The sequence below is a fragment of the Mojavia sp. genome (assembly GCF_059505145.1).
This window is the reverse complement of the sequence record NZ_JCACKA010000057.1, coordinates 57672-115342: the sequence shown is the minus strand read 5'-3', so window position 1 is coordinate 115342 and position 57671 is coordinate 57672. Positions and strand designations below refer to the sequence as shown.

Sequence of the window (57671 nt, the reverse complement as noted above, 5' to 3'; positions counted from 1 at the left end):
GCGCAGATGTTTCATATTGGCGGTTCCAGCTATGAACTATTTGTAGGTTGGGGATTGGCTGTTTTGCTAATGGCCTATAGTCTGCGCTTAACTTCCTTGGGTATCCTGTCCCTGATTTTGCTGCTAATAGCTTATTGGACGGGATTGTGGGAATGGTACTCTGTACGAGATGATCTGACACTGGGACGGCTGGTAATCACACATTTTCCCTTAGTTTCAGGGTTGCTGTTTGTGCCTTTAGCTTACTGGTGTCGTTCTCAGTGGATTTTTAGAATTGCAGCGATCGCAATTGTCATCTCCTGGCAATTCCATTTCAAGTCACTGCAAGTAGTATCTTATATAGACGCTCCACCTTGGATTGCTATAGCCGCTTTTAGTCTGTTACCAGCATTATTGTGGAGTTATGATGACTTGTTATTTAGGCGCACTTCTAGGCTGTTTCAACCGTTTGCACAGACATTAGCGCTAGCAGTTTTAAGCATCAGCTTTTATATCCTGTCCTTTCGCTGGTTGTGGGAAGCTCGATCTGTCGGTTATCAAAATGAATTAAGGAATAGTTCTCTAGCAACTTGGCTACCGTTAATAGATGTGGCAATTTTTACAGTTTTAGCTATCTGGCAATGGTGGCATTTGCTCCGACCAAAACACAACCAAAGGTATCAGAAAGTTGTTATTAAGAATATGCTGATTGCTGGCTTAATTGCGATCGCTGCTTTAATAATCTTCATTCATCAAGTTGTTACTCCAATTCCAGCCATTCCCATCTTTGTTTTTAATCTCCTGTTGGCAGTTTTAGGTTTTGGATTAATCTGCGAAGCACTGGAGTTAGGACAAAGACGTGCTTTCTGGGGCGGGATAGTCTTATTAACACTACAAATTATCAGCCGGATGCTGGAATATGACACTGGCTTATTGTTCAAATCTTTGGTTTTTGTTTTGTGTGGTGCTGTTGTCATAGGCTCTGGGTTGTGGTTTGAGCGCTATTTGTCCTCTTTACCAGCTGCATCGCCTTCTGAAACTCACCATTCATGAGGTGTCAAATTATTTTTATGAAAACTAATCAAGCGTTAACTTTAGAAACTGAATCTTCTCAAAAGCCTATAGCCGTTTGGCGATTTTTGATTCCTTTACTAATTCAAGCAGGATTAATTTTAGCTATACCAGCACAATCGGTTTACACAGTTGTTACAGGTAAAACAGCAATCTTGCAAACTTTACCTGTAGATCCTTACGATTTGCTGCGTGGTTACTCGGTAACGCTAAATTATGAAGTCTCCCGGTTAAGCACTTTAAAAAAACTGCCTGGTTGGACAGATTTAGTCAAGCAACATCCTGGTACAAACAAAGAATACGATCCTTTAGCGCCAGGAACCATTGTGTACGTTATTTTAGAAGCGCAAAAATCTTCTAATGGAATTCCTCAAGCTTGGAAACCTGTGCGAGTGAGTGGACAACTCCCGAATTCTTTACCTGCAAATCAGCTCGCCTTAAAAGGTTTATATACTCGTGATAATTCAATTACTTACGGTTTAGAAACCTACTACATTCCAGAAGATCAGCGGCAAGATATTAACAACGATATTGCCAAAGCTCGCCCCAGTAAACCCGGAGAATCACAACCGATAGTAGTGGAAGTTAAGATAAATGCCCAAGGCCAAGCTGTACCGATCAGTATGTGGGTACGCGATCGCAAATATCATTTTTAACTAAGTTAGCATTGCTATTTTTTATAAAAACTTGAGATCAACATTTCCCAAATGCTACCGTCTACAGGTGATATAGGATTTTAAGGGATTTTCAAAAATGAAGTGTAGACGAAAAGTGGCTTGTAACAATAAATCACTGATCAGTGTCAGCTTGATATCTGCCTTTCTTGCGCCTTATTCTACTATTGTTGCCGCACCACCGAGAACCCCAGATAAAACCGTAAATTGCGAAATTTTAGCTGTGGGAGGTGGACTCTCCGGCGTTGCTACTGCTTACGAGGGGTTACTAGCAGGACGAACTGTTTGTCTAACAGAAATTACTGACTGGCTGGGAGGACAAATTTCTTCTCAAGGGACATCAGCATTAGACGAACGCCCAACTCAGCGTTCTCTCCAATTTTATTCTCGCGGTTACTTAGAATTACGCAATCGCATTCAGCGTAAGTACGGTGAACTCAATCCTGGTGACTGCTGGGTAAGCGACTCCTGCTTTTTGCCTCGTGATGCTCACACCATTTTGACTCAGATGCTCAAAGATGCAGAAAAAAAGGGCAAAGGCAAGTTGGAATGGTTCCCAAACACGGTAGTAAAAGACTTAGAAATTAGTACTGATGGGAAGATAATTAATAGTGCGATCGCTATTCAACATCAACCAGCCAAAGGCGCGCCGCCACTCAACACTTTTTCTTTATCTCAAACCATTGAAGATGCTTATCGCTACAGCAACTCATCCCGCTTTACCAAAACGATTATCCGCTTCGTACCCAAGCAAAATAAAGGAACCTCGAATTGGTATGTTGTAGATGCAAGCGAAACTGGAGAAATTATTGCCCTTGCTGATGTTCCCTACCGATTAGGTATTGATGCGCGTTCCTACTTAGAGCCTTCAGCATCTAGTAACCAAAACGACCCCTATTGTACTCAAGGCTTTACATATACTTTTGCAATGGAGGCAACTAAGGAACCGCAACCCCAGAAGATGCCTCCATTTTATTTACAGTACTCGCCATATTTCAGCTATGAATTACAGCGATTAGCAAACTTTGACTTAGTTTTTACCTACCGTCGCATTTGGAGTCCCAGAAAAGGACAACCAGCAAAATTCGGCGGTGTTAGTTTTTCTGCCTCCACCCCTGGCGACATCTCCATGCAAAACTGGACATGGGGTAACGATTACCGCCCTGGAACTCCTGCTGATAACTTAATTTACACTCGCCAACAGTTGCAAAGTACCGGGCAGTTGCAGTCTGGCGGTTGGATGGGAGGACTACGCACACAAAGCCTTCGTAAAGGTGAGGAAAATGCCCTCTCGTATTACTTCTGGCTAGTAGCTGGGACTACAGATTCCCAACTGGGGGACGGTGTGAAGCAGCCGCAAACAAACAACCGCTTGTTATCAGGTTTAAATTCCCCCATGGGGACAGTGCATGGCTTATCGAAATATCCTTATATGCGAGAGGGACGGCGGATTATTGGCCGCCCCAGTTGGGGACAATCATCTGGCTTTACTATTTGGGAAATTGATATTTCCCGCCGCAACTACAATGATGAGTATTACCGCAAGACTCTGCCAGCAGATATGTATCGCCAGTTAAGAGCAGCACTGGCAGGTTTAGAAGCAACATCGGTAATTACTGGGCAAATTTCACCAGACAAAGCAATGCGGCGGACTCGTTCTACCATCTTCCCCGATGCTGTAGGTATTGGTCACTACGCCATTGACTTCCATCCTTGCATGACAAAAAGCCCCCCAGAAGCTCCTGGTAACACAGAACGTGCGGGTGAAAGACGCGGTGCTGGGCAAGCTTACCCCTTCCAAATTGCTTTGAGAGCAATGATTCCCCAGAAAATTGATAATTTGTTAGTGGGTGGTAAGAGCATTGCTACCAGCCACATTGCGGCTGCTGCTTATAGAGTCCATTCCTTTGAATGGTCTGCTGGCGCTGCGGCGGGGACTGTTGCAGCTTTTGCCCTCAACAATGCTATTGCACCTTACCAACTTGTAGATGATTTACCTAAATCAGAACCGCAACTCGAAGCTCTTAAACGTCTGTTAGAAAAAAATGGTAACCCCACTGCCTTTCCAGATACCTCAATTTTTAACCAAAAATGGGAGGATTGGCGGTAGGAAGACAATAAGGCAGAAGGAATCAGGGACAAGGAGAAGGGGAGACAAAAAGACAAAGAGAAAATATTTACAACTCTTTCACCTTGTCCCATAGTCGCCAAGCCTCCTTGTCCTCTTCCCTCCTGCCATCTGACTTGAGAGTGCTGAGTGCTGAGTTAAGAATAAGAATTTCTCTGCTTGTCCCCAGTCCCCAGCTAATAACGAATTCGAGGATCGACGTAAGCGTTTAAAATATCAATCAAAATACTGGCGCTTACGACGATCGCCCCGAAAAATACTAGTACTCCTTGCACTGTGGGATAATCGCGATCAGAAATTGCTTGATACAGCCGATTGGCTAACCCAGGCCAAGAAAATGTAACCTCAGTCAAAATTGCTCCACCCAGTAGAGAAGCAAAGGTTAATCCCAAGACTGTAATTACTGGAATTAAAGCATTTTTTAAAGCATGGGAAACTAAAATTTTGTTTTCTGGAATTCCTCTGGCTCTAGCGGCTTCTATATAATCTGCTTGTAGGGTTTGCTTTAAATTGACGCGCACAATTCGCTCAAAAATCCCACTGAGCAAAATTCCCAAAGTTAGGCTAGGAAGGGCGATATGGTGCAAGGATGTAAAAAACTGGCTGAAGTTACCGCCAAGTAAACTATCAAGTGTATACAAACCAGTGATATGAGCAGGAGGGGGAAGATTAGGTGGAAAACGGTTAGAGTTAGGAAACCAACCAAGTTGTACCGAGAAAATCAACTGTAGCAACATTCCTGCCCAAAACATGGGAAGTGCGTAGGTAACGATACCAAACAAGCGCCCCCCAACATCGATAGCTGTCCCCGGACGAGAAGCCGAAAGAGTACCAATTATAATTCCAACAACGAGCGCAACCGCCATACTACATACTGCTAACTCTACTGTCGCCGGGAAATATTGCCCAATTATGTCCCCAACATTCTGTCCCCGACTTGTTAAAGATGTCCCTAAATCAAAGCGCAGCAAGTTTCCCAAATAATTCAAATACTGTAGCCACAGCGGAAGGTCTAAACCCAATTGTTTGCGTAATTCCGCTTTGGCACTTTCTGGCGCACGTCCACCCAGAATCGCATCTGCTGGATCTCCCGGTGTAGCTCTAAGTAACAGAAATACAATAGTGATAATAGTTAATAGCTGAAGTGGTGCTAAAAGCACACGTGAAGCAATGTAATATTGTAAAGCTTTGGATCTAGACATATTTATTTAGTTATTGGTTATTAGTCATTAGCCATTTACACAACTTAAGATAAATGACTAATGACAATAGACAAAAAACAAAAACTACTTTTTAATCGACTTGTAAACTAGATTTTGAGTAGGATCAAGTTGTACATTGCTGACCCCTTTTCTAGCAAATACATAGTCTTTGTTTTGCCATAAAGGAACATAAGGCACATCAGTTGCAACTTGTGTTTGAATCTGGGTAAATATTTGCTTCCGCCTTTCAGGATTTTGTTCTTGACGTTGCTGATCAATGAGCTTATTGACGGCTTCATTATAATAGAAAGAACCTTGAGTTTGACTACCGCCATCTTCGCACCCCTTGGCAACGGAACCTTTCTGACAAGCCAAAAATGGTTGTACGTAATTATCAGGATCTAAAAAGTCTGGATACCAATCAAGCAAAGCAGCTGGATATAAACCCTTAGCGATGTCTTTATAAAAAGTAGCACCTTCTACTGTGCTGACTTCAAATTGCAGTATGCTATCCATTCTTTGATCAACAAGTGATTTCAGTGTCTGTGCTACCAAACTGCGACTAGCTGAACTTGCAGGATACCAAACTTGAACTTTTGCAGGCTTTTCTTTAGAGAAACCAGCGCTAGTTAATAATTGTTTAGCCTGATCAAATTGAGCATCGCCATATTTATCTTTAAATAAAGGCTGGGAAACATTAAACGTAGTGGGAATCATGCTGTAAAGTGCATCAGCTTGATTAAACAAAACTCGCGCATTTAAAAGTGGACGGTCAATTAGTGCAGCGATCGCTTGTCTTACTTCTGGTTGATCCAAAGGCTTCTGATTGCGGTTCAACACCATATAGCTTACTACGCTACCCTCAGCGCTAATGGCCTGCCAATCTCCTTTTTTAGCACCTTCTTCTAAGCTGCGAATTTGATCTGGTTGTAAAGAAAGATAAGCTACATCTACTGCACCTGTGCGGAAAGCATTAAACAAATTCACTGGGCTAGTTTGGATTTGGATGTTAACGCCCTTATTGGCTGGTTTTTCTCCCCAATATTTATCAAAAACATCCATTCGTAGTGAATCAGTACCATATCTAGCTAATTTATAGGGGCCCGTACCTACAAATGTCTCTGGTTTAAATTTTCCTGCACCTAGTTCGTAAGCTTTGGGCGAAACTGGACAAACTCCAGAAAATGCTAGTAGTGAGGGAAAAGCTGCAAAGGGCTTTTTCAATTTGATACTTAACTCATACTCGCCTGTAGTTTTGAGTGAGTCTACTGTATCAGCTAGCAAAAATGAAGGCTTACCTTTATTTTCAATAAACCGCCTAATACTAAACACCATTGCGTCAGCATTAAAGGGAGTGCCATCATGAAAAACTACCCCCTGACGTAAGGGTATAGTGTAAGTTAAACCATCTGGACTGACTTTAGGTAATGCTGTCGCCAGTTGGGGCTTAATTTCCGTACTTCCTGGTTCATAAGTATAGAGGCGATCGCTCATATTAAACACTAAACCTAAAGATGCCAACTCATAGGCATCAGCCGGATCTAGAGTTCTCGGCTTTGCTGTCGTGCCGATAGTAATGCGACCATCACCTGTAGCAGTATTCCCAGAACCAGGTGTAGTTGTCTGTGGACGAGCGCAACTTACAACCAAAAATAAACATATACAAAATAGAGAGAGGAATTGTGTAATTCGCCTCCACTGTCTAACCGATAAGGAAAACAAAGTCATAAAATTAACATTCTTGTTGTCATGCGGTGAGTTATTGTACTATAAGTTGGTTAATTATCTATATAAATTAGCAACTTTTATGACAAAAATCGTAGAGAAAATACATACTTAGAGATAAATTACTTATCAAGTAAAAAAAATTATTAAACTCTCAAACAATAACTCTATTAGTTGTAAATTTTTAATTATCAGGAATAAGTTTGTTCAGCTTAGGCTATAGCCAAAGGGGTGTGAATTAAGAGTTTTTCATTTGCTGCATAGCTTGGCTGATAAATATCTATGTTTATACATCAGCGATTGGGGCGATCGCGATATTGTAACAGCAGATAGAGACTCTAATAGCGAGACTAAAAACGTGAAATATTTCTTTCTATCTGAAGGATGGGCTGTTTCCAGAGTGTGGGCATCTGATGGACTCTGGCAGGTAGCCGCATGGCGACGGCAACCAGATATTCAGCGATTGAATATTTGTTTAACGGAAAATAACGAATTGTTGTGGCTTTATCGGGTTGAAGATGCAATTTTAACCGTAGAAGTGAAGCCCACAACCCCAGCACTGGCCAATGACACAATCGGTCAAGTAGTGCTGAAGCGTCTGATCACTGCCGAACAGGTAATCGAACGCCTGGGTACTGCCGAGGCCAAGTGTCAACTGCAAAACATCCGTTTGGTGGCGCAGTAGAAAAGCAGGGGTGCAGAGGAGCAGAGGTGCAGGGGTGCAGAGGCAGAATCCGCCTTATTCTCCGCACCTCCCTCATTTCCCTAAGAATACGCAAATTGGATGTATGACAGGGATTGGTAGCAAAAAATATCATAGATGCTACGCGATCGCATCTATTTACACGCTTGCAAACAGTTCCATCAATAGTTACACTTTTTAAAATATTCTCATTTTTGCTTGGCAATTGCCTAGCACGCTTAACTACCCAAATGCCTTTTAGGTGTTTACCTTGCTTCTACGGAGCAAGGCGGAGTTTTTCTCAAGAAAGCTCACTGGTAGTTTAATTTAAAAGCGATCGCTACCCTACAAGGTAAAGAACGCAAAGTGTGTAAGCACTGCCAGGCAATCCACACTTTCTGACTTATCAGACAAGCTGTGGTAAAACTCACAACCTGGCAATAACAAAAAACTGAGAGAAGTCCCAGCGGTGACTTCCGCCGCGTATAACTTTCGTAAGAAAATTGCTTTGTAAACTAACTCATCGAGGAGGAGCGTAGTCGATGGGACTACCCTGGTACCGAGTACATACAGTCGTTCTGAATGATCCAGGACGGCTGATTTCTGTACACTTGATGCACACAGCTCTAGTGGCAGGCTGGGCTGGTTCGATGGCATTGTACGAACTAGCTGTTTATGACCCTAGCGATCCAGTTCTCAACCCAATGTGGCGGCAAGGGATGTACGTTTTACCCTTCATGTCACGTTTGGGCGTCACTCAATCTTGGGGTGGTTGGAGCGTTACTGGTGGCCCAGCAACAGATCCTGGTTTTTGGTCATTTGAAGGTGTTGCCGCTGCTCACATCGTTCTCTCTGGTCTGTTGTTTTTAGCTGCTGTTTGGCACTGGGTTTACTGGGATTTGGAACTCTTTAGAGATCCCCGCACTGGTGAACCTGCTCTAGACTTGCCAAAAATGTTTGGCATTCACTTGTTCTTATCTGGTCTACTCTGTTTTGGCTTCGGTGCTTTTCACCTCACTGGACTATTTGGGCCAGGGATGTGGGTTTCTGATGCCTTTGGGGTAACTGGTAGCGTGCAGCCAGTAGCACCAGAATGGGGGCCAGATGGCTTTAACCCCTTCAACCCTGGTGGTGTTGTGGCTCACCACATAGCTGCTGGTATCGTCGGTATTATCGCAGGTTTATTCCACCTCACAGTCAGACCACCCGAACGGCTCTACAAAGCCCTGCGGATGGGTAACATTGAAACCGTGCTTTCTAGCAGTATTGCTGCGGTATTCTTTGCTGCCTTTGTGGTCGCTGGTACTATGTGGTACGGTAACGCTACCACTCCGATTGAACTTTTTGGCCCTACCCGTTACCAATGGGATCAAGGCTACTTCCGTCAAGAAATTAACCGCCGCGTGCAAACTAGTGTTGCTAATGGCACAAGCCTTTCGGAAGCTTGGTCACAAATTCCGGAAAAACTTGCCTTCTACGATTACGTCGGCAATAGCCCTGCTAAAGGCGGTTTATTCCGTACAGGGCCAATGAACAAGGGTGATGGCATTGCCCAGTCCTGGCAAGGTCATGCAGTATTCAAAGATGCTGAAGGCAGAGAATTGACTGTACGTCGTCTCCCCAACTTCTTTGAAACCTTCCCCGTAATCTTGACCGACGAAGATGGTATCGTCCGTGCTGACATTCCTTTCCGTCGGGCAGAATCAAAATATAGCTTTGAGCAAACTGGTGTTACAGTTAGCTTCTATGGTGGCGATCTGGATGGCAAGACCTTTACAGATCCAGCCGAAGTGAAAAAATATGCCCGTAAAGCTCAAGGCGGTGAAATATTTGAATTTGACCGGGAAACCTTGAACTCTGATGGTGTATTCCGCACCAGCCCCAGAGGTTGGTTCACATTTGGACACGCTGTATTTGCTCTGCTGTTCTTCTTTGGTCACCTATGGCATGGTTCTCGGACAATCTACCGAGATGTGTTTGCTGGTGTAGAAGCGGATCTCGAAGAGCAAGTTGAGTGGGGTCTGTTCCAGAAAGTGGGTGATAAGTCAACCCGCCGTAAGGAAGCCCTCTAATTTGTGGGGATTGGGGATTAGGGGCTGGGGACTAGGGAAAAAATTCTTCCCAATACCCAGTACCTAGTACCCAATACCCAATAATCTAATTACTGGCTGGATAGGCAGGAGCTTTTAAAATGGAAAGCGTTGCGTACATCTTAATTTTCACCCTGTGTATAGGTGTTCTATTCTTTGCGATCGCATTTCGGGAACCTCCTCGCATTGAGAAAAAAGAGAAATAGAATACTATTACCAAGCTCTTAAGGTCATATAAACCTGTTTATCCGCTGCTACCTGCTGGTAACAGCGGATATCTACGTTTAATACTGCTTTAGTTGATTTGCTAGGCAAAAATTAAATCATCTATCATTAGTTTGATGGGTAATCAATCATTAATTAGATGCCAGGAAAGCAACGAGACTATGGTGTAAGCTAGAGGCTGGGTAATTGGGTAATATGCTTCTTTGATTATGAGTAATTTGATAACAAATTATGAATTTTAGAGTTGCAAGCCCTAGCAATCAATAATTAACTTCTGGCGAATGACTTGTCACATCACAGTATGATATAATCTTCTATCTGGAAGTTGATATGTGTTGCTACTAGCTTTTCTGCGCTAGGATGAAAAAAGATGTAGGTGTAGGCTGCCATTAAAACGCTTGCCTATGAGCTTTACTCGTGACAAAAACTTTACGGAGACTAGAACCAGGAACAAATCAGCATGGTCAATCAGAATTTAACCGCTACAGAAATTGGATTTACTCACGAAGATTTCGCTGCTCTACTTGATAAGTACGATTATCACTTTAGCCCTGGCGATGTTGTACCAGGAACAGTTTTCAGTATAGAGCCGCGCGGCGCTCTGATTGACATAGGTGCTAAAACAGCAGCATACATACCTATACAAGAAATGTCTATTAACCGGGTCGATGCCCCGGAAGAAGTTTTACAATCCAACGAAACACGGGAATTTTTTATTCTCACTGACGAAAACGAAGATGGTCAGTTGACCCTTTCGATTCGCCGGATTGAATATATGCGGGCATGGGAGCGTGTACGGCAGCTGCAAGCCGAAGATGCTACTGTGCGTTCTGGTGTGTTTGCTACTAACCGTGGTGGTGCATTGGTACGGATTGAGGGATTGCGTGGCTTTATCCCCGGTTCTCACATCAGTACTCGCAAACCTAAAGAAGAATTGGTAGGTGAAGATCTGCCGTTGAAATTCTTAGAGGTAGACGAAGAACGCAATCGCCTCGTTTTATCTCACCGTCGGGCGCTGGTTGAGCGGAAGATGAACCGCCTCGAAGTTGGTGAAGTTGTAATAGGTACAGTTCGCGGTATTAAGCCCTACGGTGCCTTCATTGACATTGGTGGTGTTAGTGGTCTACTGCACATCTCCGAGATTTCGCACGAGCATATTGACACGCCCCATAGTGTGTTTAACGTTAATGATGAAGTCAAGGTGATGATCATTGACCTGGATGCTGAAAGAGGTCGGATTTCCCTATCGACCAAACAGCTGGAACCTGAACCAGGCGACATGATCAAAAACCGCGATTTGGTTTATGACAAGGCTGAAGAGATGGCAGCTAAGTATCGGGAACAGCTGCTGGCAAAACAACAAGGCGCTACTGCCGTATCTGCTGAAGCTGTTGTTGAAGAAGATATACCATCAGCTGTTGAAGAAGACATACCATCAGCTGTTGAAGAAGATATCCCAGCAGCGGTTCAAGAAGAAATTCCAGCAGCTATCGAAGAATAATACACTTGTAGTTGTATTAGGCTGTAATTAAAAGCATGAAAGTTTTGCAAAGGGGGGTTTTCCCTCTTTTTTTATGGTAATAAAATCTGAACAATTTAATAAGCTTGTTAGATATTGCAACGAAATTAGCAAATAGATTGGCGCTGTTTGCTGAAACTAAAAAATGCAATTCAAGCTATGTTTGATGCAAAATTTCAAGTTGGTTTAAAGGAGTAAAATTTTTGACCACTATTAAATGTAGAGGCGTAGAATTTCCCCACATCCAGGCGATTTTGTTTGACAAAAACGGTACTTTAGAGGATTCTGAAGCTTATTTGCGATCGCTTGCACAAAAGGCAGCAAGATTAATAGATGCTCAAATCCCTGGAACTGGGGAACCTCTATTAATGGCATTTGGCGTTAATGGTAATCTTTTAGATCCAGCAGGTTTAATATCAGTAGCCAGTCGCCGTGAAACAGAAGTAGCCGCCGCCGCATATATAGCCGAAACTGGCAGAAGCTGGTTTGAGTCGTTAAAAATCGCCCGTCAAGCTTTGGAAGAAGCAGAAAAATACATTGGTAAAACTCCTTCACCACTATTTGTAGGTAGTTTGGAAGTTTTGCAGTTGCTATCACAAGCCGGATTAAAACTTGGCATACTCTCCGCGGCGACAACTCAAGAAGTGCAGGAATTTGTAGCCAATCACCAGTTGGGTGGTTATCTTCAGTTGCAAATGGGAGTTGATGAAGGGCCAAGCAAACCAGATCCATTGCTATTTTTACAAGCTTGCCAAGCTTTGGGAGTAGAACCAAGCGCGACACTGATGGTAGGTGATGCTGTCGGTGATATGCAAATGGCACGTAATGCTAAAGCCGCAGGTTGTATTGGTATCACTTGGATTGGTAAATCAGATCATGTCCAAGGTGCGGATGTAGTGATTCATCAACTTGATGAAATTCAAATTGTAGAAGCTTAATTTAACATTGGCGATCGCATTTCCCTAGAGCAAGTATTAACTATCAATTAATAAGATTGTGGTGTTTCATGTTTCAACCCAACTTCCAATAGCGATCGCTCCTCCATTTCTGCTATAAGCTGTGGATCTAGAAAATAGATATCTCGCCGATAGTTGCTGGAATAGTATTGATTAGACTGCTTACAAAATTCAGCTAAACTTGCATTAAGACTCATCATGACTCATCATGGAGAATGCTTGATGCTACCAGTTAAACATCAGTTTCAAAGTTTTGAAGAATACCTGTCTTATGATGATGGCACAGACAAACTCTATGAGTTGTTTAATGGAGAGTTAATCGAGATGCCTCCAGAATCAGGAACCAATGTTCAGATTGCGACATTTTTACTGATTCAATTTGCCTTACTCTTAGGTTATAAAAGAGTGCGGGGACATGGCTTAGAACTGGAAGTAAGAGGAGAACCTAGAAACCGTTATCCTGACCTGACTATTATTCGAGAAGAGCATATTCAGCAGTTAGCAAAGCGTAATACTATCCGCCTATCAATGCTACCGCCGCTACTGGTGATTGAAGTGGTGAGTCCAGGAGAATTACAACGGGATAGAGATTTTATTGCCAAGCGTGGGCAATATCAAGATTGTGGGATTCCTGAATATTGGATTATTGACCCCGAAACCCGAACAGTATTGGTATTACAACTCACTGGTAATACTTACATTGAGGTGGGTAACTTTTTTGGTGATAATTTAATTCTATCTCCACAATTTAGTCAGATGAACCTCAAAGTATCACAAGTTTTTGATGCAGTAAATCAAGATTAAAATAGGATATTAATTACTTCTCAGTTCTGCTAAACAAGCCATGCAAAACACAGAAACAACGTTACCACTTCGACTGTGGACTGTGGAAGAATACCACCGGATGGCTGAGGCTGGAATTTTTGCTGACGATGAACGAGTGGAACTTTTAGAAGGAAAGATTATTTGGATGATTGCAAAAGGGACAGCTCATCGTTCAGCAGTGGGGAGGACGGATTATTTACTAAAAACTCGTTTAAGAAATCGGGCGTGGGTATCCATTCAAGACCCAGTAAAGTTAAATGAACGGTCTGAACCTGAACCAGATATTGCTGTCCTTAAAATAGATCCATTGGACTATGCAGACCATCATCCTACGCCCTCGGAAGTTTATTTAATCATTGAAGTAGCAGATAGCAGCCTGAAACTAGACTGTGAAACTAAAGGAAAAGCTTACTCAAAGGCAGGAATTACAGATTATTGGGTATTAGATGTGATTGGTCGTCAATTGCACGTCTTTCGGGAACCGACTGAGGATGGCTATCAAAGTAAAGTGATTTTGGCAGAAGATGAGACTATTTCACCTCTACAGTTTCCTGATTTGCAGATTGCGATACGTGAAATGTTACCACTGTTGAGACGGTCTTAGAGGTTGTTTGAAAAGTAGTTGGCTGTGATTTTAAACACTTATTGCTCCCCCCTAACCCCCCTTAAAAAGGGGGGAAAACTTCTTAAAATCCCCCTTAAAAAGGGGGATTTAGGGGGATCTAAAACGTTTTGCTACCAACAAGAGGACTTTTAAAACATCATCTTAGGTAAGAGCGATCGCACTCTCACTCTATACGAAAAATCGCTCTTTATTGCTCATGTCTCTATCACTCACACCGCCAAATCTTAATTGTTGTGTTCTCATTACTACTAAAAATCGTTTTCCCATCAGGACTGAAGGCTACAGAGTAGATATTCGAGCCATGTCCTGCAAGAGTATATAACAACTCTTTTGTGGCTAAATGCCATAGTTTAATTGTAGTGTCAGAACTGGTACTAGCTAAAGTTTTCCCATCAGGACTAAAGGCAACTGAACTAATAGCATTTACATGACCATAAAATGTGTGGATGATTTTCCCAGATGGAAGATACCAAATCTTGATAGTTTTGTCATCACTACCACTGGCAAGGGTCTTCCCATCTGGACTAATAGCGATAGTTCTAACCGCAGCTGAATGTTCTTTAAGAGTATGAATGGCTAATCCTGTTTTCATATTCCATATTTTAATCGTATGGTCAATACTACCGCTAATTAATGCTTGTCCATTCAGAGCAAATACAACAGACATCGCACACTTTTCATGTCCAGATAGTGTGTAAATTAGCTCATTAGTCTTTAAATTCCATATTTTAATGTTGTTATCTCCACTACTACTAGCTAATGTTCTACCATCAGAGCTAAAAGCGACTGAAGTCACATTATTTTCACCGAGAAAAGTCGTTCCTGTTAGGGAATACCAAAGCTTAACAGTATTATCATTGCTACCACTTGCAAGAATCAGCCCATCAGAGCTAAAAGCAACTGACCTAACTGCACTTGAATGCCCATTCAAAGTGGCAAGAAGCTCACCATTATAGAGATTCCAAACCTTAATGGTATTATCTCCGCTGCCACTAGCTAATGTTTTACCATCAGGGCTTATGGCAATAGAATAAATACGATTACTATGCCCAGAAAGGGTGTTTACACATCGCCATCTCTGATTTTTTTGGCTTTGCGAATCTGCTAGTAATTTCAATTCGTTGTCATAAATTTCTCTATACTCTTGTCGAATTGCAGCAAGCTTGTCAACAATCGTTGCTTTCCACTCTAAAGGAATTTCTGACTCTATGTTAAATAACTGAGGTTCATAATTTGGATTGATATTCAAGTAATACCAATCTGCTAAAAAGGCTGCTAACAGCTTGTGTAAAATGACAATGGTTTGTCTAATTACCCGAAGACTTTGTTTTTCATCATTACCAGCTTGTTCAAGTTCTTTTTTGACTTCTTCCCAATTCCAAGGTTCAAATGATAAAGATACTGGCTCTTGCAGTCCCCAAAACCGAACATTAAAATAAACTTCGTGATCTGTAACATCTGTGTAAATTATTGCCGTTGGTACAGCAGATAAAATTGTCTCTAACTGCTTGACTTCTGCATCAAACACAGAACGCTCAAAATATTTCCCATAAAATTCCACTGGGCATAAATCACCCTGAAGCGGATAATGCTTTTCTAAAAATATTTTTAATTGATTACGAATTTCCTTATTAAGGCTGTCTCGGAATGATATAGGGAAATCTTCGCTTATATCTGGTGGCGGGACTAACATCAATAAGCGTGGTTTCTTCTGTTCATCAACAAAAATTCTTTGTGCTTCATCACGACTTAAGACACCAGGCCACCTCTGTTGGTCAAAAATCGCTTGAATTTCTTTTTGTTTAAGTTCAATTTCTTGAGCAGTTTTCTCTCGAATTAAATCTAAATACAATGCACTTAACTTTCGCTTGTCTTCTAGTTCTTCTTGTTTTAATTGCAACGCCCTTTCTTCTCGTTCCGCTTTTGCTGCTGCAATTTGTATATCTGCCTTAAAGCGTAATTCTTGAATTTGGAGTAATTCTTTTTCTCTAGCTTCTCGACGGTTGTAATAGTCTATTTCTGCCTGACGTACACGCTGATCTTGCCTAACTTCTTGAACTTTTACAGGTAGATTCCCTTTATCTTCCTTAGTAAAGGTGTGATCAATAAATGCTGAAACCAATCGTTCAGCAGCGGGAAGAACAAAGCTGACCACTGCACCAATTATATTAAATCCCATAGAATTTTAAAGACTGAGAAAATTAATACTTGTATCTGTTTTAACTGTTAATTTTCTCAATGTCTCTTCAAATTTACAGGTATCGAGTATTTATCGTTACTTTAAAGCAGTTCTCATTTATTTGAACGATATCCGTTATGAGTGTTTAGCAATGCTAAACCCCTACAGCGTGGTCTATTTACTGGCGAATATTTAATTAGGGATGAGTTTGTTCAAATCGAATAATACAAGGGGAAAGATTTAGCATCTTTTGGTTTCACGTATACCCGTTGTTGTGGTTCTAACTGCAACTCTTTAAAGCGATCGCGTGTTAAATGCGCTGTCACTACTTGCCCTTCATCTAAAGTTAATTCTACTTGAATTTCCCAACCTAAATGTATGACTCGGCTAACTGTAGCAGGTGTTGTAGCGCCGTTAGCATTCATCTCCACAATCACATCTTGGGGACGCAAAAATACTTCTGGATGTGGTGCATCAAATCCACTACTTTGGAAAATTCTCGAAGAACTAGGCAAGACATTTACCGGGCCAATAAAACTCATCACAAAGGCGCTAGCAGGATGATCGTAAATTTGTTCTGGCGTCCCTACCTGTTCTACACGCCCTTTATTCATCACAACTATTTCGTCAGCCACTTCCATCGCTTCTTCTTGGTCATGGGTGACGAAAACTGTGGTAACATGAACTTCATCATGGAGGCGGCGTAACCATGCCCGTAAGTCTTTGCGAACTTTCGCATCAAGTGCGCCAAAAGGTTCATCGAGTAATAATACTTCCGGTTCCACCGCTAGTGCCCTAGCTAATGCTACCCTTTGTCTTTGACCACCAGAAAGTTGTGATGGGTAGCGCTCGCCTAATCCATTCAATTGCACCAAGTCCAGCAACTGTTCTACCCGCGCCTGAATCTTCTTTTGTGGTGCTTTGCGAATCTCTAAACCAAAGGCAATATTTTGCCGCACGGTTCTATGTTTAAATAGGGCATAGTGTTGAAATACAAACCCTATATTCCGTTCTTGTACGCTTTGATAGGTGGCATCTTTACCTGTAAGGAAAATTTTGCCCCTATCAGGTAACTCCAAGCCTGAAATTAACCGTAGGAGTGTGGATTTGCCAGATCCCGATGGCCCCAGCAAAGCAACCAGCGAACCGCTCTTAATCTCCAAACTCACCTGATCAACAGCCTTGAAACTCCCGAATTGTTTGGATACGTTCTCAACTAATATGCCCACTGCTGCTCTACCTCTGCAACTAATCTACGGCTAATTGCTAGGATTACCGTGTTTCATATATAGCATGAATGATTGCCTTTGGACTAGTACCCTTGCCCACAATTTTAAATTTGTGTGGAATTGCATCTTCACCCGCAACTACCACAATCAGCACCACTGCAATCAAGAGAACCAAAATCAGCGCCACTGCAATCAAGGGAACCACAATCAGGAGTCATACTAACGAGTTCAGCACAGTTGCAGCTGGCATCAGCACAGTCAACGCAGTAGGTACTGTCAGAATTACCACCTTTGAGTAATGAAGATTTTTTAGCATGATTATTTAGTAATTTTTTTGGTAGTTCGTTATCTAGTTCCTCTTCTTCACTTGGCTCTAAGTTTTCAGCTTGTGATTTCAAAATTTGATTTGCTTGCTTACAAGCTTGAAATCGCTCACGAGATTTAACAACTAATGCCTTAAATCCATCCTCGGTAATTACGCGCTTAATATATTGAGAGCAAGATTCACCACCATACAATATCCGATGAGCGCAAACAAAGCCTTTGTGAGGAGAAAGATGTTTTTGATATCCAGTAATTGCAACAACACCAACTTGTCTGCTGAAAGAGTCTAATAAGGAAATCTGCATTGTGTAATATTCAATATAATTTACTGCTTAAATAATTTCGTCTAGCTAGGTGAAGTTTTCGCACCTTTGCGACATCGCCTTTTTTTGCCGCCAGCATTAGCGGTGTCGGGGGTGGAATTGTTACTACTCTTGTAGATTCTGAAATAAATCCTTTATAAGGTTTGGATGAGGTATTAGTGTTGCTTTGGCGCTGCTTTTCGCGTCCAGCTAAACTCATCTGAGTATTAATCTGGCAATTAGACATCAGGGGAGTTAGGCAAATTCCTAGAATTGCGATCGCATTCCGTGCAGTGCCGTAGGCGATCGCCAATCGACTAAAATACTTATTCATCATCTAGGACAGAAGTTCTAGTTATCTTGCCTGAGTATTCCCAGAAATTCATTCTTGAATACGAATTACAAATTTGTATTTGGGCTGGTTATTTGTATCGGAATATTAAGGAATATTGCATTTCACTCAAAACCCGAAGCGATAGGGAGAAATGGGCCAAACGTCCGTGATACGATGCTTTCGGTAAATGTCAAGATCGGGAGAAAACCTTTGACACTACGGGTTGCTGTTGTTGGTTCAGGCCCAGCTGGTTCATCTGCCGCTGAAACACTGGCAAAAGCTGGAATTGAAACCTACCTAATTGAGCGCAAGCTAGACAATGCCAAGCCCTGTGGGGGAGCGATTCCTTTATGTATGGTGGCTGAGTTTGACCTACCACCAGAGATTATTGATCGCCGGGTGCGGAAAATGAAAATGATTTCGCCCTCGAATCGTGAGGTCGATATCAATCTGGTAAATGAAGAAGAATATATAGGAATGTGCCGCCGTGAGGTACTGGATGGTTTCTTGCGGAATCGTGCGGCAAAACTAGGTGCAACTTTAATTAATGCCACCGTTCATAAACTTGATATACCCACCAATAATACTGACCCCTATACCATCCATTATGTTGACCATACAGAAGGGGGCGCACAAGGTATTGCCAAAACTTTGAAGGTAGATTTAGTGATTGGGGCGGATGGGGCTAATTCCCGCATTGCTAAAGAAATTGATGCTGGGGATTATAACTATGCGATCGCTTTTCAAGAGCGAATTCGTCTACCTCAAGATAAAATGGCATATTACAACGACCTTGCCGAAATGTATGTCGGCAATGACGTTTCTACTGACTTCTATGCTTGGGTTTTCCCCAAATATGACCACGTAGCGGTGGGTACTGGCACAATGCAGGTCAATAAAGCCAGCATTAAACAGTTGCAAGCTGGTATTCGCGCCCGTGCTGCTAATAAATTGGCAGGTGGTCAAATCATCAAAGTAGAAGCACATCCCATTCCCGAACATCCCCGTCCCCGTCGTGTTGTCGGTAGAGTAGCTTTGATAGGAGATGCTGCTGGCTACGTTACTAAGTCCTCTGGTGAAGGTATTTACTTTGCTGCGAAGTCAGGGCGGATGTGTGCTGAAACTATTGTAGAAATGTCCAATAGTGGCAAATCGATTCCCACAGAAGGCGACCTCAAGGTTTATCTCAAGCGCTGGGATAAAAAATACGGACTCACCTACAAAGTGTTGGACATCCTACAAACTGTGTTTTACCGTTCCGACGCTACCCGCGAAGCTTTCGTAGAGATGTGTGCTGACATGGATGTTCAAAAGCTCACATTCGACAGCTATCTGTATAAGACTGTTGTCCCAGCCAACCCTATCACCCAACTAAAAATTACTGCCAAGACTCTTGGTAGCCTCATCCGTGGTAACGCCTTAGCTCCCTAACAGTTTTTGACCATAGCACCTTTGAGTAGAAGCAGAGGAGATGAGGGGTAAATAATTTAAATTTTAAAGTTTAAATTTTAAAGTTTGAACTTTGAAGTTTGAATTAATTTGCCCCTTTGCTCCTCTGATATTTTTATTTCTGAGTTATACCAACTCGCTATTAAAGACAGCTAAACGTGGCTGTTAACTAAAAATATACAACTATAGTTAAAATCAATACTTAGTGGAAATTCATTAAGAAAATATATTTAACATTTTAAATATTAATTTTTCGTCAATAAATCTAACTTTAATGTAAAGTTTTTATTAAAATAACAATAAAATCTTGGCAAGTGTCCGTATATTTACTAAGGTGTACGGGCTAGCTATTTTAAAAACTCTTTGGATAAGAGTTAGAGCCTAATTATGAAACTCAGTTTTGTTTTTGCTACTACTCTATCTAGTTGTTCAATAATTGCTTTGACAGCTTTTGGATTTTGCAATCAAGCTACAGCTTTCACTATTTCAGGTAAAGCTCGTGGTGAATGGGTAAACCCGATTTTAGACAAGCAGCATATCTGCTTTACTAAAACTCTGCCTAATTGCTTTATTACAGGTGTAGGGACTAATTCATTTAGCTGGGGCGAGCTTCCAAAGAATATACCTCCTAATGAAACCAACCAACTAGTTTTTGCTGGAAATTTTTTTTCAGGAGACGTTGGCTCTTGGTTAAAAATAGGTAATTTAAAATACTTTAATGGCATTAACTACTTTGATACAAATGTAGAGTATGTAACGTTAAATCTCGATTTAACCTTTGGTGATACCGTTCAAGCCAACAAAGTTTTACCAGTCTCCTTTAAGTTAGTAAATACACTCAATTCAGGCACAAATATTAAAGATCCAGCCAACGCAGATAGTGTTGTATTTGATACAGGATTTGCAAAAACTAATTTCACGTTGGGTAATAATACATATCAATTTGAGCTACTTGGCTTTAGCCCATTAAGTCAAACAAGTATTAGTGCCCTAGAAGGAGAACAAAGTAATGATCCTGGCGATATTTATGCCAAAGTCACTGTTTCATCATCAATAGACGTTCCTGAAGCTCCAACTATTGCTGGTTCATTACTGGCTGGTATGTACCTAATTTATCGTCAAAAATTCTTGCGAGCGAAAATTAAATAGTTTAGTGGTTCTGGTGTCAAGTCATTTTTTATACTTTCTAAATTCAACCAAATTATGTTTGTAGGAAGTATATGGTTATATATAAAACTACACAACCAGAAGTTTTAGTGCTTCTGTTATTTCTAAATCAAGTAAGTGTGCCAAAGGATTTAAGATTCTTTGGCACTGCTATTTTTATCGTAATTGTAATTTCAATTTGACAATATCTTGTAAAAATGTTAATCAAAGTACTTTATATTATTCTCACAAAAATCATAGGATTTAATGAATTTTATCCTCGTGTGTAAATGGCACGAGGTATTAATTGATGGCAAGCGCCAGAAATCCTGAACGCTTTTTGCTTCTGGAATCTCAGTAACCTAATTTTTGGAACAATCTCCACTCTTATGCCTTGTTCTGCCAGCCTAACTCAATTACTTGAAGTTCTTTTAGCCCAGCCTGCAAATTTATCTGAAGCTGCTTTAGCGGCATTAGGCAAGGGTATACAAACAGATAGCCGTATTCTAAAGCCGGGTGAAGTTTTTGTGGCTTTACGAGGTGAAAAGTTTGATGGACACGAGTTTGTGCCCACAGCGATCGCCAAGGGTGCAATAGCTGCAATTGTTGATTTTGAATATGAAAATCCGGGATTTCCGGTATTACAGGTAAAAAATACCCTTGAGGCTTACCAAAAAATTGCTAGATGGTGGCGCGATCGCTTCAATATCCCAGTGATTGGGGTAACTGGTTCTGTTGGCAAAACCACAACCAAGGAACTAATTGCCGCAGTTTTAGCCACACAAGGACGAGTTCACAAGACTTATGGAAACTATAATAACGAAATCGGTGTACCAAAAACCCTTTTAGAACTAGATGCAGAACATGACTACGCTGTGATTGAAATGGCAATGCGGGGTAAGGGACAAATTGCCGAACTGACGCACATAGCTAATCCGACAATGGGAGTAATTACCAACGTGGGGACGGCACATATTGAGTTATTAGGTTCCGAAGCAGCGATCGCCCAAGCAAAATGTGAATTGTTAGCCGAAATGCCCAAAGATAGCGTAGCCATCCTCAACCACGACAATCCGCTATTAATCTCCACAGCAGCGCAAGTTTGGCAAGGACAAGTTATAACTTACGGCTTTTCTGGTGGCGATATCCAAGGGCAGCTGATTGATAATGAAACTGTGGAAGTGGCAGGAATGCAGCTACCTCTACCCTTAGCTGGACGGCATAATGCAACTAATTTCTTCGCGGCTTTAGCAGTGGCTAAAGTGCTGGGAATTGATTGGTTATCTCTGAAAGCCGGTGTGAGCGTAGATATGCCCACAGGACGATCGCAGCGTTTTGCTTTGCCCAATGATGTATTAATCTTAGATGAGACTTATAATGCTGCGCCAGAAGCTATGTTAGCCGCATTGCAGTTGTTGGCAGATACACCCGGTAAACGCAAGATTGCCGTTTTAGGCGCGATGAAAGAACTGGGAGAGCGATCGCAGCAGTTGCACCAGCGAGTCGGAGAAACAGTGCGAAAGTTGAAATTAGATGGCTTGATGGTTCTGATTGATGGCCAAGACGCCGAAGCGATAGCTCAAAGTGCTGAGGGTATTCCATCCGAGTGCTTTGCAACTCATGCTGAATTAGTTGCCAGATTAAAAACTTTTGTTCAAGAAGGCGATCGTTTATTGTTTAAAGCTGCCCATTCAGTGGGGCTGGATCGCGTTGTCAATCAGTTCCGTGCAGAATTTTCTAGTTGAAGTTGGCAGCCATTGGATAATAGAACTCTTGTATAAGCCTGTGTTTTGGATAACGAACCACAGATGAACGCAGATAAACACAGATAAAATATCGCTGTACATCTGTGTTTATCTGTAGTTCTTTTTAGTCCGATTTGGATTTTTGCAAGAGATAAAAAAGTTTAATCCTGGTTTTACAGTCCTTTTTCCTGGCTGCTAGTCAGTGTTCAAGCATTATTGGAAAGACTGGGGGCGTTAGCGAAACGTCTTTGCCACAAAATCGCTGCCGAATTAGCCAACAAGCAGGTAATTGCTAGCCATAACAAGATATATGTAGGAGCCATCACTACGCCAGCCATGAACCAAGTATATACGTGCAATACCATCACTAAAGCAAAAATACTGGCAAATGCAGCAGCTTTCCAGACTTGATGTGATGGGCGGTGTACTACCGTCAGGATAATGGTCAACAATGTGGCAAGCAAGTTCGCTGGCACGAGAAATGCACAAATACTCACACAGTTGGCGCGGGAGAACTCAGCTAAGGTGTTGAAATCGAGCATCAATGTGTTGGGATAATGTTCGTATTCTAACAAATTAATATATTTTCAAATAATATAATTAACCTTAGCATACTATAGCAGTGTAAAAATTAATTATGTAACATAATTTAAAGTAATCTCTGGTATTTAAAATTGCTAATAGTAGGGTGGTGGGTAACACCCACCATAAGCCAAATTAGCCCATTAAAATTACTGTATCGATAACGTGAATTACACCATTATCTGCTTCAATATCTGCTGCTAGAACTGTGGCGTTTTTGACTTCAAAACCATCAGAACAATCAATTTTAATCGGCGAACCTTCTACAGAATTCACTGTACCGAGTTTTGCTAAATCAGCCTGTAGCAGCTTTCCTGGAACAACATGATATTTTAAAATTCGCGTTAGTTGAGGAATGTTCTGCACCAGAGTTTGTATAGTTCCCGGTGGTAATTTAGCAAAGGCATCATCATTTGGTGCAAACACAGTAAACGGCCCAGGACTTTTTAATGTCTCTACTAAACCAGCAGCTTGTACAGCCGTTACCAAAGTTTTAAAAGAGTCAGCAGCAAGGGCAATATCAACAATATCAGCCATGTATTTTACCTAAATTTCTGTCAAACATAATAAAGTATAGTGAAACAATTTTAATTTTTATTAACCTATTAAATTAAAATTTAGGGCATCGAACATTTTATGATAAACATAGAAAAATCTCTTTGTAGACAAAATGTCCGAGCGTAGGTATGCCATTCTAGGAACTGGTGCATTAGGCGGATTTTATGGTGCTAAACTGCAAAAAGCTGGATTGGATGTCCACTTCTTGCTGAAAAGTGATTATGAATATGTCAGCAGATATGGTTTAGTCGTTGAGTCTATAGAGGGTGACTTCACGCTTCCCCAAGTTAACGCCTACCACAGTGTAGAAAAGATGCCTAAATGCGATGTGGTAGTAGTAGCGCTGAAGACGACACAAAATCATTTACTACCGCAGCTATTACCACCTATGCTCAAAGATAATGGAGTGGTACTGGTATTACAGAATGGGCTGGGCATAGAAGAAGAAGTTGCCCAAATTGTTGGCAATGTTAGCGTTATTGGTGGGTTGTGTTTTCTGTGTTCCAATAAAGTAGGGGCAGGGCATATCCGCCACCTCGATTATGGACAAATTACTTTAGGAGAATATACCTCTGGCTATTATGCTGGTGGGATTACTGAAAGGATGCAGCTAATTGCCGCTGATTTTATAAGTGCTGGTATTGCAATGGAATTAGCCGAAGACTTACTCCTAGCGCGATGGAAAAAACTAGTGTGGAATATCCCCTATAATGGGCTTTCTGTAATTCTCAACGCGAGAACAGATGAATTAATGGCTCATGTTCACACTCGTAAGTTAGTTGAACAGTTGATGCATGAAGTCGCAACGGGTGCTAAAAGTTCGGGGCGTATCATTCCTGATAGTTTCATTCAAACAATGCTCGATTATACGGTGAAGATGAAGCCTTACCGCACCAGCATGAAAATTGACTACGACGAACGCCGTCCCTTAGAGGTAGAAGCAATTTTTGGCAACCCCTTACGAAAAGCGCAAGCAGCAGGTGTAAATTTATTGCAGATTAACTGTATATACCAACAACTTAAGTTTATAGATGCAAAAAGCAGAGTGGGAAAATAGGATATTTCTTGATTTTTTTTACTAATTAGAATCTAACACTTTTAATTATTAATTTTGCTAAATCACAAATAGCAAAGCCATAGCTAATATGGCTTTGCCCGTTTCCAGATGCCTTGATACGAATTTTGAGCCTATTCCACTAATATAAAAATGTGATAACCCACTTCTTGAATTAGATATTTTGGTTTATAAAATCACAAAAAAGTTTTCAGTAACTTAATAACATAATTTCCAGGATTATATTCAAAGCTTCAAAGTAAAAAATTAAACTTTATAACCAAAGAATATAAAGTTTTAAATAATTCAGCTTTAACCAATTCAGTATAATTGCGCTTTAAAAATTAATTGTCTATATGTTAAATTTTTATTAACTATCTGTTTTGATAGTTATGAATTTTTAATTTAAGTGAAAAAAGTAAAAGTTTAGTTTTTTAAATATGAATAAATTGAAGAAAGCATCTAAGAAATATTAGGTTTTATCGAGATAATTTATTACCTTTATTAACAAGATAAATTCATAAAGATATACAAGTATTGAATACGACACCAGAGATTATTGAGGCATCCTCTAATCAGAATATCTCTATGTTATTAATAAGTAATAAGTAATAATTTCAGTTCATCAAGGAAAAATCAATGAAAGAAAGCCGAATTAACGCGTGGGCTATTGATTGGAAAAAAATACTGAAAATAAAACATTTTTTGCATCGATTACAAAACAAGGTTTTGTGGATATTTAACCATAAACTACCAGAATTTTTAACAGAATACTTAAGCCTATTACAGTTTCTTTGGTTAGTGCATATTGGCAGTAAGCCTTTGACCGTTAGCCAGAAATCTGCAATGATCATCGCACCGCACCAGGATGATGAAGTGTTAGGTTGTGGTGGTTTGATAGGACTCAAGCGAGAACAGAATATACCAGTCCAGATTGTTTTTATAACAGATGGAGCCGCTTCTCATAGCTGGCATTCCGATTTTAAATCTGGCGAAATTGTTCCAATTCGTAGGCAAGAAGCACTTACATCTTTGAGTATTTTAGGTGTTGACTCCTCGCACATTCACTTCCTCGACAAACCTGATAGTAAACTACAGTATCTTGACCTAAATACACGTCAACAAATAATTGAGGAACTGGCTCAACTTTTGTTGTCTTTTCAGCCTGGGGAGGTTTATGTCCCCCATCGTCAAGATCGTACCAAAGACCATGAAGCAACTTATGAATTAGTTAAAACGGCTATAAGGCTTGCTGGAATTAAGGTTGAGCAGATACAGTATCCTATCTGGATTCTCTATAAGTCTTTACTGTTTCGTGACTTGAAACTGCATGAGTTAGCAGGCGCTTACTGTTTATCGATTCATTCTATTCAAAGTAAGAAGACAAAAGCAATTAAAGTCTACCGCTCTCAATACGAAGCCATAGATGTCGGCTTATCTCCTGTTCTCAAGCCCGCTTTTCTACGACGTTTTTCATTGCCTTATGAGGTTTTCTTTAAAACTGATTCTGTAATGCCCAATGATTAATCTAGCATAACGATACTGATTAAATTACACATTTACTAAATAGAAATTTATGGCAAAAGTTCAAAATACATTGCAGACTATAAATCAAAACTTACAACTACCTGTCGACCTAGACGGCATATCGCTCCCTCAAGAATTACCACCAATTGTTTTAATAGCTTTTACTCGTCCTGACCTTCTCAAGCAAGTTCTTCCGGCAATAGCTCAACAGACCTTACGCCCACGACAAATTTTAGCTTTTGTTGATGGCCCTCGCAACGCAAACGATAAACTTTTAATTGAAGAATGCATTAACTTATTAACAGAATTCTCCGATACTGTCCCAGTTAAAATTATAAATCAACCTCACAATTTAGGTTGTGATGTAAATGCTATTTCTGCACTTACAGAAGCTTTGTCACATTATCCGGCTGTTGTTTATTTAGAAGATGACGTTGTTCCAAATCCTTATTTCTACGATAGGATGTGTCGGATGTTGGAAGCTTACCGTGAAATTCCTCAAGTGTTTTCAGTTACAGCTTATGCAAACTTTCCTAGTGAGGTGCGTCAACTCATATCAGATGATTTTATGGTATCTAAGCGGGTATTTGCCTTGGGCTGGGGAACTTGGGCAGATCGTTGGCAGGATTTAGATCTCTCTAACTACAAGCAGGGCTATAATCCTTTTGGCAAATTTTATGATATTCCTGCAACAATACAGACAAAATATACGATTGTAAATCAATTTTTTATAGAAAAAGAAAAAAAACAAGATTGGGTTATTACACTCACTCTAGCCGCCTTATATAAAGGCTACGTCCATATCACGCCGATGGCATCCTTTATACACAATATCGGGTTCGGTCATCCTCAAGCAAAAACATACAGCGCAGGAGGAGAACCCGCCTGGGCAAACGCACATAGTGATTCATCTGCCTGTCTGAAAAGGTTACCACCTAGCCTTGATTTAATCAACATATTAGCAGCTCCCCTTGACGGAGTAGAGTTGGCTAGACACTTGGAAAGTTGTGGAGGTATATGGTTAAGTCCATCAGATACATGGCAACTATTGCGTAAGTATAACGGGTGGCAAAGTAGAATAGCGTTTTTGAAGCTCTTCTTTAGTCGAGTGCGGATTTTGGTAAGACGCTGGCTAGCTGGAAGACCAGTATAAGGCAATACGGTTCAGTTAGTGATATTCGATTCCAGAAGATCCCCCCAACCCCCCTTTTTCTAAGGGGGGCTTAATTCCCTCCTTTTTAAGGAGGGTTAGGGAGGATCAACTCTTATCTGAACCGTATTGCAGTATAAGGTTTTGCGATTGCTACCCTACGGTCGCAATGATGAAATTATGTTAATGACGCGCGCAATCGCCACCTTTAACGAAATGCACGTACCCAGACAAATTAAAAAAGTACAAACAGCAATGGATTTTCTTTAAAAATAAGCAGATATGCCGCCCTTTACTACACTATAAGCTAGGCTATCGAATACCCAAAATCTCAGAAATTGCCCCTACAACATCAAGATAGAAGTTGCCACCCACTGCTCGAAATAACTCAAATTTCGAGCCAGGGGCACCAAAAAATGGTCTGAGAAACCATCCCAACTGCATACCTACAAAAGCATAAAGAAATAACCAGGATCTTAAAATAGTAGTGCGAGTTTTTTTGCCAACTTCATCTTGTTGAGAAAGCAACTGCATTCCTTCATAGAGGAACTTGATGCCAAATATACCTGTGATGCCAAAAATTAATACATTTAATAGTTTAAAAAATTGATAAGAATTGGGGGCAGTGATCATAAAGAATAATGTCACTGGTGCCAAGCTGAACAAAAGCACACTAATGACTGACACAGATGTAAGCAACACAACAAAATGTTGTTGAAAACTGCTACGGGAACCAAATAAAACATTAAAAAAGAATAGAGTAGGAAAACAAATAATTAGTGTTAGCAAATAAAATGCTGGAAGTTTAATAGCACCAGATATTGCTTGTGCCCAGCTATGAGATGCACCAATAATTGCACCATAAATAGCAAAAGAAATGGAACTAGCGACAAATAGTGAGCTAATTTTACTTTGTAACCTTACTTCTTGACGAATTTCTTCTAAAAAAGCCTGGCGATCGCGTAATAAACTAATTAAAGTTCCAAAGTATCTATTTTTGTAAGTTGGTTTCTCAAGCATAATAATTGGTATTAGATTTTTGTGTTGTGAACTAATTAATAAACTACTAGATCATGGCTCAGGAACGAATTCCTAAGAGATAGCCAATAGCTTGAATAACGCTCAAATAAAAACTTCCTTCTCTGTCCCTAAATAGTTGAAAGGCAGAGTTAGGTGTACCAAAAAAAGGTCTAAGAGTCCATCCCAACTGACTTCCTACAAAAGCATACAAAAATAGCCAGAATTGTAAGATTCTCTGGCGGGTTTTGCTACCTTCATTGTCTTGTTCTAATACTGAACTTGTAGCTTGATATAAAGAAGAAATTCCAATAAATCCAGTTAAAGAAAATATAACTACATTTAGTAAAATCAAAAATTGGTAATTATTAGTAGTAATTAAAAAAAATAATGTAATTGGTGCAAAGCTGAATAAAAGCACACTAGTAACCGACACCGCAGTTAATACCAGTACTAAATGTTGAGAAAAGCTCCGCTTAGAGCCAAAAATAATATTAGAAAAATACAATGTGGGCAAACAAATTAGCAGTGTAATTAAATATAAAGCTGGTAGTTTAACAGCAGAAGATAAAGCTTGCATCCAACTATGGTATGCACCAATAATGCCGCCATAGATGGCAAGAAATATCGAACTGCAAACTAATAAAGAGATGATTTTACTAGGTAATCTTACACCTTGACTAATTTCTTCTAAAAAAGCTTGGCGATCGCGCAGTAAGTTAATCAATACTGCAAAGTATTTTGTTCCTGGGGATTGCCTTTCAATCATCTTCATCCTCACACAAATTTTCTCGTAAAGACGCGGTTAATCATCTCTGCAATGCATCGTGTCAAATTTTTACCGAATCATCCATCAGCATAATCACTGCCAGACCCAAACTGCCAGCCATCAACTAAACGATGCCAATAATATTGTTGTTGACTTGGCAGGTGCTTAACCAATGTTTCTAGCATTGGACTCAGCCAAAATAAGGCAGTATAAACACTTAAATTCCCATAATGCACCATCCAATCTAACAAGCTTGCCAAACCTACTTGGGGAATTATTTTGACAATTAATCCCGGATTGGCGAAACCAGTTTTTAAAAGTGTTTGCGTCAGCGCTGGAAACTGCACTATATCTTGCAAAAATGGTTTGAGTACGGTTATACCTAGTTGTTCCATTTCTTCAAACACTGCTGAAAGTAGTTGGTTAATTTGATCTGGAGCAATTTTTTGATCCACACCAACACTCATTGCCCTTTGAAACAACCAAGTAACAGCTAGGCTTGGCTGGTAAGGTTGCAACATAGCCAACGCTTTTGCAGATAGTTGGTTTGTTTGTAGTGCTTCACGAATGCCAAATGTTAAACGCCGCAGGTGACGTACCATAGCGCCAAAGCCGCCAAAACTTAAAGGAGATTGGCTACCACTGCTATCTCCTACTGGCAGAATGCGATTCCAAGGAGTTTTGAGAGGACTTTGACGATAAGCAGGAAAGAAGCCAAACAACGCCCGTTGAAACTTCAAATTGCTCAATTCCACACCCTGATATTCTGGTAAGAGGCGTAAATATTCTTCAAACAAAGCTTCTAGACTCAAGCGTTGTGGGTTTGCATCCATGTAGGTAAATAAGTAAGTTGTTCTACCATCCCTTGCTGGAAAAGCTTCCCAGAAGTATTGGCATTGATTTTGCAAGGATGTGAATGATAACAACAAATCGCCAGAGTTATTTTCCAGAAAACCTTGGGCATAACTTCCTACCACCAAGCAAAGCGCATCGGGTTTCTGCCCTTGGCGTGCTTGTTGGGTAATGGGAGATAAATGTCCCATTGCATCGATCAATAATCGAGTTTTGAGTTGGTTGTTTACCATCACCCCATTGGGATGGATTGCTGCCTCACTAAAGGGAGTATTTTCTAACAACTTACCCCCAGCAGCTAAAAATCGGGTTTTTAATGTAGCGAGTAGATAAACTGGATCTACACCAATGTTGAGAACATCCTCTACCCAGACTTCTTTGCCACCCTGAAAGCTAACTCTAGCAGGGTTATATTCGGTGGCGATCGCTTGGTTTAATTCCTCATCTGTCAACAAATTTAATTCCAAAAATACTTCTAATTCTTTGCGAGAAATATTCCACTCTTGTTCTCTACCACGCAACATTCCCCGCTCAATCAACGCTACCTTAACTCCCTGCACAGCTAAGGCACAACCAATCAAAATACCCAAAGTACCACCACAGACAATTACATCCCAGTCCACAGCGTCTAAAGGCTGCTGATTTTCTTTAATTACCATTGGTATCGGTGCATGATCTGCCCTTAGAGATGCCAAGATGCGATCGGCGCGACGCAAACCTCCCATAAGATCGCCTGGTAGTTGGGAGAGAATATCTTCAGTGATGCTCATATTGAATAACCCCTTGAATAATTAGCATCTGCCCCTGGCAATACTAAAAATTTTAATTCTCACAAATTGAAATCCAATTTTATATTTTTCTCTATGATTTGTATACATCTGTCTTCAGTAGGGTTAATCCATAGATGTATCTTGTTACTTTTGATTGTGAGATTTAAAAATTAAAATCGGAATTTATACGCTACATTCCGCTATATTCCTATACTTTTATAGTTTTCTAAACTTTCTTCTCTATGATTTGTATACATCTGTCTTCAGTAGGGTTAAACCACAAATATACTTTTGTTACTGTTGATTGCAGATTCAATAATAACAATCGGAGTTTTGCATGACATTTACCCAAACTAACGATCAAACCATTCGTGAATATATCCAATCTTGGCAGAGATTAGATGTAGATGAACAGCTTGGTTTATTTTGGTTTATCTACAAAGAAATGGGTGGATCAATTACTCCAGCAGCCCCAGGTGCAAGCACTGTTTCCCCAGAAATTGCCGAAGGTTTATTCAACCAAGTTAAAGAATTATCCCACGAAGAACAACTGCAAGTTCAGCGTGATTTAATTAACAAAGCAGATACCCAAATTTCCCGTGAATATGGTTCTCTAGGCGATACCACCAAGTTACTATTTTGGTATCGTTTATCTCAAGGTATGGATAGTGCTACGATCATCCCTGTACCTCCTGAGTACAAGCTTTCCTCAGAAGCTCAAGCGCTGTTGAATAAGATTAAAGAATTATCTTTTGAGCAACAAATTACTCTTTTCCGTGATTACGTTGCGCCAATGGGTGCTGAAGCAAAATCAGGTGCTGAAATTTAGATTTTGATTTTTTGCATCCGCTTGATTGTGTAACTTAAAGTAAGGTTCCTGTAGCTAGTAGGTTACAGGAACCTTTGATGCGATCGCTAGTTTTCTCAATCTCTATTTCCGCTTCATAAGGGAAAATTTCCACCAACATATCTGGGAAAAGAATCCAAAAGCATTGATAGTTCTTTAGTACTAGCAAAAACTCGATAAATTAATAAAATCCCCACAATTGCTGTGGGGAAGGAATTTTGTGAGTCACTCAATACGTGTCCGACTAAATCTGAGTTTAAAATGGACAGGCTGCGATAATATCCACCTTAAGGTATTAATTAAAAAGACATAGAAACTAAATCACCAAATAACCGTTTAATCGCTCTGTGTAATGCCTTTATCATCAAATTTATGCAAAATTATCACAAAACCATCAAAATAGGCTTTTAAAGTTAGATTACTAGTTCTGGCGTCAGCTAACATTAAATTACTTCATCCTTTTGATAGATACTTAAATATACCAAAGGATTGAATCAATACTCTGACAAACAGACTGATAATATTTATCGCTGGTATATTACTTTTTAGTCAACCCTGATTAATTTCAGGGTTTTATATTACTTGCAAGTATTTTTGCACTCTTTGCTCAAGCATCAATATCAGTAAATTTCAAGAAAGGTTACATTAAATCACTGAATTTTATTTTATAACTATAGTGCTTATTTGAGTCTCTAATACTGATTCGATAGCCACTAAGTATTTTAGATTTTGATAAATACCGTAATAATGCGGACAAATTGGCGAACATAGCTTTGTTAAATGTACTTAATTATAGAAAAACTTACGGTTAAGTAGATAAAAATTTCACAAAACTAGTTACTTACCTCAGTAATGACGAATACAACCAGAGCAATTAGACTATGTTTTCAAAGAGATTACACAACGCCTAAGAGGTCACGTTGTAAGACTTCCATCTCCTCATGGCAAGTTGAGTCAGTTCGCTCAATAAAACCGTAGTAGCCAGCTACGGTTTTTTTTTGCGAGAAAAAACTCAGGCTTAACAGTATCAAAATCATTTGAAGATATCCCCGTTAGTTTAAGTAAAACCGCGGGAAGAATAATCTGGGTCTGGGATAAGGCATACATATAATTGCAGCGTTTTCCCTAGTTTAGGCTCGTCATAAGTGTTTCTGGAGTTCACCATGATTGAGAAATTAGTCTATATCACCAACCAAAATACAGATGCATTGGTAGATATAGTGCTGGGGTTTTATCTTGACGGAGATGCCGTTGATCGGCAACAAATTGAACGCGAGCTGATTAACTTAGGAGTTAAACATCAGCTTGGCAGTGGACGGGAATTAGTACAAAAACTGCGGCAATTAGCAGCAGATAGGGGATTATAGAAGTTATAAGGAAATAGGGAACAAGGGTAATCCTCAACAACATTTATTTTTCCGCTGATTACCCAGTTCCTTTGACTCTATACATCTATACAAATCTTAAAGCCTTGCTTCTACAAGTGCCACGGGGTTATTGCTAGTACTTGCGATTCGCTGTTGCAATTCTTGCCAACGCACGCCTTCTAGATTAGGTAAAACTACATTAGCTCTACCGACTCGCTCAACAGGCCCAAGCCCAACAGTCCACATACCTGCGGCTGTAGCTGCTTCTATTCCTGCTGTGGCATCTTCTACCACAAGACACTGTGATGGTGAAACCCTAAGCTGTTGGGCAGCAAAGAGGAAAAGGTCTGGCGCTGGTTTTGGTTGAGAGACGCTGTAGCCATCGGCTATAGCATCAAATTTATCTCGAATACCCAAGCGCTGAATTACAGTCTGAGCATTTTTACTAGATGAACCCAAGGCTACTTTTATCCCAGCAGAACGTAGTTCTTGCAATAGATTTGCTACTCCAGGCAGCAAATGGGCAGTTGTAATGTTTTGGATTAATTTCAGGAAGTAGTTGTTTTTACGCTCCATAATTTCCTGAATTTGCTCTTCAGTGGCGGGGCGATCGCCTAAAATTTTTAACAGTGTTTCCCGACGTGGTAATCCTCGAATGGCGTCATTGGCTTCACGATCAAAAGGAATACCTTCTTCATCGGCTACTCGCTTCCAGCCTAAATAGTGTAATTCCGAGGTATCAGTTAACACACCATCTAAGTCAAAAATGACACCACTAATTGCGGGGACTGAAGTTTGCAGATTTACATCTGCTTGTTGGTCGGCAATTTCCATGTCTGTTTCTTGTCGCAAATCGAAGTCATACCACTCATTGCGCCATTGCAGGCGGAATTTCAAGCGCTTCCAACTCGGAGGCAGATTGGGACAGGCAACTGGGCCAAATTGAGTCATTCGGATACCACCAAACCCAAATACCACAGCTTGCCATACTCCTCCAGCACTGGCCGCATGAATTCCTTCAGCTGCGTTACGCCTGACATCTTCCAAGTCTACCAATGCTGACCGGAGAAAATGCGTGTATGCGTGAGTTGGTTGATTGAGGTCGCAAGCTAAAATAGCGTGAATTGCTGGGCCGAGTGAGGAACCATAAGTATGGTCGGTGCGCTTGGTGTAATAATCCCAGTTGCTTGCCAAGGTTTTATAATCATAACGCCCGCGTAGCAAGTAGAGGAGCATCAACACATCTGGCTGTTTGAGAATCTGCTTTTCGTTGGTGGCTTCAATTCCCAGTAAACCTTGCAGAGATTTGCTGCGTGGTTCGTAATCCGCGAGGTTGACATCTTCTAGTTGGAAAAAACCTTCAAATTGCTCAATTAAGCCAGTTAATGCATCTTGATTAACAAATAAATGCTCTTGGATATCAACCCATTTGTGCAGACGTTCTGTAGTCAAGTCAAGTTGTTGCGCTAGTTGGGCTGAGGTTTCGGGACAGGCTTGCTTGAGCCAATCCCAAAGTGCTAAAGCTGATTGCAAATGCCACTGCACCATCAGATTGGTGAAGGCGTTATTATTGACGCGATCGTGATTTTCATCGGGGCCAATCACATCTAAAATGTCATAGCAGTTGCGATCGCTGTTCCACTGAACCCGACTTTCCCAGAAAACAGCAGTATCTAAGAGAATTTCCGCACCATAATCGCGCATCCAATCATCATTATCGGTAAACTGCCAATAGTGCCAAACAGCATAGGCTATGTCAGCAGTAATATGAACTTCGATATCACCACACCAGATCCGCACTAATCCACCGTTGGCATCTGGTACCCAACGAGGAGTCACTTCATCTCCAGTATCGGCACTTTCCCAAGCAAACATGGCTCCTTGATATCCAGCTTCCTGCGCTTTGCGTCGCGCCCCTGGTAGAGTGTGATAGCGGTAGGTGAGCAAGTTACGTGCCAGGGCAGGTTGAGTTAAGGTGAGGAAGGGAAGAATAAAAATTTCCGTATCCCAAAAAATATGTCCCCGATAGGCAAAACCAGAGAGGGTTTTAGGAGGAATGCTAACGCGGTCATCATGACGTGGTGCAACAGCCAGTATTTGAAAAAGATTGTAGCGGACGCTCAACTGAGCTTGGCGATCGCCTTCAATAATAATGTCACTGTCTTGCCACACTTGTTCCCATGCCGCAATGTGAGCTGCTAGCAGGGTTGAGTAATTCGGTTCATCTGCTAGTGTTTGTAGAGCTGCTGCGATCGGAATTTCTGTCTCCCGTGATGTAAATACGGTGACAATCTTTTCTACAGTAACGGTTTTTCCTGGTACTGCACGGAAAGTTGTGGTTAAAGTTGGGGAAGTATCAGCATTTTCTAAGCATACGGGTGCTGCATTTTCACCCTCTACCACTAACTTAGCTGCCATACCCAGTTGAATTTCTGAGTGGTGAGTTTGATTGTACTGCCAGATAATTTGCTCTACACCACCTTGATTGAGAGTTTTCCAATGTTTGATACCTTGGGTATCTGGTTCAGGGTTTAACACAGCTTCGACCGAGATATCACCCTCAAAGTCTAAGGATGTCACCTGAGTGCGAATCGCTAAAACGTGTTGATTTGCCAAACTAGCGAAACGCTCGAAGTGTAAATCTAAAGTGTGACCCTTGGGGGAACGCCAACGCACATCACGACTCACTATACCCAAACGCAGATCCAGCCGTCGTTCGTAGTTAAGAATCTCACCACTGTCCATGCTAAAGCGATCGCCTGCCACTTTTACCACCAATGGCAGCCAGCTAGGGCAATTGACAAGTTCGGTATAGGCAATTGCAACTTTGTCATACACACCGTGAATAATTGTTGCTGGGAAATCTTGAGGATAGCCTTCTTCAAAAGTACCCCGCGTTCCTAAGTAACCGTTGCTGATAGTAAAGACGGTCTCTTTATGGTGTAGCTGCGTGGGGTCAAATTCCGTTTCAATAACGTTCCAGTCTGTAGCTTCTAGCAGTGCTTGATTGTGTTGAGAATTGCGAACGGATACGTTAGACATAAGTAAATAAGCCTAAATCTTCGGAGCTAGCTTGGGGCAGGATGAAATAACCTTTTTAGGAATTAATTGAATAATTCGCTCTCTTCCTTCTTCGTCTTGACTTTGATACAGTCTCAACGGAAAACATTGACGTTCTGAATAACAGCAAGTTTTCGATTTCATCCATCTCTAGTTAGATTTATTAATAACTCATGTCTCAAGACATTAACATCAGAAATTTTATGAATCTATACATTTATTTCGTTGGCTTCCCAAAATAAAGGTAATATGTAACTTTCATCAGGAGAGCCACTAATTAAGGTAGGAAAACGTTTCCGGCTTTGAATACCAATAACATCTGTTTCGGGAACAGAGGAGCAACCCTACCTATACACAGTAATTTGAATAATTATTACAGTATAAACAACTACTACAAAATTTTTAAATTAAAATTTTAGATTTTAGATGAAACACCTAGTGCTTCCGTGTCTGGTACGCTAGCTGTAACCAAAATGCGAGTCGAATCTCCTTTACTACAAAATATCACTCCTGCTGCCAGTAATCAGATAACACACCAAGAAATTACTGACTCTGCAACATGCCAAGGAATTGTCCAACTCTACACAGCAGATGCAAAGTGAGATCAGAACAGCGAGGCATTAATAGGTAGCAAACGTTTTCAAGCAAATAATCTTGAGAATTTACAGCGCGTTGTTCGCAATTTTGAAACGGCAATGGGCTTAGAGGTTGTTTGAAAAGTAGTTGACTGTGATTTTAAGCACTTATTGATCCCCCCTAGCCCCCTTAAAAAGGGTGGAAAACTTCTTAAAGTTCCTTTTTTCAAGGGGGGGAATTTAGGGGGTTCTAAAATGTTTTGCTACCAACAAGAGAACTTTTAAAACATCCTCTTAGATACTGTAAGAAATGAATATACATTGCACGGCCAAACTCATCAGTGGTTTATGCCAGAAAAACGCCACAACTAATGTAAATGCCTTAAATGAAAAAGTTTACGCCGAATTATTTTTGACTCCGAATTCAGATTCTTGGTTAGGGCTAATGAGCAATGATAGTTACAATGCCATTGATAATGATGGAATCCGTAAGTAATGCTGTAACTTTGCATTAATAATTTAATTGTGTATGAAATTTTTTAGAGCTTTTAGAAAATGTAGTATTTTCTAAAAGTCATGAAATAAAATTATTTACCTGCGATTGTTTGCGCTGTTACAACCCGGATTTTTTAAAGAGTTTAATATACGTCAAGAGCATAAGAAAACAAAAGTCTTTTACATAAGGATAAATAAGTCTTTCACCATTTAAAGGCTTGTTTTTGCTGTATCAAACTATACTATACTATGTATTTGCTTTGTCAACAATTCCCAAAGTTTTTTATGGTTTTGAAACGATAAATCCACAGATAATTAACCAAAAAAGGAAGTTCCACGTTATTCCAGAAAAATATCCTGCGTTTTGCTAATTATTCAGGGTTTAGACAAATTAGTTGCTTTCAAAACTAAAATTTTCAGATTTTCTGCGCCACCAGTAAGAGGTAATCTATGGTGCAAAACTCAAAGTTAGGGTACACATTGTCCCCTAAATCTATTCTGCGTCCATCCGTTATTATAAGTATAATTGCATCTTTATTGGTTGGTGGAATCAGTTTTTATACAGTGAAACGTTGGCAATATTCCGCTAATTCAGAGACACAAATACCAGCAAAAAAATTACTAGAAATCAAAACAGTAACAGCCTTGGGAAGGCTAGAGCCAAAGGGAGAAGTAATTAAAGTTGCTGCTACTGTGTCAGCAGAAGGGAGTCGGGTAGAAGAGTTGTTAGTAAAGGAAGGAGATAGAGTTCAAAAAGGTCAGATAATTGCTACCTTAGACAGCCGCGATCGCCTCCAAGCAGCATTCAAAGAAGTTCAAGAACAAGTAAAAGTAGCCCAGGCGAATTTGGCCAAGACGCAAGCAGGCGCTAAACGTGGTGAAATTGTAGCTCAACAGGCCGCGATCGCTCGTCTAGCAGCAGAACGCAAAGGCGACATTGAAATTCAAACAGCCACAGTTGCGCGCTTGCAAGCCCAAGTCCAAAATGCCGAAGTTGAAGACAAACGCTATCAGCTTTTGTATCAACAAGGAGCAATTTCCGCCTCTCAAAAAGACACCAGACACCTCACCCTAGAAAGTGCCCGTAAAAGTCTGCAAGAGGCAAAGGCACAGTTAAATCGTATTCAATCAGCCAGCCAACAACAACTCAAAGAAGCCACAGCTAACCTACAACGCATCTCCGAAGTTAGAGGTGTAGATGTAGCAGCTGCCCAAGCAGAAGTTAATCGTGCCCTAGCAGCCATGAATCTCACACAAGCAAATTTACAACAAGCTTATGTGCGATCGCCCCAAGATGGACAAGTATTTGAAATCCATACCCGTCCTGGAGAATTAGTATCAGATGATGGCATTGCCAGTATTGGGCAAACGAACCAAATGTATGCTGTTGCTGAGGTTTACGAAAGCGATATCAGCAAAGTACATCCTGGGCAGAGAGTACAGGTGTTTAACGATTTCCTTCCCAGCGAATTGCAAGGAACAGTAGATCGGGTTGGCTTACAGGTACGTCGGCAAAATGTGATCAACACCGATCCCTCCAGCAATATTGACAGTCGAGTAATTGAAGTTCATGTGCGGCTAGATGATGCATCTAGCTCCAAAGCTGCCAAGTTTACCAATATGCAAGTCAAAGTAGTAATCCAACTATAAGACCAAATTTGGTTCTCCTCAAAACTTGCATCTGCTTTTTCGTCCGCCAATAAATTTATTTCTTGGCTCAAAGCTAAACTCAGCACTTAGTACTCACATCTCAGCACTGCTTATGATGGGATTTATCCAACAATTGCGGCGACGAACACCTCTGGGGTGGCTACAACTGAGTCATGAAAAAAGTCGGTTATTGGTAGCATTGTCTGGGATTGGCTTTGCGGATGTACTCATGTTCATGCAGTTTGGCTTTCAGAGTGCTTTGTATGACAGTAACACAAGACTACATCGCAGTTTGCGCTCAGACATAGTTTTAATTGGTTCCCAAACCCGTAACCTGCAAAGAATCTCTACGTTTTCTCGCCGACGACTTTACCAAGCTATGGATATACCAGGGGTGAAGTCAGCAGAAGCAATTTACGTCAGCAACATGATTTGGAAGAATCCCCAAACAAGAAATGACACAGAGATTCTTGTTATTGGGTTCAATCCAGACAAGCCAGCTTTTGACCTACCGGAAGTTAACCAACAATTGCAGGCGATCAAGCAGCCATACACCGTCCTGTTCGACCGTGGTGCTAGAGGTAAATACGAAGAAACGATCACCCAAATCGAACAAGGTAAAACGGTTACGACTGAAATAGAACGCCGCACGGTAACTATTCATGGTTTATTCAAAGTTGGGGCTTCTTTTGGGGCTGATGGCACTTTAATGACCAGCGACGAGAACTTTTTGCGGCTATTTCCTCGGCAACTGGCTTCCAATGTCAGTGTGGGTTTGATTCAAGTGCAACCAGATGCTGACAAAAAGCAGGTAGTAGCGGCATTAAGAGCTTACCTAAAAGATGATGTCAAAGTCTTGACCCACAAAGAATTTATTGAATTTGAAAATGACTTTTGGAGAAGAAACTCCCCCATTGGCTTTATTTTTAATTTGGGTGTATCGATGGGGTTTTCTGTGGGGGTAATTCTTGTTTATCAAGTTCTTTCCACGGATGTAAATGCCCATGTTAAAGAATATGCCACCTTCAAAGCAATAGGATATGGCAATTTATACCTGTTAAATGTCGTATTTGAAGAGGCAGTAATTTTAGCATTTTTAGGCTTCATTCCAGGCACGGCAGTATCTTTGGGGCTTTATTATCTAACTCGGAATGCCACAAACTTGCCTATGTACATGACAGCACTCCGGGCATTAAACGTATTGTTGCTGACAATTATCATGTGTGGTATTTCTGGAGCGATCGCTACTCGGAAATTACAGTCTGCTGACCCCGCCGATATGTTCTAAAAATAATTTGGAAATAGGGCATGGGGCATTGGGCATTGATTTTCATGACGAGCGTTGTGGGATTTTCCCGTGGGGGGCTGATTTTAAAAGTCCTAAGTAAAAATCTGTCTCTAGTCCCTTGTATTCTCTGTGTCCACCGAAGTTTGCTCAACGGGGGGAACCCCCGCACCGCAACTTCTCTCTGCGCCTCTGCGTGAGATTTTACGACTTAAATAAAATAACTCCATGTCTAGCAAAACGATCATTTCTATCCAAAATCTCGACCACTACTTTGGTTACGGTCAACTCCGTAAGCAAGTTTTATTAAATATCAACTTAGAGATTAAAACTGGTGAAATTATTATCATGACAGGGCCGTCTGGTTCTGGGAAAACAACACTGCTGACACTAGTGGGAGGGTTGCGTTCTCCCCAGTTTGGTAGTTTGCGGGTTTTGGGACGAGAACTTTGCGGTGCTAGTGCCCAGCAACTAGTAGAAGCGCGACGGCATAACGGTTATATTTTTCAAGCACATAACTTGCACGGTAGTTTGACAGCACTCCAGAATGTCAAAATGGGCTTGGAACTGCACAAGCATATTTCACTGCAAGAAATGCAAAGCCGAGCAGCTCTAATCTTAGAGCAGGTAGGATTAGGGCATCGCCTTCATTATTATCCTGATAAACTGTCAGGAGGACAAAAACAAAGAGTAGCGATCGCCCGTGCGCTAGTCAGTCATCCTCAACTTGTCCTAGCAGATGAACCTACAGCCGCCCTTGATAGTCAATCTGGTCGAGATGTAGTTAACTTGATGCAGAAACTAGCCAAAGAACAAGGCTGTACCATTCTCATGGTGACTCATGACACCCGCATTCTGGATATTGGCGATCGCATTATTCACCTGGAAGATGGTAAATTAAAGACTAAAGTTAAAATTTACAATTAAAAAACTAAAATTTAATCTTCCTTTTACCGCAAATTGATATGCAGTATTGCGGTGAAAAACATACTCATTAAAAAGACGCTAAAAGCCTAGAATTAAAAGTTTTTAAATTTTGAATTTCCTATAGCAGTATTATGTCGTCTCATTAAGTTTCACAATAGTAAAGAACCTTTACGGTTCTGCTCGCAATAGCAAAACTGCTGACACCTAAACAACGGTGCCAATTTACGATGCTTGAAAACCTCTTCGATGCTTACAGTCCTCTGTTTATTTGGATTGGTCTAGGACTTATATTATCTCGGTTCATCCCGGATAGTTTTCTGAGATTACTCGGTCAAGGACTTTACTGGGTAGGAGTCCCGCTGCAACTTCTAGTTTTAGCACGTCACACTAACTTGTCTCACGGTGGACTAATACCTGGGATAGCAGTACTAATCTTGCTGTTGAGTCTAGGGCTAGCAGTAATAATTTGGTGGGGGCTGCAAACTTTAACAAGTAGAAAATTACACCCAGAACGAGGTAAGCTGGATTTATCAGTTGATACTTCCAATGTTAACTCTCAGGCGCGGGCGAGTTTAGGAAGTTTTATTCTGGCTACGATTTTAGGTAATACAGGCTTCGTGGGATTGACACTCACACAGGTACTGACTAGCCCAGAAAATATGGACTGGGCGGTATTATTTAGTGTTACCAATAATGTTGTCGGTACATACGGAATCGCAGTCTTAATCGCTAGCTATTTTGGCAAAAGAGGCACAAAGAACCATTGGTGGATTCAGTTACGGGATTTATTAACTGTCCCCAGCTTGTGGACATTTTTTATTGGTTTGAATACTCAGTTTGTTCAATTACCAGAAGTAGTGGAGTCTGGACTAGAACAAGCTGTCTGGGTAGTGATTGCTTTCGCTTTGTTGCTAGTTGGTTTACGACTAAGGACGATCAAGGGCTGGAAAAGTTTAAAGATATCTCTAATTGCCAGTATGATGAAAGTTCTGATTGTGCCTATGCTAGTAGGTTTAGTTGCTACCTATTTAGGTGTGACTGGCGAAGAACGTTTGGTGCTGGTACTGATGTCTGGAACACCCACAGGGCTTTCTGTACTTATTCTGGCAGAAGTTTATGACCTAGATCGGAATTTGTTAGCTAGCAGTATTGGCTTGACTTTTGTAGGGTTATTTCTAGCACTTCCCCTGTGGCTTGTTTGGTTTGGTTAGAATAGATTCGGTTAAACTAAACAAAGGTAAACTATACTACCTAGATAACTTTGCCTAAGACAATCTGTTGTCTCTCAATATCCCACATAAATAAAATAATTATTTTTTCCAGGCCTTGACAATCACAGTGAGTAAAGTTTAGTCTCTGGAAGATTTCCTGATACTTATGTTTTTCAAAAATATTTGCTTCCATTAGGAAACACTAGTAGTAGTAAGCTAGTCTGTTGCCCAAAGAAGTAAGGATTTTTTGCAGCTCTATGACTATTGAGGATCGGATTACTAACTCTCAAAAAAAGTTATTCAATCATGGCATGAAAAATTTGACACCTAATCGCCATGTAGCCAATCTGTTAATGGGAATGTTAGCTGCATTTCCCGTTGCCTTGGCATTACCTGTAGAGGCTTTACAAGTAAAGGTAAATCCCAGCAATCCTCAGTTGGGAGACACCCTGTCAGTATTGATTAATCTGGATAATCCAGGAAATGGTAACAATCCCACAGTAACTAATGGTGAGAAAACTTACCCAGCGTTTGAGATTGCACCCAATCAGTATCGGGCTTTTATACCAACAACTCCTTTGGAAAAACCTGGAACCAGAACACTTCGGATTTCGGGGAATAGCCAGCAACAAAACTTAAAAGTACAAGTACGAAATCGCAAATTTCCTGTACAACGGATTAATTTACCGCCAGGAAAAGCCGGAGTACAAGCTACAGAGCTTGAACTTAAACGTGTGGCAGCTTTTAAGGCACTACAAACACCCGAAAAGTATTGGAGTGGTGCTTTTATCAAACCTAGTTCAGCGCGGATTAGTACAATCTATGGTGTACGCCGCTACTATAATGGTAAATTTGCAAATGATTACTATCATCGTGGCGTTGACTACGCTGGAGCAACAGGCTCACCTGTTGTTGCTCCAGCTGCTGGGCGTGTTGCTTTGGTAGGCAAAGTATCGCAAGGGTTTCGGGTTCACGGTAACGTAGTTGGCATTGACCACGGTCAAGGAGTGACAAGCATTTTCATGCATTTAAGTCGCATTAATGTCAAAGAAGGTGATTTGGTCAAACCTGGTCAGTTGATTGGCGCAGTGGGATCAACAGGTGCTTCCACTGGCCCACATTTGCACTGGGGTTTATATGTCAATGGGCAATCTGTTGATCCAACACCTTGGAGAACTAAGGTTTTTAATTAGCATAAGCGAGATTAAGCACGTTTGTAATTAATTTGTATATTATTTTGCCTATTTTTAGGCAAAATAAACTAAATTTCTAGCATTCCTACCTTGCTTGGGTGGCTTAAATGATAATGAGCGTTATGAGTATTGAAAAAATTGTAGAACAAGCTCTCCAGGATGGTTATCTTACACCAGCAATGGAAGCAGAAGTCGGGCGCATCTGTGATAACGCCTCTGAACTCTCAATAGAAGAGTATATGGCGCTGGATCGACTGATGGGAGCGCTATTGACTGGTGAAGTAGTAGCGGTGCCTCGCAAACAATTCATTAACGTCATGGAAGAATTGGTGCTGACAGAGGCGATCGCACGAGTCGCAGAAATTGAAGCTACTAGCGAAAGCTCTGTAGATGTAGGGGATATTGCTGCTTACGCTCTCAACCGCCTCCCCCCCTTGTATGCTACTACAGAAGAAGGTGCTAACTATCAGCGCCAACGCGCCAAGGCAGAACTTCAAGAATTAATTAACCAACAAATAGGTGAGGCAATTGGTCGTAACCTTGACCAACCCAATGACAACAGAACACCAGTCGTGGGCAAAACTACTGGTAATGAAGTTCTGCGCCAAGTCAGTAACTTACTTCAAGTCTACGCACCTAATTTTGAGCAAAAATAATAACCTTAATTAGTCAATTGTCAATAATCAGTGGTCTGGAGCAAAGCCAAACAACTCACAACTGAGTATTGACAACTGATTATCATCATTCGCGCACAATTACTGGTGTCCCCACCTTCACTTGTTCGTACAACAATCGGACATCAGGATTACGCATTCTTAGACAGCCATGAGAAATAGCGGTTCCCATGACTTCGGTATTTGGCGTGCCATGAAAGCCAATTTGATTGTGTCCATCTGACCAAAAACTAATCCATCGTTCTCCTAAAGGGCTATCGGGGCCAGGCTCAAAGACTTGATCGGTAATTGGATGACGCCAGATAGGATCGTGCTGCTTGTACATTACTTGAAAATTACCTGTAGGTGTTTCCCAACCCTTTTTACCTACAGCAATAGGGTAACTAGCTATAACCACATCTGAACGGTAAACATAGGCGCGGCGATCGCTTAAATCAACCACTACTTGCCTATCACTATATTTATTATTATTAAATAAATTCTGTTGGGCTAAAGCCTTAGGTAATAGCGACTGTGGCCAAATTGATGCAGCTAGGTTCTGTTGTTTTTCTTGCACTAATAGCCGAGTTTTTTTGGGTTCGTCAGTTACCTTAGCTACATTTTTAGCCTTTATTCTCGACTTAGTATTATGACGCTTTGTTGCTGATAACTTTGATGTAGACTTTCTCGGCATAGGTTCATTAGAAACTGACGCACCATATGCGGTTGCGCCTAAATTTCCTTTAGAGATGCTATAGACGTCATTTTTGCGGCTATCCTTCGAGGAGGCTAGCTGTTTAAATTGCTGTTGTGTTGAGTTAATCCGCCAATGGACAGCCAGAGATAAGATTGCTGTGCCAAAACAGAGCAACATCACTATCCGCGCTACAGATTCATTTCTTACCATTGCCACCACCTATTGTTGATCCCTGACATATCCAGTTGACTAATTGGACGAGTTCATTATCTAATTATCAAAAATTTATAAATACTTATCAGTTCCCTCACAAATTTACTACTACCTCTGGGCACACTAGGGCTAGGCAGAAGTCCCCGCGAAAAAAACTTTAGGTAATAAACCTCAGTTATTGGAACTTTTAAAGTGCAGCAGTCCATCATTAATGGTGTGGGTGGGAGAAAGATTATGTTTGAAAAACTATTGCTAGCAGTCACAATTACATTTTCCCTCAACTTCTTTTTTCAAGTTCGTGTACCCGATCAAAGTAAGGCTGATACTAATTATCAACAGCGCACAAAAACACCAGCCACAATTTTAGTCACAAGACCAGATAAATAACAGTCCTAGTAGTTACAAGAGGTTACAACAGCCTAAATTTAAAAATTTTTGTGTTGCGCTTAATTGCAATATTGCAAATCTAAAATTTTGCTGATTTTTAGTATGCATCTGACCTCATGGGAAATTAAATACTTTACATCTAAATCTAAACATTGCCTATGTTGAAAATAAGGCAGAGGGCAGAAGGGGTAAGATTTTCATTCTCTCGTTGTATGATTTATCACATGAGCGTCTGTCTTGAAAATAGGGACTGGGGACTAAGGATTACGGAGGAAAGATTTTCATGACGAGCATTGTGGGCTATTGCCTATGGGGTTCTATCTAAATGGGAGGGAAGCCGGAAGTCTATGGCTGCCTATATTCAATATTCAAAATCGGAAATTTAGCAACTGGGTCTTTTTTCACCTTTTGACGAAACTTTTGTAACTCTACAATCCAGTACTAAGTTAACTTGCTTTGGCTTTTCCAGCCAGAAACTCACTCACGCCGGCTTGCCCAAACATAAGCCTCGTTAACCAACTGATCTGCATCAGATTGTCAACTCTGTTATACGCTTTTTATGCATAAAATACAATTCCTGTCAAGTGTATAGTGACAGTTATCATTAACAGCACAAATGTACGTAACATTGCTACACCTCTAAAATCTGATAAATAATAGCTGAAAGGCTTGAAATGTAAATGTTAAAGCCAAAAAGCATACCTATGATTCGCTAAAGGACTATTCATACTTGGATACCCGATTGTTCCAGTCACAAATCCGTCACTTACTCTAGGAACTTCCCACTAATTAGCAGGTCTAATAGAAAGGGATGATTTAGAGCCAGTACGATCTATGAGTCAATCGATTACTGTATCCTGGTCAACGGTTGATGCGAGGTGTCCAGAAGCATCGGTGCAAGTTGACAAACTCTCCAATCACGATTTAATTTTGCGTTGTCAAACTGGGCTACGTCCGGATCGTGCTGCGTTTGCGGAGCTATTGCGTCGTTATCAAACTCAAGTCGATAGGGTGTTATATCATTTAGCACCAGATTGGCCTGATAGAGCTGATTTAGCTCAAGAAGTTTGGATTCGCGTGTATCGGAATATTAACCGATTACAAGAACCATCTAAGTTTCGGGGCTGGTTAAGTCGCATTGCCACTAACTTATTTTATGATGAGTTGCGTAAACGCAAGCGGGTTGTTAGTCCTTTATCATTGGATGCTCCCCGCTCGGTAGACGACGGTGAAATGGATTGGGAAATTGCTGGAGATACCCCTGGGCCAGAAGAGGAACTGACGACTAGAGAATTTTACGAGCAACTGCGAGAAGCGATCGCCGATTTACCAGAGGTGTTTCGCACTACAATTGTTCTTAGAGAAATCGAAGGTATGGCATATGAAGAAATTGCCGAAATCACTGGTGTTTCCTTGGGAACTGTGAAGTCGAGAATAGCCAGAGCTAGATCCAGATTGCAAACCCAGTTGCAAAGCTATCTTGATACCTAAATGTACAATATCTGTCCTCTGTCGAATGGCAGAATTTAAGCATTGATTACCAATTGTACAAAGAATATAAATATCCTCTGGTATTAGGAAAAAAGATTGATGAATTTCTCAAAATTATCTGTTGTATTTACCCGTATATGAATTGGTAATAATGTTAAGATGACTACTGATTCTCAGTTTTATGACCGTTCTCACGTGCAACTTTCTAGAAACTTGCCAGATGGAATGGCTAATCATACCAATGAATCAACGGGTGCTATGGATATGGTGAAGCGCGATCGCTTCGAGTTATTGAGTGCTTACCTCGATGGAGAGGTGACTGCTGCCGAACGTAGGCAAGTAGAAGAATGGCTGGCAAACGATGCCTCCGTTCAATGCTTGTATGCTCGATTGTTAAAGTTAAGGCAAGGGTTGCGGACTATGCCAGTACCAGCAACCCAACAGCCAATAGAAACCACACTCCAGCAAGTTTTGGCACGTTTGAATCGCAGTTCCCAGTTAGCCTGGGCATTCGGAGGTGCAGCCATTGCTGCTTGTGTCATTGGCACAGTATCCGGCATCCTACCAGGTGGAGAATCCAGGACACTGCAACTAGCGCAACAACGAATAGAACCAATACAAGCCAAGTCAGAACCTACCGTCCCTGCTTCACCGTTAATGGTGGCCTTAAATAACCCGGTCATTGAAATTCCTAAAGCAGCAGTAGCTTCTCCGACAAAGCCAGCAACACGGGAAAATCCTAAACAGGGGCATATTGAACAGGATATAAACTAATTGCAAAGGTTAGAACTGCGCTTTGCTGGCGGTTAAACCACAGCCAGTCCACCATCCATCGGGTTGAGGCTTGCCTCCCAATCGGCGCACTTGATCTGGGGTCATTAGGTAAACCCAAGCCCAACCCAAGGATAACCCTTGCAAGTCGAATATCTCAATCTGCTGTCGATTATAAAGATTTTCTCTTATTTGTCTAGTAGGCTGATAATCTTCGAGATCGTCTAGTTGGCTTAAAATTTTAGATTCGGCAAAAGAAAGTAAATACCCGTAGACTTTGCTTTCTTCCAGCGTCATCGCTGGGTACCCCATCGGTAGAGCAAAAAGTTGACCTCGCGCAATAGCTCTTTTGGCATTTACTACTTTGTCAGCACAGTATCTTTTATAATTAACTTCACCTGGTTTGAGCGTGCCATAAACAAAAACGCGCACAGTAGCAGAAAATTTCATATTTGTTTCAGTCATAGCTGATTTTAACCAACTGAATTTCTTTGCCTACCATCTACAATATGGAGGCAGATACGATTACAGATCCAGTAGGAGCATTTTTTGGTGGATTCCCGATACAACCCAGCCGCGATTGAGGAAAAATGGCAAAAAACATGGGCAGAACTTGGCTTAGATAAAACACCTACAGATAGCGACAAGCCAAAATTCTACGCTTTGTCCATGTTCCCCTATCCATCTGGTAGCCTACACATGGGTCACGTTCGTAATTATACGATTACTGACGTGATTGCTCGCCTCAAGCGAATGCAAGGGTATCGAGTACTCCACCCAATGGGTTGGGATGCCTTTGGCTTGCCAGCAGAAAACGCCGCCATTGATCGTGGCGTTCCTCCAGCAAAATGGACTTATCAGAATATTGCCCAGATGCGGCAGCAATTGCAGCGTCTTGGTTTGTCTATTGATTGGGACTGCGAAGTCGCTACTTGTTCACCAGACTATTACAAGTGGACACAATGGATTTTCTTGCAGTTTTTGCAAGCAGGGTTAGCTTACCAAAAAGAAGCAGCAGTTAACTGGGACCCAATTGACCAAACTGTACTCGCAAACGAGCAAGTTGATAACGAGGGACGTTCTTGGCGTAGTGGCGCAAAAGTTGAGCGCAAATTGTTGCGTCAGTGGTTTTTGAAGATTACTGACTACGCTGAAGAATTGCTCAATGACTTGGATAAGTTGCCAGGTTGGCCAGAACGCGTCAAATTGATGCAGGCTAACTGGATTGGTAAATCCACAGGTGCTTACTTGGAATTTCCCATCATTGGGTTGAATGAAAAAATCAGCGTATATACCACACGCCCGGATACCGTTTATGGTGTTAGCTACTTGGTATTAGCACCAGAGCATCCTTTAACAAAGCGCGTCACTACTAAAGAACAAAAAGCAGCCGTAGAAGCGTTTATTCAAGAGGTTATCAATCAAAGTGAGTTAGAACGTACCGCTGAAGACAAACCTAAGCGAGGCATTCCCACTGGCGGTAAAGCAATTAACCCCTTTACTGGGGAAGAACTGCCTATCTGGAGTGCTGACTATGTGCTGTATGAGTATGGTACTGGGGCAGTCATGGGTGTACCCGCTCACGATGCCCGTGATTTCAAGTTTGCCACTAAATATAACTTGCCGATAGAGTTTGTGATCGTTCCGCCAGAAGAAGTTGTAGATGAGGATTTCCGCCAAGAAGATCCACCTTTAATCATGATTTCTTATGACAGTGCATATACTGAACCAGGAACTCTGATTAATTCTGGCCCTTTTAGTGGGATGCCATCTGTAGAAGCCAAGCAAGCGATAGTTGAATATGCCGAACAGCAAGGTTTTGGTAAAGCTAGGGTGCAATATCGTTTGCGGGATTGGTTGATTTCTCGACAGCGGTATTGGGGGGCACCAATACCAGTAATTCACTGCCCCAACTGTGGGATAGTACCAGTCCCTGACAAAGATTTGCCCGTAGAGTTGCCGGAAGAAGTAGAGTTTACCGGACGCGGCGGTTCACCTTTGACTCAGTTAGAAAGCTGGATGAATGTCCCTTGTCCAACTTGTGGCACTCCAGCCAAGCGCGAAACTGACACGATGGATACTTTTATAGATTCCTCGTGGTATTTCTTGCGGTATCCAGACGCTAAAAATGAACAGCAAGTTTTCGATTCCAGTAAAACCAATGACTGGATGCCAGTTGATCAGTATGTGGGTGGAATTGAACACGCGATTTTGCATTTATTGTATTCGCGCTTCTTTACTAAAGTACTGCGAGACAGAGGTTTGTTAAACTTTGATGAACCTTTCCAACGGTTGTTGACTCAAGGTATGGTGCAGGGTTTAACTTATCTCAATCCCAACAAGGGTGGTAAAGATAAATGGATTCCTTCTCATCTTGTAGACCCCGCTAATCCACGCGACCCCCAAACCAGGGAACCATTGCAACGCCTGTATGCTACCATGTCCAAGTCAAAAGGCAACGGTGTAGCACCAGAAGATGTAATTAGTAAATATGGTGTAGATACAGCACGGATGTTCATCTTGTTCAAAGCACCGCCAGAAAAAGACTTGGAATGGGATGAAGCTGATGTAGAAGGGCAATTCCGCTTTTTAAATCGGGTTTGGCGCTTGGTAACAGATTATATTGCTGCTGGGGTATCCCAGAAAAAAGCCCAACTCTCAGATCTGACTAAGCCAGAAAAGGAATTGCGACGGGCAATACATATTGCTATCCAAGCAGTTACAGAAGATGTACAAGACGAATATCAATTCAACACTGCTGTTTCAGAATTGATGAAGTTAAGTAACGCCCTTGCTGATGCCAGCTGCAAAAATTCATCCATTTATGCCGAAGGAATTCAGACTTTGGTTGTGTTGCTAGCGCCTTTTGCACCACATATTACTGATGAATTGTGGCATTTATTTGGTAAAGCCGATTCTGTGCACACCCAAACTTGGCCCTCTTTTGATCCTGCTGCCTTAGTAGCTGATGAAATCACTTTGGTGATTCAAATTATGGGCAAAACACGGGGCGCAATTCAAGTTCCAGCGCAAGCCGATAAAGCTGAGTTGGAGAAATATGCACGGGAATCAGAAGTTGCCCAGCGTTACATTGAGGGTAAAGAAATTAAAAAGGTAATTGTTGTGCCTGGGAAACTGGTAAATTTTGTAATCGGCTAAAACTAGAGAAAAGCGAATAAGAGAAATATTAGTCTCTGAGTTACCGCGTTTCTCGTTACCCATATTGCCCCAATAAGGTTTTGTTTGTGTACCTGTCAACTTACACCCTAACGGTGTGATGGTTACCTTTAAGCGAACCATATTGGGGTTTGGGCTTAGTAGCAGTAGTCACCAGATTAAAGTTCATGGCTTGATCTAGCCCGTATTAAGTTTTATTGTGCTAAACCAAAAACCGCTATTTCTCAAATCTCCGTAATAATTCTTAGACAGTAGTTTTCAATTGAATTGGAGTAACTAATATATTGGGTAAAATTACACTTATACCTTTGCCTGTTGGCATGTAATTGTATGTGCCTTTAAAAACTTAGTTATTTTCGGTTAAATAAGATAATTTTTTATTTATACACAAAAAAGCACCTGAGAGTTTTGCTCACTCAAGCGCTTTTTCGTATAAGTTTATACCAAATCACTAGTTTGATGAAACATCTGAAATCTGCAAAACCCTCTAAGGGAGAAGCATTGCGAGAACAACCTGTGACAAACATCTGGTGAAATGGTATCACTCCTTGCACTAACTAAGAATATCTCTTCTAGAACAAAAGTAGTAATCTGGTGAGTGACAGTTTATCAACTGACACTAGTTAAAATCGACTCATGCTGCATAGTGTCTATCAAGACCAAGCAATACCGTAAATAATTTGTGTACTTAGTATAATAAAACAGTTATTGTTCTAGAATTTCCAGTAGCGATCGCAAATCGATCTGTTGAGCTATATGCTGAATGTAGTAGCATAAATTTTTTACACGAGTTGTTTGTTAGTGATGTCCAGGGCTGACAGAATAATATGAAGTGCGTGAAAGCCCGCCAGTAGTAGTGTGAAGATTTATGCAGAAAAATCAAGTTAAAAAAGCTGTGATTCCGGCAGCTGGTTTCGGCACTCGTTTATTTCCAGCTACCAAAGTCGTTAAAAAAGAGCTTTTTCCAATTATTGATCAAGACGGCAGAGCCAAACCTGTGATTCTAGCAATTGTTGAAGAGGCAATTAATGCTGGTATTGCAGAAATTGCCATTGTAGTACAACCAGATGATCAAGAATTATTTACTAATTTATTTAAAAATCCGCCCAAACCCGAACTTTTTCAGAAGCTTTCGCCCCAAAATCAAGAATACAGCCAATATCTCCAAGAATTAGGTAACAAAATCACAATATTAACGCAAGATGAGCAAGAAGGTTACGGTCATGCGGTATTTTGTGCCCATGACTGGGTAAAGGATGAACCATTTTTGTTGATGCTAGGAGACCACGTTTACAAATCTGGCATTGAGAAATCTTGTGCCCGTCAAGTTTTAGATGTTTACGAACAAGAAAATCAGAGTATTGTTAGCTTAACTATTATGCCTGCCGAAATTATTCAGAAAGCTGGATGTGTTGCCGGAGTTTGGCAGAAGTTAAATTCAATTTTGAAGATTACACAAGTTTATGAAAAGCCATCAATTGAGTATGCACGTCAGTATTTGCGTGTAGATTCAATGGAAGAGAATGAGTTTTTATGTATATTTGGCTTGTATGTACTCACGCCCAAAATTTTTGACTTTCTAGCAGAACACATTAATAACAACTTTCGTGAACGAGGGGAATTTCAGCTAACATCCTGTCTCGATAGAGTACGTCAAGCAGAAGGTATGACAGGATATGTTGTCCAAGGTAAGTGTTTTGATACAGGATTGCCAGATGCTTATCGTCAGACAATGATTGATTTTAGAAATATATATAGCAATCCTATCTGATATCATGTCCATTCAAATAACCGTCATTGCGACCGTAGGGAAGCAATCCCAAAAACATTGCGATTGCGTCGTTTCACTTCGTTCCACTCGCAAGGACATTAAGGGTGATTTGCCGGACATGATATCAGTTGTGAAAAATACTTTGTTTAATTAGACGCGAAGAAGGAGAGGAGAGAGAATTACATGAATGATTTAGGACTGCTATAGTAAGATTTTCTTTAACTTACTGCTGACTCTAACATTCTTATTGTTCCGGCATCCGCATCAATTTCTACTTCTACACCTACAGGTACAGTAAATTTATCTTTGATATGGCCAAACATTGAACCATACCAAACCGGAATTTTTAAGGAAATTAAGTGGTCTTGTAATACTTGCATTAAAGTAAAAGTTGGCTCATCCCCAGGACTACAATTAGTGCATTGTCCAAAAACAAAGCCAGCAATCTGGTTCAGTATTCCGGCATTTTTTAACTGCGTCAGCATCCGGTCTACACGATAAACATCCTCACCTATTTCTTCCACAAACAAAATACTTTTGTGCCATGAGGGTAGGTAAGGTGAACCCACCATTGCTGATACTACTGACAAATTACCACCGACAAGTTTACCTTTAGCTTTTCCCGGTGCGACTCGAAACGATCGCCCTTCGCTATTGTTGGGATTTTGCATTGTCACAGCTTCCCCATTAAATAGGATGCGCTTGATGTAATCTACCGTAAACTGATTCCAGGTAGATGTGGCAACTGGCCCATGAAAAGTAATCACCCGACTGCGGGCAGCGATCGCTAACAACAAAGAAGTAATATCGCTATACCCCATCAAAATTTTAGGATGAGAGCGGATATTAGTATAGTTCAGTAGCGGTAAAATCCGATTACAACCCCAACCGCCGCGCATAGCAATAATCGCTTTGATAGATCTATCGGCAAACATAGCGTTTAAATCCTCGGCACGGTCAACATCTTTGCCTGCTAAATAGCCATAACGATCTAAAATATGCGCCCCTAACTTGACTTTTAAACCTAAATCAGCAAAAGTGCGCTGCGCTGCGGCGACATCTTTGGCATCAATGACACCCGCCGGGGCAATTAATCCTACAGTATCGCCCACTCGCAGGCGAGGTGGCTTGAGAATGGTGTTAGGAGACTGACCTTGAGCGGTAAATGATGGAAATTGAGTGGCTAAAGTAGCGAGTCCACAGCTAGTAAGAAATTGTCGACGGTTGATGGTCATGATGGCAGTTTATAGTAAAGCTTGCTGGGTTAAGATGTCCAGAATTTTTCGGAGGTAGTTGTGGCACTTCAACGTTTGATTATCGAAATGGGAATGGGAGTAGATCAACATGGACAGGAACCGACAGTAGCAGCAGCCAGGGCGGTACGTAATGCGATCGCTCATAATGCCTTACCTGGTGTTTGGGAAGTCGCTGGTTTGAGTGACCCCAATGAAATGATTGTGGAAGTCAAAGTAGCAGTACCTTACCCAGAACAAGTGCAAACAGAAGAGGTACTAGCTGTATTGCCGTTTGGTCGCAAAACCCTCACCGTAGAATCTGGAGGAATGGTAGTTCAGGGGCGCGCAATTCCCTCCCTCAACGATAAAAATGATGAAATGTTGATAGCTGTTGCTGCGGTTACTGTTTTAATTGAAACTAAATAACTGTGGCACAAATTGCAATATTTACTTAACAGAATGACCCATCTCCAAGAACAACATCGGGAAAATTTATTTGGTTAGTTGACATCAGAACTCACATTGAATACACCTAACAAGTTAAACTTGTTCTGGTAATTTAAGGAAACTGATGCTATGTCACTTGCAGCCATTGACACAGTAGTTGCTGCTTATTTTAGTAACATTGCAGCCATGAATCCAGAAGGTTGGGTAGAAAACTTTGCCGAAGATGCTCTCAGCTACGATCCAGTTGGAGAACCACCTACCAAAGTTCATGAAGGATTTCGTCAGTTTATCGGGCAGTTGCAAGCAGTCTTTGACAAACTAGAACCAAAAACAGAGCATATATTTATTGCTGGTAATGAAGCAGCGGTCAAGTGGACAATGCAAGGAGTCAGCAAAAGCGGCAAGCTAGTCAGCTTTGAAGGAATTACAATTTTTGAGATTAACGCAGCTGGTAAGATTCAAACCACTCGCGCTTACTGGAATCCAGCAGCAATGGTGGCTCAGCTGCGCTCTTAGAACTATAGCGCTTGGGTCTGCAAACTGCTCACCTTAACAGATGTGCGCTAGACTGGAGGCATTGGGATAAGAATCTCTGGCAGTAAGTTCAATAGACTACTAATCTTCACCACTCCAGCGAAATGTCTCAAGAGCAGAACGAATCATCCCAGATTCAGCAGATAACCGGACTGAGAGCAAATCACTTTGCTGATTTAATCAGAGCTGCACAATTGATTTTCGACCCCGCCGCAGGACTCTCTGGAAGAAATGTCAAAGTTGACTGGCAAGAGTTTGGCATTCCCCTTGATGTGGCGCAAAATCTCAGAGTACTTGGTGAGCAGTATCGATATGCATCTCCTCACATTCCCATTGAAAACATTTGGAGCCAATTGACTCCAGAAACTCGTATTTGGTTCATAGAACATAAAGATGAGTTGTGGCAGTTAGAAGAAGCTTTTCCAGCGCTTGATGAAGATTAAGCTAGAGTTGGGAAATTCTTCTATTTAGGAGATGGAAAAACTGTATTGCCTCAATACTAAAATTAGCGCGATCGCTGCAACACTAAATAACTAGACTTTGGAAAATAATACAGTTTCTTGGTAGGGGCATAACAGGAGTTGTGTCCCTTCTTTATATTATCTACAAATAAGAACTGCTATAGTATGAGGAATTCCAGGTAAATCACCTACTTTCTACCTTCGCATAACTTAGTTACTATAATTGAACGCTAACTCGGTCTCATCCACCAAAGCAAAAGCACAATCTCCACAAACTTGAGGATTTATTCAATATAAGTATCCATCAACTGGTTTTTATTCATGCTATGGTTCAATGCTCTTCAAACTGCTCCTATGTCATTGGCCAGATAGTTGGAATTTAGATGCTCGGTGTATTGTGCGATCGCGTTAGCTTATGTGCATAGTTAAATTAATTAAACAAGCGCGTATCGATGAATCAAAGCTTAAGCGTTGCTCCAACCTTGGAAGCATCAAATACTATAAATCCTGTTGTTGCCAAACAACAGCCTTTTATCAAGCAACTAATTATCCTTAGTTTAGAAATGCTTTTGGCATTGCCTTTAGGTTTAGGTTTGGCAAGATTCCACATTGGCGGAATTGCCTGGATATTTGGGGGTATTGCTGCTGGTACAGTGGTTTTGCAGGGATGTCGAATTCTCTACCAAGATTCCCCAAAACCTAATCGAACTGCTAGAAAAGTTGGTATGGCACTTGTAGGCTTAACAGTGGGTTCCTCAAACGCTCATGCTAATCTAGCCACTGTTAGTTCTAGTATTCCTATTTTTATTTTTCTGACATTTTTTTTACTAATTTGTGGTAGCGGTATTGGCTACATTTACTCTCGCTTGAGTAAAATAAACCTATTAACAGCAATGCTAGCTACAGTTCCTGGTGGTGTGGGAATTATGGCAGCTATTGCGGCTGATTATGGCAGAAATGTTACCTTAGTAGCTTTAGTTCAGGCCTTACGCGTCACATCTGTAGTTTTTGTTATTCCTTTTATCGCCAGAACAGCAGTTGGTAATTATTGGAATCCTCAAACACTCCCAACTCAAGGTGCTTTACTAAGTTTTGAGCCATTCCAGCTAGGAATGCTTTTATTGGCACTTGTTGTTACTGGATTAGCTGTTTATCTTTCTATATTATTTAAAATTCCAGCAGGCGATTTTTTTAGTGCATTGTTAATTGGTATAGCATTTAATCCTTTACTGAATTGCCTGCCTTTTGTTAATGATGTTCAATTTATTCCCCCACCTTTGATCAACTTAATAGGCCAAATGTTATTGGGAATTACTATTGGTGAGTATTGGGGAGAAAAACCTAATTTTGGCAAACGGACTGTAGGCTACGCTTTGATGTCTGTAGCAATGACCCTTATAGCAGGTGCGATCGCTGCTATGCTGGCAATGCAATTAACTTCTTGGGACTGGTTGACTTGTCTATTAGTGACAGCACCAGGAGGATCAGCAGAAATGATTTTAGTTTCTTTGGTATTAAATCATAACGTGGAAATTGTCACAACTGGTCATTTAGTGCGACTAATTGCAATTAACAGTTCCCTACCGATTTGGATATTTTTATTTCGTCGTCTTGATAGTCAAATTTCCGAATCTGTTTAGAATAGCAAAATTTTCGACTCACTCTTAGCGATCGCTTTATTTATGGTTCCTTAATTTCTTGATGTATTACACTCAGTAGCAACCAGCTATATTTACTTACTCAAGCTGATCTTCTGGTTGCTGCAATAGTTGATTAAGCTTATTTTCAATAGCTGTTAGTTTTTTCAGAATAGTGGGGCGATCGCCATCAACAGAAACCAGTAAATTGGCGATTCCCTCTTGTAGGTTCGTCAATCGTACCACGGCATTTTGCAGTTGTATCATACCTTCTCGGAGTTCCTGCCGTTCCTGCCTAGCGTCAGCAATTTCATCTAACATAGCTTGGGCTGTTTTAGCGTTAATTTCTATTAATTGTTTGAGTTCTTTATCTGACATTGCCATCGCGTTTTCTGGTTGCGTGTATTACTCATCATAATTTGTAGTTAAATTATTTTTTAACGTAGACGCGAAAGATGCAAAGAAAGAAACAATTAAGAAAGTATGATTGCCTACAAGCGCAGTGCGCGCAGCGCAATCGCTGACGAACTGAGTTGCCAATTTCACTCAAAAACTCAAGACTCAGCAACGCCAGTCGCCTCAACGGAGGGAACCCCCGCACAGTGCTAGCTCCTCAGAACTTGATGCCATTCCTGCACTACAGATTGTGGAACTGAGATATTAATAGTGCGATCGCCAGGGAGAGGTATATTTAGCAGCAGTTGTTCACTAGGCAGTGTGGGCAAAATATTCTTAAATTCATATTGACCAATAGTGGGTGCTGGTGCTTCCTCTAAGAAAACATCAGGAGCAGTTAAGACTTTACCTGTAGCAGTAGTAATTCTGAGCGGTTGTGGATGGATCAGTTCGGCAGAACCAGGAAACCCTACCAGTCGTAGATTTACGTTCAGTGCTTCACC

Annotated in this window: 53 protein-coding genes and 1 pseudogene (2 of these 54 cut by a window edge); 35 read left to right on the top strand and 19 right to left on the bottom strand. The window is 41.0% G+C overall.

Annotated features, from left to right (window positions below):
* The 3 genes from AC5JL8_RS11575 to AC5JL8_RS11565 all read left to right on the top strand — a co-directional run.
* On the top strand, positions 1 to 1032 hold the 3' portion of the coding sequence (locus AC5JL8_RS11575) for a DUF2157 domain-containing protein (RefSeq protein ID WP_495879936.1). Its footprint begins 396 nt before the window's first position; only the last 1032 of its 1428 coding nucleotides appear in the window; its start codon lies off the left edge, out of view; it ends in the stop codon at positions 1030 to 1032.
* A gap of 17 nt (positions 1033 to 1049) precedes the next feature.
* Positions 1050 to 1706 (top strand): GDYXXLXY domain-containing protein, encoded by a 657-nt coding sequence (locus AC5JL8_RS11570; protein WP_495879919.1) that lies wholly within the window; start codon positions 1050 to 1052, stop codon positions 1704 to 1706.
* Between the two features lie 97 nt (positions 1707 to 1803).
* Positions 1804 to 3834 (top strand): FAD-dependent oxidoreductase, encoded by a 2031-nt coding sequence (locus AC5JL8_RS11565; RefSeq protein WP_495879918.1) that lies wholly within the window; start codon positions 1804 to 1806, stop codon positions 3832 to 3834.
* 194 nt (positions 3835 to 4028) lie between these two features.
* Here the strand turns inward: AC5JL8_RS11565 and AC5JL8_RS11560 are convergent, their stop codons facing one another.
* Positions 4029 to 5054, bottom strand: a complete 1026-nt coding sequence (locus tag AC5JL8_RS11560; protein ID WP_495879917.1) for an ABC transporter permease — start codon at positions 5052 to 5054, stop codon at positions 4029 to 4031.
* Positions 5055 to 5138: 84 nt separating this feature from the next.
* On the bottom strand, positions 5139 to 6782 hold the full coding sequence (locus tag AC5JL8_RS11555; protein WP_495879916.1) for an ABC transporter substrate-binding protein: 1644 nt from the start codon (positions 6780 to 6782) through the stop codon (positions 5139 to 5141).
* 355 nt (positions 6783 to 7137) lie between these two features.
* Between AC5JL8_RS11555 and AC5JL8_RS11550 the strand changes: the two genes are divergently transcribed.
* The 5 genes from AC5JL8_RS11550 (at position 7138) to AC5JL8_RS11530 (ending at position 12233) form a co-directional block, all read left to right on the top strand.
* Positions 7138 to 7464 (top strand): hypothetical protein, encoded by a 327-nt coding sequence (locus AC5JL8_RS11550; protein ID WP_495879935.1) that lies wholly within the window; start codon positions 7138 to 7140, stop codon positions 7462 to 7464.
* A 539-nt stretch (positions 7465 to 8003) separates the two neighbouring features.
* Positions 8004 to 9533: a photosystem II chlorophyll-binding protein CP47 gene (gene psbB, locus AC5JL8_RS11545; RefSeq protein ID WP_495879915.1), complete on the top strand. Its 1530-nt coding sequence runs from the start codon at positions 8004 to 8006 to the stop codon at positions 9531 to 9533.
* Positions 9534 to 9652: 119 nt separating this feature from the next.
* The gene (locus AC5JL8_RS11540; protein WP_495879914.1) at positions 9653 to 9757 is read left to right on the top strand and encodes a photosystem II reaction center protein T; all 105 of its coding nucleotides are present in this window, start codon (positions 9653 to 9655) and stop codon (positions 9755 to 9757) included.
* Positions 9758 to 10236: 479 nt separating this feature from the next.
* Positions 10237 to 11277: a 30S ribosomal protein S1 gene (locus tag AC5JL8_RS11535; RefSeq protein ID WP_495879913.1), complete on the top strand. Its 1041-nt coding sequence runs from the start codon at positions 10237 to 10239 to the stop codon at positions 11275 to 11277.
* A gap of 221 nt (positions 11278 to 11498) precedes the next feature.
* Positions 11499 to 12233, top strand: a complete 735-nt coding sequence (locus AC5JL8_RS11530) for an HAD family hydrolase (RefSeq protein WP_495879912.1) — start codon at positions 11499 to 11501, stop codon at positions 12231 to 12233.
* 47 nt (positions 12234 to 12280) lie between these two features.
* On the opposite strand, the gene AC5JL8_RS11525 is transcribed toward AC5JL8_RS11530, so the two are convergent.
* Positions 12281 to 12451 carry a hypothetical protein gene (locus AC5JL8_RS11525; RefSeq protein WP_495879911.1) on the bottom strand — a complete coding sequence of 57 codons (171 nt, stop codon included), beginning with the start codon at positions 12449 to 12451 and terminating at the stop codon, positions 12281 to 12283.
* 22 nt (positions 12452 to 12473) lie between these two features.
* Here AC5JL8_RS11525 and AC5JL8_RS11520 point away from each other — a divergent pair, with 22 nt between their 5' ends.
* Entirely contained in the window at positions 12474 to 13055 is a 582-nt protein-coding gene (locus AC5JL8_RS11520) for a Uma2 family endonuclease (protein WP_495879934.1), read from the top strand.
* Positions 13056 to 13095: 40 nt separating this feature from the next.
* Positions 13096 to 13680 (top strand): Uma2 family endonuclease, encoded by a 585-nt coding sequence (locus AC5JL8_RS11515; protein WP_495879910.1) that lies wholly within the window; start codon positions 13096 to 13098, stop codon positions 13678 to 13680.
* 226 nt (positions 13681 to 13906) lie between these two features.
* Here the strand turns inward: AC5JL8_RS11515 and AC5JL8_RS11510 are convergent, their stop codons facing one another.
* The 4 genes from AC5JL8_RS11510 to AC5JL8_RS11495 form a co-directional block, all read right to left on the bottom strand.
* Entirely contained in the window at positions 13907 to 15880 is a 1974-nt protein-coding gene (locus AC5JL8_RS11510; RefSeq protein ID WP_495879909.1) for a WD40 repeat domain-containing protein, read from the bottom strand.
* A gap of 212 nt (positions 15881 to 16092) precedes the next feature.
* Complete coding sequence (locus tag AC5JL8_RS11505; protein ID WP_495879908.1) at positions 16093 to 17109, bottom strand: sulfate/molybdate ABC transporter ATP-binding protein; 1017 nt, start codon at positions 17107 to 17109, stop codon at positions 16093 to 16095.
* A 128-nt stretch (positions 17110 to 17237) separates the two neighbouring features.
* Positions 17238 to 17738 (bottom strand): membrane protein insertion efficiency factor YidD, encoded by a 501-nt coding sequence (gene yidD, locus AC5JL8_RS11500; protein WP_495879907.1) that lies wholly within the window; start codon positions 17736 to 17738, stop codon positions 17238 to 17240.
* A gap of 10 nt (positions 17739 to 17748) precedes the next feature.
* A complete protein-coding gene (locus tag AC5JL8_RS11495; protein WP_495879906.1) occupies positions 17749 to 18072 on the bottom strand; it encodes a hypothetical protein in 324 nt (107 codons plus the stop codon).
* Positions 18073 to 18243: 171 nt separating this feature from the next.
* Between AC5JL8_RS11495 and chlP the strand changes: the two genes are divergently transcribed.
* From chlP to AC5JL8_RS11480, 3 genes are all read left to right on the top strand, one after another.
* The gene (gene chlP, locus AC5JL8_RS11490) at positions 18244 to 19500 is read left to right on the top strand and encodes a geranylgeranyl reductase (protein WP_495879905.1); all 1257 of its coding nucleotides are present in this window, start codon (positions 18244 to 18246) and stop codon (positions 19498 to 19500) included.
* Between the two features lie 405 nt (positions 19501 to 19905).
* Positions 19906 to 20667 (top strand): choice-of-anchor K domain-containing protein, encoded by a 762-nt coding sequence (locus AC5JL8_RS11485; RefSeq protein WP_495879904.1) that lies wholly within the window; start codon positions 19906 to 19908, stop codon positions 20665 to 20667.
* A 386-nt stretch (positions 20668 to 21053) separates the two neighbouring features.
* Positions 21054 to 22409: a UDP-N-acetylmuramoyl-tripeptide--D-alanyl-D-alanine ligase gene (locus AC5JL8_RS11480; protein ID WP_495879903.1), complete on the top strand. Its 1356-nt coding sequence runs from the start codon at positions 21054 to 21056 to the stop codon at positions 22407 to 22409.
* A gap of 206 nt (positions 22410 to 22615) precedes the next feature.
* Here the strand turns inward: AC5JL8_RS11480 and AC5JL8_RS11475 are convergent, their stop codons facing one another.
* Together AC5JL8_RS11475 and AC5JL8_RS11470 are read right to left on the bottom strand one after the other, a co-directional pair.
* Positions 22616 to 22951, bottom strand: a complete 336-nt coding sequence (locus AC5JL8_RS11475; RefSeq protein ID WP_495879902.1) for a hypothetical protein — start codon at positions 22949 to 22951, stop codon at positions 22616 to 22618.
* A 175-nt stretch (positions 22952 to 23126) separates the two neighbouring features.
* The gene (locus AC5JL8_RS11470; protein WP_495879901.1) at positions 23127 to 23528 is read right to left on the bottom strand and encodes a fasciclin domain-containing protein; all 402 of its coding nucleotides are present in this window, start codon (positions 23526 to 23528) and stop codon (positions 23127 to 23129) included.
* Positions 23529 to 23661: 133 nt separating this feature from the next.
* Between AC5JL8_RS11470 and AC5JL8_RS11465 the strand changes: the two genes are divergently transcribed.
* From AC5JL8_RS11465 to AC5JL8_RS11455, 3 genes are all read left to right on the top strand, one after another.
* Entirely contained in the window at positions 23662 to 24606 is a 945-nt protein-coding gene (locus AC5JL8_RS11465) for a putative 2-dehydropantoate 2-reductase (protein WP_495879900.1), read from the top strand.
* Between the two features lie 636 nt (positions 24607 to 25242).
* The gene (locus tag AC5JL8_RS11460; RefSeq protein WP_495879899.1) at positions 25243 to 26130 is read left to right on the top strand and encodes a PIG-L deacetylase family protein; all 888 of its coding nucleotides are present in this window, start codon (positions 25243 to 25245) and stop codon (positions 26128 to 26130) included.
* Between the two features lie 49 nt (positions 26131 to 26179).
* Positions 26180 to 27283, top strand: coding sequence for a glycosyltransferase family 2 protein (locus tag AC5JL8_RS11455; RefSeq protein WP_495879898.1), 1104 nt, complete (start codon positions 26180 to 26182; stop codon positions 27281 to 27283).
* Between the two features lie 309 nt (positions 27284 to 27592).
* Here AC5JL8_RS11455 and AC5JL8_RS11450 read toward each other — a convergent pair whose 3' ends face one another.
* The 3 genes from AC5JL8_RS11450 to AC5JL8_RS11440 all read right to left on the bottom strand — a co-directional run bounded on the left by AC5JL8_RS11450 (position 27593) and on the right by AC5JL8_RS11440 (position 30688).
* Positions 27593 to 28300, bottom strand: a complete 708-nt coding sequence (locus tag AC5JL8_RS11450) for an actin-binding WH2 domain-containing protein (RefSeq protein ID WP_495879897.1) — start codon at positions 28298 to 28300, stop codon at positions 27593 to 27595.
* A gap of 58 nt (positions 28301 to 28358) precedes the next feature.
* On the bottom strand, positions 28359 to 29066 hold the full coding sequence (locus tag AC5JL8_RS11445; RefSeq protein WP_495879896.1) for an actin-binding WH2 domain-containing protein: 708 nt from the start codon (positions 29064 to 29066) through the stop codon (positions 28359 to 28361).
* Positions 29067 to 29143: 77 nt separating this feature from the next.
* Positions 29144 to 30688, bottom strand: coding sequence for an FAD-dependent oxidoreductase (locus AC5JL8_RS11440; RefSeq protein ID WP_495879895.1), 1545 nt, complete (start codon positions 30686 to 30688; stop codon positions 29144 to 29146).
* A 337-nt stretch (positions 30689 to 31025) separates the two neighbouring features.
* Between AC5JL8_RS11440 and AC5JL8_RS11435 the strand changes: the two genes are divergently transcribed.
* Complete coding sequence (locus tag AC5JL8_RS11435) at positions 31026 to 31517, top strand: orange carotenoid protein N-terminal domain-containing protein (protein ID WP_495879894.1); 492 nt, start codon at positions 31026 to 31028, stop codon at positions 31515 to 31517.
* A gap of 914 nt (positions 31518 to 32431) precedes the next feature.
* Here the strand turns inward: AC5JL8_RS11435 and AC5JL8_RS11430 are convergent.
* Positions 32432 to 32572, bottom strand: coding sequence for a hypothetical protein (locus AC5JL8_RS11430; protein ID WP_495879893.1), 141 nt, complete (start codon positions 32570 to 32572; stop codon positions 32432 to 32434).
* Between the two features lie 126 nt (positions 32573 to 32698).
* On the opposite strand from AC5JL8_RS11430, the gene AC5JL8_RS11425 reads away from it, so the two are divergent.
* Positions 32699 to 32902, top strand: a complete 204-nt coding sequence (locus AC5JL8_RS11425) for a hypothetical protein (RefSeq protein ID WP_495879892.1) — start codon at positions 32699 to 32701, stop codon at positions 32900 to 32902.
* A gap of 96 nt (positions 32903 to 32998) precedes the next feature.
* On the opposite strand, the gene pgmB is transcribed toward AC5JL8_RS11425, so the two are convergent.
* Positions 32999 to 35944 (bottom strand): beta-phosphoglucomutase, encoded by a 2946-nt coding sequence (gene pgmB / locus AC5JL8_RS11420; RefSeq protein WP_495879891.1) that lies wholly within the window; start codon positions 35942 to 35944, stop codon positions 32999 to 33001.
* Between the two features lie 491 nt (positions 35945 to 36435).
* Here pgmB and AC5JL8_RS11415 point away from each other — a divergent pair, with 491 nt between their 5' ends.
* From AC5JL8_RS11415 to AC5JL8_RS11380, 8 genes and pseudogenes are all read left to right on the top strand, one after another.
* Positions 36436 to 36564 (top strand): hypothetical protein, encoded by a 129-nt coding sequence (locus tag AC5JL8_RS11415; protein ID WP_495879890.1) that lies wholly within the window; start codon positions 36436 to 36438, stop codon positions 36562 to 36564.
* A gap of 267 nt (positions 36565 to 36831) precedes the next feature.
* Positions 36832 to 37033, top strand: a pseudogene (locus tag AC5JL8_RS11410) (hypothetical protein); the annotation flags it as partial.
* 452 nt (positions 37034 to 37485) lie between these two features.
* Positions 37486 to 38682 carry an ABC exporter membrane fusion protein gene (locus AC5JL8_RS11405; protein WP_495879933.1) on the top strand — a complete coding sequence of 399 codons (1197 nt, stop codon included), beginning with the start codon at positions 37486 to 37488 and terminating at the stop codon, positions 38680 to 38682.
* A gap of 115 nt (positions 38683 to 38797) precedes the next feature.
* On the top strand, positions 38798 to 39970 hold the full coding sequence (gene devC, locus AC5JL8_RS11400) for an ABC transporter permease DevC (RefSeq protein WP_495879932.1): 1173 nt from the start codon (positions 38798 to 38800) through the stop codon (positions 39968 to 39970).
* A gap of 225 nt (positions 39971 to 40195) precedes the next feature.
* The gene (locus AC5JL8_RS11395) at positions 40196 to 40894 is read left to right on the top strand and encodes a DevA family ABC transporter ATP-binding protein (protein ID WP_495879889.1); all 699 of its coding nucleotides are present in this window, start codon (positions 40196 to 40198) and stop codon (positions 40892 to 40894) included.
* A gap of 227 nt (positions 40895 to 41121) precedes the next feature.
* Positions 41122 to 42105, top strand: a complete 984-nt coding sequence (locus AC5JL8_RS11390; RefSeq protein WP_495879888.1) for an AEC family transporter — start codon at positions 41122 to 41124, stop codon at positions 42103 to 42105.
* Between the two features lie 257 nt (positions 42106 to 42362).
* On the top strand, positions 42363 to 43298 hold the full coding sequence (locus tag AC5JL8_RS11385) for a M23 family metallopeptidase (protein ID WP_495879887.1): 936 nt from the start codon (positions 42363 to 42365) through the stop codon (positions 43296 to 43298).
* Between the two features lie 122 nt (positions 43299 to 43420).
* Positions 43421 to 43954, top strand: a complete 534-nt coding sequence (locus tag AC5JL8_RS11380; RefSeq protein WP_495879886.1) for a late competence development ComFB family protein — start codon at positions 43421 to 43423, stop codon at positions 43952 to 43954.
* Between the two features lie 85 nt (positions 43955 to 44039).
* On the opposite strand, the gene AC5JL8_RS11375 is transcribed toward AC5JL8_RS11380, so the two are convergent.
* On the bottom strand, positions 44040 to 44858 hold the full coding sequence (locus tag AC5JL8_RS11375; RefSeq protein WP_495879885.1) for a L,D-transpeptidase: 819 nt from the start codon (positions 44856 to 44858) through the stop codon (positions 44040 to 44042).
* Positions 44859 to 45053: 195 nt separating this feature from the next.
* On the opposite strand from AC5JL8_RS11375, the gene AC5JL8_RS11370 reads away from it, so the two are divergent.
* The 3 genes from AC5JL8_RS11370 (at position 45054) to AC5JL8_RS11360 (ending at position 47513) form a co-directional block, all read left to right on the top strand.
* Positions 45054 to 45248, top strand: coding sequence for a QAALIT motif small membrane protein (locus AC5JL8_RS11370; protein ID WP_495879884.1), 195 nt, complete (start codon positions 45054 to 45056; stop codon positions 45246 to 45248).
* A gap of 834 nt (positions 45249 to 46082) precedes the next feature.
* Positions 46083 to 46739, top strand: a complete 657-nt coding sequence (locus AC5JL8_RS11365; RefSeq protein WP_495879883.1) for a sigma-70 family RNA polymerase sigma factor — start codon at positions 46083 to 46085, stop codon at positions 46737 to 46739.
* Positions 46740 to 46898: 159 nt separating this feature from the next.
* Positions 46899 to 47513, top strand: a complete 615-nt coding sequence (locus AC5JL8_RS11360) for an anti-sigma factor family protein (protein WP_495879882.1) — start codon at positions 46899 to 46901, stop codon at positions 47511 to 47513.
* A 9-nt stretch (positions 47514 to 47522) separates the two neighbouring features.
* Here the strand turns inward: AC5JL8_RS11360 and AC5JL8_RS11355 are convergent, their stop codons facing one another.
* Positions 47523 to 47975 (bottom strand): gamma-glutamylcyclotransferase family protein, encoded by a 453-nt coding sequence (locus AC5JL8_RS11355; protein ID WP_495879881.1) that lies wholly within the window; start codon positions 47973 to 47975, stop codon positions 47523 to 47525.
* An 87-nt stretch (positions 47976 to 48062) separates the two neighbouring features.
* Between AC5JL8_RS11355 and leuS the strand changes: the two genes are divergently transcribed.
* The gene (gene leuS, locus AC5JL8_RS11350; RefSeq protein WP_495879880.1) at positions 48063 to 50669 is read left to right on the top strand and encodes a leucine--tRNA ligase; all 2607 of its coding nucleotides are present in this window, start codon (positions 48063 to 48065) and stop codon (positions 50667 to 50669) included.
* An 886-nt stretch (positions 50670 to 51555) separates the two neighbouring features.
* Positions 51556 to 52458, top strand: a complete 903-nt coding sequence (locus tag AC5JL8_RS11345; RefSeq protein ID WP_495879879.1) for a sugar phosphate nucleotidyltransferase — start codon at positions 51556 to 51558, stop codon at positions 52456 to 52458.
* Between the two features lie 218 nt (positions 52459 to 52676).
* Here AC5JL8_RS11345 and AC5JL8_RS11340 read toward each other — a convergent pair whose 3' ends face one another.
* Positions 52677 to 53693, bottom strand: coding sequence for a S66 peptidase family protein (locus AC5JL8_RS11340; RefSeq protein ID WP_495879878.1), 1017 nt, complete (start codon positions 53691 to 53693; stop codon positions 52677 to 52679).
* A 60-nt stretch (positions 53694 to 53753) separates the two neighbouring features.
* Between AC5JL8_RS11340 and AC5JL8_RS11335 the strand changes: the two genes are divergently transcribed.
* From AC5JL8_RS11335 to AC5JL8_RS11320, 4 genes are all read left to right on the top strand, one after another.
* The gene (locus AC5JL8_RS11335; protein ID WP_495879877.1) at positions 53754 to 54119 is read left to right on the top strand and encodes a Lin0512 family protein; all 366 of its coding nucleotides are present in this window, start codon (positions 53754 to 53756) and stop codon (positions 54117 to 54119) included.
* Between the two features lie 150 nt (positions 54120 to 54269).
* On the top strand, positions 54270 to 54656 hold the full coding sequence (locus AC5JL8_RS11330) for a nuclear transport factor 2 family protein (protein WP_495879876.1): 387 nt from the start codon (positions 54270 to 54272) through the stop codon (positions 54654 to 54656).
* Positions 54657 to 54778: 122 nt separating this feature from the next.
* Positions 54779 to 55117, top strand: coding sequence for a hypothetical protein (locus AC5JL8_RS11325; RefSeq protein WP_495879875.1), 339 nt, complete (start codon positions 54779 to 54781; stop codon positions 55115 to 55117).
* A gap of 470 nt (positions 55118 to 55587) precedes the next feature.
* On the top strand, positions 55588 to 56775 hold the full coding sequence (locus AC5JL8_RS11320; protein WP_495879874.1) for an AbrB family transcriptional regulator: 1188 nt from the start codon (positions 55588 to 55590) through the stop codon (positions 56773 to 56775).
* A 96-nt stretch (positions 56776 to 56871) separates the two neighbouring features.
* Here the strand turns inward: AC5JL8_RS11320 and AC5JL8_RS11315 are convergent, their stop codons facing one another.
* A complete protein-coding gene (locus AC5JL8_RS11315; protein WP_495879873.1) occupies positions 56872 to 57156 on the bottom strand; it encodes a hypothetical protein in 285 nt (94 codons plus the stop codon).
* A 221-nt stretch (positions 57157 to 57377) separates the two neighbouring features.
* Positions 57378 to 57671, bottom strand: the 3' portion of a protein-coding gene (locus AC5JL8_RS11310) for a DUF3122 domain-containing protein (RefSeq protein WP_495879872.1). The gene runs 222 nt beyond the window's last position; the window shows 294 of its 516 coding nt (coding positions 223–516); its start codon lies off the right edge, out of view; it ends in the stop codon at positions 57378 to 57380.

Excerpts from the sequence above, each read along its gene's own strand:
- AC5JL8_RS11570 (WP_495879919.1), top strand. The coding sequence starts at position 1,050 with ATGAAAACTAATCAAGCGTTAACTTTAGAAACTGAATCTTCTCAAAAG.
- AC5JL8_RS11565 (WP_495879918.1), top strand. The coding sequence starts at position 1,804 with ATGAAGTGTAGACGAAAAGTGGCTTGTAACAATAAATCACTGATCAGT.
- AC5JL8_RS11560 (WP_495879917.1), bottom strand. The coding sequence starts at position 5,054 with ATGTCTAGATCCAAAGCTTTACAATATTACATTGCTTCACGTGTGCTT.
- AC5JL8_RS11555 (WP_495879916.1), bottom strand. The coding sequence starts at position 6,782 with ATGACTTTGTTTTCCTTATCGGTTAGACAGTGGAGGCGAATTACACAA.
- psbB (WP_495879915.1), top strand. The coding sequence starts at position 8,004 with ATGGGACTACCCTGGTACCGAGTACATACAGTCGTTCTGAATGATCCA.
- AC5JL8_RS11540 (WP_495879914.1), top strand. The coding sequence starts at position 9,653 with ATGGAAAGCGTTGCGTACATCTTAATTTTCACCCTGTGTATAGGTGTT.
- AC5JL8_RS11535 (WP_495879913.1), top strand. The coding sequence starts at position 10,237 with ATGGTCAATCAGAATTTAACCGCTACAGAAATTGGATTTACTCACGAA.
- AC5JL8_RS11525 (WP_495879911.1), bottom strand. The coding sequence starts at position 12,451 with ATGATGAGTCTTAATGCAAGTTTAGCTGAATTTTGTAAGCAGTCTAAT.
- AC5JL8_RS11520 (WP_495879934.1), top strand. The coding sequence starts at position 12,474 with ATGCTACCAGTTAAACATCAGTTTCAAAGTTTTGAAGAATACCTGTCT.
- AC5JL8_RS11515 (WP_495879910.1), top strand. The coding sequence starts at position 13,096 with ATGCAAAACACAGAAACAACGTTACCACTTCGACTGTGGACTGTGGAA.
- AC5JL8_RS11510 (WP_495879909.1), bottom strand. The coding sequence starts at position 15,880 with ATGGGATTTAATATAATTGGTGCAGTGGTCAGCTTTGTTCTTCCCGCT.
- yidD (WP_495879907.1), bottom strand. The coding sequence starts at position 17,738 with ATGCAGATTTCCTTATTAGACTCTTTCAGCAGACAAGTTGGTGTTGTT.
- AC5JL8_RS11495 (WP_495879906.1), bottom strand. The coding sequence starts at position 18,072 with ATGATGAATAAGTATTTTAGTCGATTGGCGATCGCCTACGGCACTGCA.
- chlP (WP_495879905.1), top strand. The coding sequence starts at position 18,244 with ATGCTTTCGGTAAATGTCAAGATCGGGAGAAAACCTTTGACACTACGG.
- AC5JL8_RS11485 (WP_495879904.1), top strand. The coding sequence starts at position 19,906 with ATGAAACTCAGTTTTGTTTTTGCTACTACTCTATCTAGTTGTTCAATA.
- AC5JL8_RS11480 (WP_495879903.1), top strand. The coding sequence starts at position 21,054 with ATGCCTTGTTCTGCCAGCCTAACTCAATTACTTGAAGTTCTTTTAGCC.
- AC5JL8_RS11475 (WP_495879902.1), bottom strand. The coding sequence starts at position 22,951 with ATGCTCGATTTCAACACCTTAGCTGAGTTCTCCCGCGCCAACTGTGTG.
- AC5JL8_RS11470 (WP_495879901.1), bottom strand. The coding sequence starts at position 23,528 with ATGGCTGATATTGTTGATATTGCCCTTGCTGCTGACTCTTTTAAAACT.
- AC5JL8_RS11465 (WP_495879900.1), top strand. The coding sequence starts at position 23,662 with ATGTCCGAGCGTAGGTATGCCATTCTAGGAACTGGTGCATTAGGCGGA.
- AC5JL8_RS11460 (WP_495879899.1), top strand. The coding sequence starts at position 25,243 with ATGAAAGAAAGCCGAATTAACGCGTGGGCTATTGATTGGAAAAAAATA.
- AC5JL8_RS11455 (WP_495879898.1), top strand. The coding sequence starts at position 26,180 with ATGGCAAAAGTTCAAAATACATTGCAGACTATAAATCAAAACTTACAA.
- AC5JL8_RS11450 (WP_495879897.1), bottom strand. The coding sequence starts at position 28,300 with ATGCTTGAGAAACCAACTTACAAAAATAGATACTTTGGAACTTTAATT.
- AC5JL8_RS11445 (WP_495879896.1), bottom strand. The coding sequence starts at position 29,066 with ATGATTGAAAGGCAATCCCCAGGAACAAAATACTTTGCAGTATTGATT.
- AC5JL8_RS11440 (WP_495879895.1), bottom strand. The coding sequence starts at position 30,688 with ATGAGCATCACTGAAGATATTCTCTCCCAACTACCAGGCGATCTTATG.
- AC5JL8_RS11435 (WP_495879894.1), top strand. The coding sequence starts at position 31,026 with ATGACATTTACCCAAACTAACGATCAAACCATTCGTGAATATATCCAA.
- AC5JL8_RS11430 (WP_495879893.1), bottom strand. The coding sequence starts at position 32,572 with ATGATTTTGATACTGTTAAGCCTGAGTTTTTTCTCGCAAAAAAAAACC.
- AC5JL8_RS11425 (WP_495879892.1), top strand. The coding sequence starts at position 32,699 with ATGATTGAGAAATTAGTCTATATCACCAACCAAAATACAGATGCATTG.
- pgmB (WP_495879891.1), bottom strand. The coding sequence starts at position 35,944 with ATGTCTAACGTATCCGTTCGCAATTCTCAACACAATCAAGCACTGCTA.
- AC5JL8_RS11415 (WP_495879890.1), top strand. The coding sequence starts at position 36,436 with ATGCGAGTCGAATCTCCTTTACTACAAAATATCACTCCTGCTGCCAGT.
- devC (WP_495879932.1), top strand. The coding sequence starts at position 38,798 with ATGGGATTTATCCAACAATTGCGGCGACGAACACCTCTGGGGTGGCTA.
- AC5JL8_RS11395 (WP_495879889.1), top strand. The coding sequence starts at position 40,196 with ATGTCTAGCAAAACGATCATTTCTATCCAAAATCTCGACCACTACTTT.
- AC5JL8_RS11390 (WP_495879888.1), top strand. The coding sequence starts at position 41,122 with ATGCTTGAAAACCTCTTCGATGCTTACAGTCCTCTGTTTATTTGGATT.
- AC5JL8_RS11385 (WP_495879887.1), top strand. The coding sequence starts at position 42,363 with ATGACTATTGAGGATCGGATTACTAACTCTCAAAAAAAGTTATTCAAT.
- AC5JL8_RS11380 (WP_495879886.1), top strand. The coding sequence starts at position 43,421 with ATGAGTATTGAAAAAATTGTAGAACAAGCTCTCCAGGATGGTTATCTT.
- AC5JL8_RS11375 (WP_495879885.1), bottom strand. The coding sequence starts at position 44,858 with ATGGTAAGAAATGAATCTGTAGCGCGGATAGTGATGTTGCTCTGTTTT.
- AC5JL8_RS11365 (WP_495879883.1), top strand. The coding sequence starts at position 46,083 with ATGAGTCAATCGATTACTGTATCCTGGTCAACGGTTGATGCGAGGTGT.
- AC5JL8_RS11360 (WP_495879882.1), top strand. The coding sequence starts at position 46,899 with ATGACTACTGATTCTCAGTTTTATGACCGTTCTCACGTGCAACTTTCT.
- AC5JL8_RS11355 (WP_495879881.1), bottom strand. The coding sequence starts at position 47,975 with ATGACTGAAACAAATATGAAATTTTCTGCTACTGTGCGCGTTTTTGTT.
- AC5JL8_RS11345 (WP_495879879.1), top strand. The coding sequence starts at position 51,556 with ATGCAGAAAAATCAAGTTAAAAAAGCTGTGATTCCGGCAGCTGGTTTC.
- AC5JL8_RS11340 (WP_495879878.1), bottom strand. The coding sequence starts at position 53,693 with ATGACCATCAACCGTCGACAATTTCTTACTAGCTGTGGACTCGCTACT.
- AC5JL8_RS11330 (WP_495879876.1), top strand. The coding sequence starts at position 54,270 with ATGTCACTTGCAGCCATTGACACAGTAGTTGCTGCTTATTTTAGTAAC.
- AC5JL8_RS11325 (WP_495879875.1), top strand. The coding sequence starts at position 54,779 with ATGTCTCAAGAGCAGAACGAATCATCCCAGATTCAGCAGATAACCGGA.
- AC5JL8_RS11320 (WP_495879874.1), top strand. The coding sequence starts at position 55,588 with ATGAATCAAAGCTTAAGCGTTGCTCCAACCTTGGAAGCATCAAATACT.
- AC5JL8_RS11315 (WP_495879873.1), bottom strand. The coding sequence starts at position 57,156 with ATGGCAATGTCAGATAAAGAACTCAAACAATTAATAGAAATTAACGCT.